This window comes from Sphaerisporangium aureirubrum (assembly GCF_042658925.1).
Lineage (GTDB): Bacteria > Actinomycetota > Actinomycetes > Streptosporangiales > Streptosporangiaceae > Sphaerisporangium > Sphaerisporangium aureirubrum.
The window spans coordinates 1-56265 of record NZ_JBHSRF010000060.1 but is presented as its reverse complement, the minus strand read 5'-3'; the positions used below and the strand labels follow the sequence as shown (position 1 = coordinate 56265).

Below are 56265 nucleotides of genomic sequence, written 5' to 3'. Positions count from 1 at the left end.
GACGTGGTCGGCCTTGGTCACGACCTCGTGGCGGCACTCGGGGTGGACGAGCACGTTGACGCCGGGGATGCGGGCGCGCACGTCGTCCACGCACCCGGTGCTGAACCGCCCGTGCACCGAGCAGTGCCCGCGCCACAGGATCACCTTGGCGTTCCTGATCTGCTCGGCGGTGAGCCCGCCGCCGGGGCGGTGCGGGTTGTACACCACGCAGTCGTCCAGCGAGAAGCCCATCTCCAGCACCGCGGTGTTGCGCCCGAGGTGCTGGTCGGGCAGGAACAGCACCTTGCGGTCCCCCGCGCCCTTACCGGCGGGCCCGTCGGGGCCCTCGTCGAACGCCCAGGTCAGAGCGCGGCGAGCGTTGGAGGAGGTGCACACCGCGCCGCCGTTGCGCCCGCAGAACGCCTTGATGTCGGCCGAGGAGTTCATGTACGTGACGGGGACGGTGACGTCGGCCACACCGATCTCGGCCAGGACGTCCCACGCCTCCTCGACCTGGTCGAAGGTCGCCATGTCCGCCATGGAGCACCCGGCCGCGAGGTCGGGCAGCACGACCCGCTGCGCGGCGGAGGTCAGGATGTCGGCCGACTCGGCCATGAAGTGCACGCCGCAGAAGACGATGAACTCGGCCTCGGGCCGGGCCGCCGCCTCCCGGGCGAGTTTGAACGAGTCCCCGGTCACGTCGGCGAAGCGGATCACCTCGTCGCGCTGGTAGTGATGCCCGAGCACGAAGAGGCGGTCGCCCAGGGCGGCCTTGGCCTTCTCGGCTCGCGCGACCAGGTCGGGGTCGGACGCCGGGGGCAGCTCGCCGGGACAGTCGACGCCCCGCTCGCTGTGCGGGTCGGTGCCCTGGCCGAGGATGAAGAGAGGGAGCCCCATCTCGGTAGTCGTCACGCCACACCTTCTTTGCAGCTTCTTACCGACTTATCGTCTATGTGACGACTAATCATTGCATACCGCATGGGGTGGCCCTTCCGGTGGGGGTCCCGGATGCCCAGCCTTCAAGACAGGAATGTGTGAGTGTGCCTTGGTGTTGGTAGCGTCTGAGTGAGACCTCAGACCAAGGCCTCCGTCCCCGAGGGGCGGTTTGGGCAGACGGGGAGTTCAGCACATGACGGTTGAGAGCAGCCAGACGACGCAGCAGGGCTTGATCCTGACCGACGCCGCTGCGGCCAAGGTGCGGAGCCTGCTCGAGCAGCAGGGCGAAGAGGGCCTGCAGTTGCGGGTGGCCGTGCAGCCCGGTGGATGTTCGGGCCTGCGCTACCAGCTCTTCTTCGACGACCGCGCCATGGACGGCGACGTGGTTTCCGAGTTCGGCGGCGTCAACGTCGTCACCGACCGGATGAGCGCCCCGTACCTGATCGGCGCCAGCGTCGACTACGTGGACACGATCGAGAAGCAGGGCTTCACGATCGACAACCCGAACGCCACCGGCTCCTGCGCCTGCGGCGACTCCTTCAACTAAGGACGGCGCCCGCGTCCCCGCCCGCGGAACATTTCGCGCGGCGGGGTTTCGGCGTGCTCGGGGGGCATGCCGAAAGCGTGCCCGGCGTGTGCCGTCTTCGCGCTGAAGCGCGGCTTAAGGCGCTGTCGCGCGACCGGCACGGGTGGGTGGATCCGGGAACGGGGGAGCGGCTGGGGTGCCGCCCCGTCTCCGCAGGTGGGCGGCCCGGGGAGTGTGGGGCGGCGGACCGGAAGGGCCTGATCCGGACGGCCGGGCGGGTGGGCGGCGGGCTCGCCTGGGGCTCCCGCGCTAGTTCTCTGTCGTATTCTTGGCGGGCCCATCGATGCTGACAACGAGGAGAGCACCCCGTGCGCATCGCCGTCACCGGCTCCATCGCGACCGATCACCTGATGACCTTCCCGGGTCGTTTCGGGGATCAGCTCATCGCCGAGGCGCTCGACCGCGTCTCCCTGTCCTTCCTCGTCGACGATCTGCAGATCCGGCGCGGCGGGGTAGCGGCCAACATCTGCTTCGGCATGGGATGCCTCGGCCTGACCCCCGTCCTGGTCGGCGCGGTCGGCACCGACTTCGCGGACTACCGCTCGTGGCTGGAGCGCCACGGCGTCGACTGCGACTCGGTCCACGTGTCCGAGCTGCACCACACGGCCAGGTTCCTGTGCACCACGGACGACGACCACAACCAGATCGCGTCCTTCTACACCGGCGCGATGGCCGAGGCCCGCGAGATCGAGCTGCGGCCCATCGCCGAGCGGCTCGGCGGCCTCGACCTGGTCATGATCAGCGCCAACGACCCCGACGCGATGCTCCGCCACACCGAGGAGTGCCGGCAGCGTGGCATCCCGTTCGCGGCCGACCCGTCCCAGCAGCTCGCCCGCATGGAGGGCGAGGACATCCGCAAGCTCATCGACGGCGCCGCCTACCTCTTCACCAACGACTACGAGAAGGCCCTGGTCGAGCAGAAGACCGGCTGGTCCGACGAAGAGGTGCTGACCCGGGTCGGCGTCCGGGTGACCACGCTCGGCCCGAAGGGCGCGCGGATCGACCGTGAGGGCGAGCCGTCGCTGCACATCCCGCCCGCGCCCGAGGTCGGCAAGGTCGACCCCACCGGCGTCGGCGACGCCTTCCGCGCCGGCTTCATGTCCGGCCTCCACTGGGGGCTCGGCCTGGAGCGCTGCGGCCAGCTCGGCAACCTCACCGCCACCCACGTGCTGGAGCAGGTGGGCGGACAGGAGTACCGCCTCGGCCGTGACGGCTTCGTCGAGCGTCTCGCCGCCGCGTACGGCGCGGACGCCGCGGCCGACGTCGAGGCGCACATCGCCTGCGTCTACCCCTGATCACCGGTGGCGAGGGGTGCGCGTGCCCGGCACGCGCACCCCTCGCGCCATGTTCGGCGGGCGGGCCCGCGCGGTCGCCGGCGGGCGGGCGGCGGGGAGCTCAGTAGTTGCGGCGCACGTGGATGGCCCAGCCGCCCCGGGCCAGTACGTAGCTGCCCACGTGGTGGTGCGACTTGAGGCGGCACCAGGCCGGGATGTCGGTGAAGGCCGCGGGGTCGTCGGCCAGGACGGCCACGACGGAGTTCAGCGGCACCGAGTTGATCTGGTCGGCCAGCATGATGATCGGGATCGGGCACTTGCGGCCGAGCGCGTCGATGGTGAGGGCCGCCGGTGGGCGGGGCTCCTCCTCGGGCGGCGCCGCCGCCTCGGTGGTCTCCGGCCTGCGCCGCCGTGCCATCACGATCTCCCCCCAGCCGGCCTCGCCACGCGCGCCGGTCCCCGGTGCGGCCGCCTCACGACCCCACCCCGACGCTCTCGCGCACCCGCCGGACGATGCCCGGCAGCACGGCGAGGAAGTGGTCCACGTCCGCGCCGGACGCGCCGCGGGGCAGCGAGACCCGGACGTTCCCGTGCGTGATCACTCCCATCGCCTCCAAAACGTGCGATGGTCGTAGCGTACTCGCCGTACACGAACTGCCGGAGGAGACCGCGAAGCCCGCCCGGTCCAGTTCGGAGAGAATCGCCTCACCCGGCACGTAGAGGCACGAGAACGTCACGATGTGCGGCGTCCGCAGCGCCGGCTCGCCCACCACCTCCACGTCGGGCACCAGCCCCGGCACCTCGGCGCGGATCCGGTCCACCAGCGCCGACAGCCGCGCGTTCTCCTCCCCGGCCTCGGCGGTCCTGGCCCGCAGCGCCGCCGTCGCGGCGAGCACGGCGGGGACGTTCTCGAAGCCCGGCACGCGGCGCCGCTCGCGCTCGTCCTCGGGCAGCGGGGAACGCCACCGCGTGCCCTTGCGCACCGCCAGCACCCCCACTCCGGCCGGGCCGCCCCACTTGTGGGCGCTCGCCGCCAGCACCGACCAGCCGCCGGGGACCGGCAGCCGTCCCGTGGTCTGCGCGGCGTCCACCAGCAGCGGTACCCCCGCCGCCCGGCACGCCTCCGCCGCCTCCTCGACCGGCTGCAGCGTGCCGACCTCGTGGTTGGCGGTCTGCAGGCAGGCCAGCGCCGTGCCCTCGCCCGCCACGGCCGCGGCGAACGCCGCGGGGTCCACCCGGCCGGTGATGCCGACGGGGACGGTCTCCACGGTGCCGCCGCCCTCCTCGTGGGTCCGGGCGGCGTGCAGCACGCTGGAGTGCTCCACGGCGCTCACGACCAGGCGGCGCCCGGCCCTGCGGCGCCCGAGCAGCGCGCCGAGCACGCCGAGGTGCACCGCCTGGGTGCCCGAGGAGGTGAAGGACACCTCGTCGGGCCGGGCGCCGATGATCTCCGCGGTCTCGGCGCGGGCCTGTTCGAGCATCAGGCGCGCCCGGCGGGCCGTGCCGTACAACCGGGCCGGGTCGGCGCCCGCGGCGTCCAGGGCCGACAGGAGGGCCTCACGCGCCGCGGGGTGCAGGGGTTCGGTGGATGCCGCGTCGAAGTACGCCACGGCCCCCATCGTCGCACCCGCCCGGCGCGCCGGGCGGCCGGGGCCGCCCCGCACCGTCCGCCGCGGGCCGTCCCCGCCGTCCCCCCGCAGGCCGGCCCCTTGCCGTGCCGTCCGCCCCCGCCTTCCCGCGCGGGCCGCGGACGCCGCCGATGCCGCCGCGCGGCGTTGCCGGGGGCTGGGAAGGAGGGCGGGCCCAGTCCGCGCTAATGTGTCCCCCAGCGTGACGACAGCCGACTTTTCTCAGAGCGCGACAAGTGAACCTGGAAACTACCGCCCAAGAGGGAGCACTCTTGGGCTTCAACTGTGGGGTAGGCGATCCGTGAGTCCGACCCGCCGTTCCGAACGGCGTCCGTTGGCCCGCCGCAGGGTGCCTCGCGCCGCCGCGTTGGCGGTGCTTGCGCTGGCCCTGTCGGCGTGTGGAGGCGTTGGCACATGGTCTCGTGGTGGCATGCCGGAAGGCATCACCAAAGAGTCCGGCATCATGCAGAGCCTGTGGAACGGTGCCTGGATCGCCGCCCTCGGCGTCGGTGTGGTGGTGTGGGGCCTGATCTTCTGGGCCTGCCTGTTCCACCGCAAGCGCAAGAACTCGACGGACGCGCTGCCTCCCCAGGTGCGCTACAACCTGCCGATCGAGATCCTCTACACCACCGTGCCGATCATCATGGTGGCGGTGTTCTTCTACTTCACCGCGCGTGACCAGACCGCCATCGGGGCCGTGTCCAACAGCCCCGACGTGAAGGTGAAGGTCGAGGGTTTCCAGTGGAGCTGGCGTTTCACCAGCACCTACGGCGGTAAGACCGTGCAGGTCGCGGGCACGCCGTCCCAGCGGCCGACGCTGGTGCTGCCCGTGAACAAGAAGATCGAGTTCAACCTCGAGTCCCACGACGTCGCGCACTCGTTCTGGGTGCCCGCGTTCCTGTACAAGCTGGACGTCCTGCCGGGCGTGCCCAACAGGTTCGAGGTCACCACGCTCAACAAGCCCAGCACCTACGCCGGGCGCTGCGCCGAGCTGTGCGGCGTCGACCACAGCCGAATGCTCTTCACGGTGAAGCTCGTGCCCCAGGCCGAGTACGACCAGTACGTCACAAGCCAGGCGGGGAGTGCCCAGTGACCGCCGTCAACGAACCATCCGTCCAGCTGGCGCCCGCCGCCGCCCGCCGCGCCCGCAAGGGCACGGTGGTCGCCAAGTGGGCGTCGTCCACCGACCACAAGGTCATCGGGCACCTGTACCTGATCACGTCGTTCGTGTTCTTCCTCATCGGCGGCGTCATGGCGCTGGTGATGCGGGCCGAGCTGGCGCAGCCGGGGCTCGACTTCGTGAGCAACGAGCAGTTCAACCAGCTGTTCACCATGCACGGCACGATCATGCTGCTGATGTTCGCGACCCCGCTGTTCGCCGGGTTCGCCAACGAGCTGATGCCGCTGCAGATCGGCGCGCCCGACGTGGCGTTCCCCCGGCTGAACATGGTGAGCTACTGGCTCTACCTCTTCGGCAGCACCATCGCGGTCTCCGGGTTCTTCACCCCGGGCGGCGCGGCGTCGTTCGGCTGGACGGCCTACACGCCGCTGTCGGACATGGTCTACTCGCCCGGCCTCGGCGCGGACCTGTGGATCATGGGTCTGTCGATGTCCGGTGTCGGCACCATCCTCGGCGCGGTGAACTTCATCACCACGATCATCACGATGCGCGCCCCGGGCATGACGATGTTCCGCATGCCGATCTTCACGTGGAACATCCTGCTCACCAGCATCCTGGTGCTGCTGGCGTTCCCGGTGCTGGCGGCCGCGCTGCTGGCCCTGGAGGCGGATCGGCGCCTGGGCGCCCACATCTTCGACGCCTCGACCGGCGGTGTGATGCTCTGGCAGCACCTGTTCTGGTTCTTCGGGCATCCAGAGGTGTACATCATCGCCCTGCCGTTCTTCGGCATCATCACCGAGGTCCTCCCGGTGTTCAGCCGCAAGCCGGTCTTCGGCTACATCAGCCTGGTGGGCGCGACCATCGCCATCGCGGGCCTGTCGGCCGCGGTGTGGGCGCACCACATGTTCGTCACGGGCCAGGTGCTGCTGCCGTTCTTCTCGTTCATGACGTTCCTCATCGCGGTGCCCACCGGGGTGAAGTTCTTCAACTGGATCGGCACGATGTGGCGCGGCCACCTGGTGTTCGCCTCGCCCATGCTGTTCGCGGTGGGCTTCCTGGTCACGTTCCTGTTCGGCGGCCTGACCGGCATCATCCTGGCCTCGCCGCCGCTGGACTTCCAGGTCAGCGACTCCTACTTCGTGGTGGCCCACTTCCACTACGTGGTCTTCGGCACCGTCGTGTTCGCCATGTTCTCCGGCTTCTACTTCTGGTGGCCGAAGTTCACCGGCCGCATGCTGAACGACACGCTGGGCAAGTGGCACTTCTGGACGCTGTTCATCGGCTTCCACACCACGTTCCTGGTGCAGCACTGGCTCGGCGCCGAGGGCTTCCCCCGCCGGTACGCCGACTACTCGCCGCTGGACAAGTTCACCGACCTGAACGTCGTCTCCTCGATCGGCGCGTTCATCCTCGGCGCGTCCACGCTGCCCTTCCTGTACAACGTCTGGCGGACCTGGCGGCACGCGCCCAAGGTCACGGTGGACGACCCCTGGGGCTACGGCAACTCCCTGGAGTGGGCCACGTCCTGCCCGCCGCCGCGGCACAACTTCACCATGCTGCCCCGGATCCGCTCCGAGCGGCCGGCCTTCGACCTGAAGAACCCGCACCGGCTCGCGCCGGTCGACCAGCTTGAGGGGACGCGATGAAGGTCCAAGGCTGGCTGTTCCTGCTGAGCGGCATCTTCTTCGCCGCCGTCGACCTGGTCTACTGGTTCTGGTCCAAGGAGCCGACCGGCACCACGGCCCTCGCCATCTCGGTCGGCCTGGCCCTGATGATCGGCTACTACCTGCTGTTCACGGCTCGCCGCATCGGCGAGCAGCCCGAGGACCGCAAGGACGCCGAGATCAGCGACGGCGCCGGCGAGCTCGGGTTCTTCAGCCCGTCGAGCTGGTGGCCGCTGTTCGTCTGCCTGTCGGTGGCGCTGCTGACCGTGGGCTTCATCATCGGCTGGTGGCTGTTCATGGTCGGGGTGGCCGCGGTCCTCATGACCTCGATCGGCTTCGTCTTCCAGTACTACCGGGGGCACTTCTCCCACTGAGGCATCCCGGCCCAGGCACGCCCGGCGCGGGCGGCCGTCGGTTTCCGTCAAGGAACCGTCGGCCGCCCGCGCCGCTTTTTTGCTGGTCGTTTCGCCCCTTTCTCCGAACACCCAGGTACACGACACGCTGTGACCGGGTAATAACTGATAAGGAGTGATCCATCGGAGCGGGGGAGACGTCAGGTGGGACACGTCGAATTCCGGGTGATCGCCGTAGGAACCGGGGCATTGGCCCTGCTGCTGGCCGGTGGGTGTGGCACCTCCGGCAACGAGAAAGGGGGAGGCTCCTCGGGGGGCCGCTCCGACGTGGCCGTGGACGTCTCTCCGGCCAACGGGGCGACTCTGGTACCACCCGAGCTTCCCGTGACCGTGGGTACCGTCAACGGCGCGCTCAGGAGCGTCCAGGTGCGCCCGAGGAGCGGTGAGCCGGTCGCGGGCGTGCTGAGCGCCGACCGCACCCAATGGCGCAGCAGGCGCGCCATGGCGCCGGGGGAGACCTACCAGGTGACCGTCGAGGCCGTGGGGCCCGAGGGCAAGAGCAAGCGGGTCACCAGCGTGTTCTCCACCGTCACGGCCACGCAGGTGTTCGCGCTGGACAAGATCCTGCCCAGCAGGGACGGCACCGGCCTGACCGTCGGCGTCGGCATGCCGATCATGCTGGCCTTCGACAAGCCCATCGCCGACCGGGTCGCGGTGGAGCGCAACCTGCTCGTGCAGAGCTCCAAGCCGGTCGAGGGCGCCTGGCACTGGTGGGACGACAAGACGCTGGCCTTCCGGCCGAAGTCCTGGTGGCCGGAGAACACCAAGGTGAAGCTGGTGGCCCAGCTCGCCGGGGTGCACGGCGGCCCCGGCCTGTACGGGTCACGGGACTACGTCAGGGAGTTCAGCGTCGGCCGGTCCCGGATCAGCCACGCCGACACCACGTCGCACCAGATGACCGTCAAGCACGGCGACCAGGTGGTCCGCACCATCCCGCTCAGCGCGGGGCAGGGCGGCGACTGGAAGTACTACACGACCAACGGCATCCACCTGGCCATGTCCCGTGAGGACGTCACCACGATGACCTCCCCGGGGATCGGGCCCGGCAGCGCCGGCTACTACAGCCTCACGGTGTACGACACCGTCCGGATCTCCGACACCGGCGAGTACGTCCACGGCGCGCCGTGGTCGGTGGGCTCGCAGGGAAACTCCAACGTCAGCCACGGCTGCGTCAACATCAGCCCGTCGAACGCCGAGTGGTTCAAGGACACCACCCTGATCGGCGACCCGATCATCGTCTCGGGCTCGCCGCGGCGCCTGGACCCGACCAACGGCTGGGGGCACTGGCAGGAGACCTGGCCCGAGTGGCTGCGCTGGAGCGGCCTGCGCTCCGGCTTCACCACCGAGGCCCTGGCCGTCACCCCTGCCGACCACGCCTCCGCGAAGGCGGACGAGGCGGCCAAGCAGCAGGAGAAGGACAAGAAGCGGCCGTCCTGAGCAGGGTGGCGCGCGCCGGCCGCTGAGCACGGCGGCTCCCGCCGGGCGAGGAGCACGACGGCGCCGGCCGAGCGAGGAGCACGACGGCGCCCGCCTCGGCGGGCACGAAAGAAGGGCCCGGACGCGGTGTCGCGTCCGGGCCCTTCCTCGTGTCGCGGGTCCGGCGGGCCGGACCCCTGATCTCAGTGGCCGATCGACTTGGTCTCGTCGCCCGCGCCGACCGCGGCGTGCTCGCCGTGGCCGTCGTGGTGGCCGTCGCCGTCCAGCGAGATGGACTCGCTGTCCCTGGCGTACTCCGCGCTCATCTTGGCGCGCAGCCGGCCGATCGGGTTGCGCAGTCCCTTGGGCGGGATGCCGTCGCCGTCCGGGCCCGCCGTGACGGCGGCGATCGGCGCCTTGCCCTTGATGTGCGCGGCGAGGTCCTCGGCCGGCGGGACGTGGACCTCGATGTACTCGCCGTGCGGCAGGCGCTTGATCACGCCCGACTCCACGCCGTGCAGGATCATCGCCTGGTCGCTGCGCTGCAGGCCGAGGCACACGCGGTAGGTGGCGAAGTACGCCAGCGCCGGGCCGAGGAAGATCAGGACCTGTCCGACCCGGGTGGTGGTGTACAGCGCGATGTGGAACGTCGCCGAGATCTCGTCGTTCGCGCCGAGCAGCCACAGGACGCCGTAGAACGTGATCGCCGAGACGCCGATCGCGGTGCGGTGCGGGTTGTTGCGCGGCCGGTCGGCCAGGTGGTGCTCCCGGTTGTCCCCGGTGATCCACCGTTCGGCGAACGGATACAGCGCGAGCCCCGTCATCACCAGCCCCAAGGGCACCAAGGCGGGTATCAGCACGCTCAGCGCCAGGGTGTGCCCGAGGAAGTTGATCTCCCAGGCGGGCATGAGGCGCAGCGAGCCTTCCAGGAAGCCCATGTAGAAGTCGGGCTGCGACCCCGCCGAGATGTCCGCCGGTGTGTACGGCCCGAACAACCAGATCGGGTTGATCTGGGCGAACGTGCCGAGCAGCGCCACCGCGGCGAAGGTGAACAGGAAGAAGGCGCCCGACTTGGCCATGAACGACGGGTAGAACGGCGCGCCGACGACGTTCTCGTTGGTGCGGCCCTTGCCCGGCATCTGGGTGTGCTTCTGCACCCACATCAGGATCAGGTGGGCCGAGATCAGCGCCAGCAGCAGGCCCGGGATCAGCAGGATGTGGATGGTGAAGAACCGCGAGATCACGTCCTCACCTGGATACTCCCCGCCGAAGAGGAGGAACTGCAGGTAGGTTCCGATGATCGGGATCGACAGCAGCACGCCCTGGGTGATCCGCAGTCCGGCGCCGGACAGCAGGTCGTCCGGCAGGGAGTAGCCGGTCAGGCCCTCCAGCAGCGCCAGCGTGAACAGCAGCACGCCGATCAGCCAGTTGAACTCGCGCGGCTTGCGGTAGGCGCCGGTGAAGAACACGCGCAGCATGTGCACCATGAGGCCCGCCACGAACAGCAGCGCCGACCAGTGGTGGATCTGCCGCATCAGCAGGCCGCCGCGCACGTCGAAGCTGATGTGCAGCGACGAGGCGTACGCCTCGGACATCTTCACGCCGACCAGCGGGAGGTAGGAGCCGCTGTACTCGACCTCACCCATGCTGGGCTTGAACCAGAACGTCAGGAACGTCCCGGTGAGCAGCAGGATGATGAAACTGTACAGCGCGATCTCGCCGAGCAGGAACGACCAGTGGTCGGGGAACACCTTGCGCAGGTTGCGCTTGAGGAAGTTGCCCGCGCCGAGGCGGTCGTCGATGTAGCTCGCCGGTCCCGCGATGGCCTTGGGAGGTGCGTCAAGGCTCATGCCTGCCCCCTAGCTTCGGCCTCGGCGTCCCCGCGCTCCCAGAAGCTGGGCCCGACCGGGACGTCGAAGTCGCTCTGTGCGATCAGGTACCCCTCGCCGTCGACGCCGATCGGCAGCTGGGGCAGCGGGCGCGCGGCGGGTCCGAAGATGACCTTCGCCCCGTCGGTCGCGTCGAACGTGGACTGGTGGCACGGGCAGAGGATGTGGTGCGTGGTCTGCTCGTACAGCGCCGCGGGGCAGCCCACGTGCGTACAGATTTTAGAGTACGCAACGATGCTGTCGTGGGTCCAGTTGAGCTTGGTGCCCGCTTTGAGGTCCTCGGGACGGAACTTGATCAGGATCAGCGTGGCCTTGGCCAGGGCGTTCAGATCGTGCTCGTGGCCCTCGGGCACCACCGACAGGATGCCGCCGGGGGAGTTGAAGTCCGCCGCGCGGATCGGCTGGCCGGAGCCCTCCACCAGCAGGCGGGTGCCCTTCTTCCAGACCGTGTGACGCAGCGAGGTGCCCGGCAGCGGGCCCATGTCCTTCAGCAGCACCAGCGGGAGCAGGCCGAGCGGGGCGGCGGCGAGCAGCAGGGTGCGGCGCAGCAGCTTGTACTTGACGAAGCCGCTCTCGTTGGCGCCCTGCAGGAACGTCGCGGCGATCTCCTGGCGCACCGCCGGGCCGGTCGCCATGGTGTGGCGATCCTGGACCAGGGTGTACTTCGGCATGAGCCTGCGGACCCAGACCACCACGCCGATCGCCAGCGCCAGCAGCGCCACCGACAGCGAGCCGCCGAGGGCGAGGTTGGAGATCTGCGTCTTCTCGATCGTGCCGACCTGGAACACCACGTAGGACGCGATGAACGCCGCGGAGGCCAGGAACGCGATCACGAAGATCAGGGCGACGACGCGCTCGGCCTTGCGGGCGCCGCGCTCGTCGGGGAACTGCACGCCCTCGTGGACGACCGGCGGCGTGACCTTGGCGGGTGCGCCCAGCGTGGCCGTGCCCGGCTGGACCGGGGTTCCGATGACACGGTGCGGCACGCGGGCCTCGCCCGCGTCCTGCCCGTTCCCGAGGTCGTTGGGGTGTTCGCTCATTGCTTGACCTGCCGCTTCTTCGCGGTGATCCAGATCGCGGCGAGGACGACGATGCCGAGGCCGGCCGTCCAGATGACCAGGCCCTCCATCACCGGGCCGATGTGGGCGAGGCCGTTGCCGCCCGGATCGGGCTGGGTGCGCAGGCTGGTGATGTAGGCGATCATGTCCCGCTTCTGCTCGGGGGTGATCGTGGTGTCGTTGAAGACCGGCATCGCCTGCGGGCCGGTGACCATGGCCTCGTAGATCTGGGTCGGCGTGGCGGGGTCCAGCGACGGGGCGTGCTTGCCGTAGGTCAGGGCGCCGCCCGCCCCGGCGAAGTTGTGGCACTGGATGCAGTTCGCCCGGAAGAGCTCACCGCCCTTGGCCGGGTCGCCCTTGCTCGGGTCCACCGCCTCGGCCGCCGGCACCACGGGGCCGCCGCCGAGCGACTGCACGTACGCGGCCAGCTGCCGGATGGTCGTCTCGTTGACCCACTCCGGCGGGCGCTTGCGCAGGGCCTGCGGGCCCGGGTTGGCGAACGGCATGCGGCCGCTGGAGACCTGGAAGTCCACCGCTGCGGCGCCCACGCCGATGAGGCTCGGGCCCGACGCGCTGCCCGCCGTGAAGGAGCCCTCGCCGCTCATGCCGTGGCAGCTCGCGCAGTGCGCCGTGAACAGTGCCTTGCCCTCGGCCACGTCGTCCAGCCTGCCGGAGGCGCTCGCCGCGTCGGCCCGGTCGCCGCCGGGCGCGAGCAGGGCGTACGTCCCCCCCAGGAAGCTCAGGGCCAGGAGGAGCACGACGTACCGCGCCAGCGGATGCCGCCTCCGTACGGTGATCGAGTTCACCGAAATCCTCGTTCCGATCATTTGATGATGTAGATGGTCGCGAAGAGGCCGATCCAGACGACGTCGACGAAGTGCCAGTAGTAGGACACGACGATCGCGCTGGTCGCCTGCTCATGGGTGAAGCGCTTCGCGGCGTACGTGCGTCCCAGCATGAACAGGAACGCGATCAGGCCACCGGTCACGTGCAGGCCGTGGAAGCCCGTGGTCAGGTAGAAGACCGAGCCGTAGGCGTTGGAGGACAGCGTCAGGCCCTCTTCCACCAAGGCGTGGTACTCGTACAGCTGCCCTCCGACGAACCATGCGCCCATGAGGAAGCTGATGACGTACCAGAAACGGAGCTTGCCGACCTGACCCTTCTCGGCGGCCCACACACCGAGCTGGCACGTCACACTCGACAGGACCAGGACGATCGTGTTGACCAGCGCGTAGGGGACGTCCAGGTGGACGCCTTCGGGCAGCAACGGCCAGGGCTGCCCATGGCCGAGGGTGACCGACCGGATCGTGAAGTACATCGCGAACAGCGCCGCGAAGAACATGAGCTCGGAAGACAGCCAGACGATCGTCCCCACGCTGACCAGGTTGGGCCGCCGGGACGATGCTGCTGTCGTCGTCGTTACTGCGGATGCTGTCGCCACGCGCAGCATTATTGCGGCTCTCATGGCCGGGTCGCCGCACGACCCCCCGGTTCGGGCACTTCAGGCCCGCCAAACCGGACATATACCCGGATCTTCCCCGACTATGATCGGTCTGGGTTTCCGTCGCCGCGGACCGGTAGCATCCGTGGTGACCATACCTCGTCACCGACCGATAGTGAGCGCGACCGTGAGCAGCATGAGGGTTCTCGTCTACAGCGACGACGCAAGCACCCGTGAGAAGGTGCGGCTGGCGATCGGGCGGCGTCCCGCCGCCGACGTGCCCCTCGTCGAGATCGTGGAGTGCGCCACCCAGCCGGCGGTGCTCAAGCACCTCGACTCCGGCACGATCGACGTGGCCGTGCTGGACGGCGAGGCCGTCCCGGCCGGCGGCATGGGGATCAGCCGCCAGGCCAAGGACGAGGTGTACGACTGCCCGCCGATCTGCCTGATCATCGCGCGGCGGGACGACCGCTGGCTCGCCGACTGGTCGCGCGCCGACGCGGTGGTGGCTCAGCCGCTCGACCCGATGGCGCTGGCCGAGGCCGTGGCCGGCCTGCTGCGGCGCCGTTCGGCCTCCCGCCTCTCCTCTCACTGACCGGAGTCCCCATGGACGCGCGCACCACCTGGCCCGCGCTGCTCACCGCCCTGCTCTCCCGCGAGCACCTCACCGCGGACGAGACCGCGTGGGCGATGGACCAGATCATGTCCGGCGCCGCGACGCCGTCCCAGATCTCCGCGTTCGCCATCGCGCTGCGGGCCAAGGGCGAGACCGTCGCCGAGGTGACCGGCCTGGCGCGCACCATGCTCGACCGCTCGACCCCGCTCACGGTCGAGGGGCCCACGGTCGACGTCGTCGGCACCGGCGGCGACCGCGCCCACACCGTGAACGTCTCCACCATGGCCGCCATCGTCGCGGCGGCGGCCGGGGCGCGGGTCGTCAAGCACGGCAACCGCGCGGCCTCCTCGTCCTGCGGTGCCGCCGACGTGCTGGAGCACCTCGGCGTGGTGCTCGACCTGCCGCCGGAGCTGACCGCGCGCACCGCCGTGGAGGCGGGCATCGCGTTCTGCTTCGCCCCGGTGTACCACCCGGCGCTGCGGTTCGCGGGCCCGACCCGCAAAGAGATCGGCGTGCCCACCGTCTTCAACTTCCTCGGCCCGCTGACCAACCCCGCCCGCCCCACCGCCCAGGCCATCGGCGTCTACGACGCCCGCATGCTCCCCGTCGTCGCCGGCGTCTTCGCCGAGCGCGGCGTCTCGGCCCTGGTCTTCCGCGGCGACGACGGCCTAGACGAGCTGTCCACGGCCACCACCTCCACCGTCTGGATCGTCCGCGACGGCACCGCCGTCGAGACCACCTTCGACCCGGCGGACATCGGCGTCCCCCGCTCGGCCCCCGAGGCCCTGCGCGGCGGCGACGCCGACTTCAACGCCAAGGCCGTCCACGATCTGGTCGGCGGCGAGCAGGGGCCCGTCCGCGACGCCGTCCTGCTCAACGCCGCCGCCGCCCTGGTGGCCCTGGACCCCACGCCGGTCCCGACCTCCGAGGGCCTGGTCACGGCCATGTCCGCCGCCCTGGCCCGGGCCGCCGAGGCCGTGGACTCCGGCCAGGCCAAGGCCACCCTCACCCGCTGGATAGAGATCAGCCGCGCCCACGCCGCGGCGTGAGCCGTCAGTCGGCCTCGGCGAAGCCGATGGAGAAGGCGGCGTCGAGGTCGTGCCTGGAGTAGGTGCGGAACGCGAGGTGGGTCTCGGTCGCCAGGACGCCGGGGACCTTGTTGATGCGCCCCGGGACGATCTCGGCGACCTGCTCGTAGGCGGCGACCCGCACCATGGCCAGCAGGTCGTGGGCACCGGTGATCGAATAGACCTCGCTGACGCCGTCGATCTCGGCGATGGTCTGGGCGACGTCGGGGATGCGGTCGACTTCGGCCTTGATGTGCACGATCGCGGTGACCATTACGTGGCTCTCCTTCGAGTACGGCTCGGCTGAACCCTACCGTCAGCGCAGCGGACGGCCCTCGCGGGTGTTCCGGGCCTCCAGGCCCTGGTAGGCCAGGTCGATGCGCTGCTTCAGCCGTCCGGCTCCCCGGGCGGGCAGGCTGTAAACGCCGTCCACCCGGACCAGCCGCACGCCGGGGGAGTCGAGCCAGCGCAGGATGCACTCGCTCTCCTCGGCCACCGCGGCGGGCAGCGGCCCCGGGCCGGGCACCACGGTCTCGGCGGTGGCCACCAGAGCGTCCACGAACGGCGTGGGGTGCGCCCCCTTCGGCATCACCCCGGCCGCGGTCAGCCGCCCGTGCCGCACCACGTGGATGTCCCAGCCGCCGTCGAACGCGGGGGCGGCGGCGACCATCTCGGGGACGCCGGTCAGCGACCGCAGCCGCTGCATGCGCGCCGCCGTGCGGACGAAGATCGCGAGCCGGTCCCGGTCGACCGCCGCCTCCTCGTACCGCTGCTCGGCCGCCAGCCGTCGCATGCGCGCCTCCAGGGCCGCGAACACCGGCCCGGGATCGTGCTCCATGGCCGCCCGCGCGTCCTCGACGTGCCGCAGGTAGTCGCCGGGGGTCTGCCGCCCCTCGCACGGCGCGCCGCACCGCCCCATCTCGGCCAGCGCGCAGGCCGGCCGCCGGACGCGCTCGGTGATGCGCTCGGTGCACTGGCGCAGCGGCACCGCCTCGTGCAGCGCCTGCCGCGCGTCCTCGGCGCCGCGCGCCGAGGTGAAGGGCCCGAGGTAGGTGGCGCGGTCGGCCTTCACCTCCCGCACGATCGACAGCCGGGGGAACGGCTCGTCGGTGAGCTTGAGCCACACGACCTTCTCGGGGAACCTGGACCGCCGGTTGTACCGCGGCTTGGCCGCCGCGATCAGCCGCAGCTCGCGGACCTCGGCCTCCAGCCCGGTGGCGCAGACGATGGGCCGCACCCGCTCGGCGATGCCGATCATCTCGCGGATCCGCGCCCGGGTCTCGCCCGCCGTGAAGTACGACCGCACCCGCTGCCGGAGGTCGCCGCTCTTGCCGATGTACAGCGCCTCGCCGCGTTCGTCCTCGAAGACGTAGACCCCCGGGGCGCTCGGCACGGACGCCGCCAGGTGGCGCTTGCGCTTCTGCTCGGGCGTGGGCGCCCGCACGAAGCCCTTGAGCTCCTCCAGCGTGCTCACGCCGTACGCCCCGACCCGCTCGATCAGCGCGTGCAGCACGTCGACCGTGGCCTTGGCGTCGGCCAGGGCCCGGTGGCACGGCTCGGTGGAGCTGCGGAACACCCGGGCCAGCGTGGAGAGCTTGCAGTTGGGGACCTCGTCGCGGGTCAGCACCCGCCGGGCGAGGTCGGCGGTGTCCACCACCGGGGCGGTGGGCGGGGGGTAGCCGTTCGCCTGGCAGGAGGCCTTGATGAAGCCGACGTCGAACGGCGCGTTGTGCGCCACCAGCGCGGCCCCGGCCGCGAACTCCAGGAAGGCCGGCAGCACCTGCTCGATGCGCGGCGCGGCCACCACCATGGCGTCGGTGATGCCGGTCAGCACCGTGATGAACGGGGGGATGGGCCGGCCGGGGTCGACCAGGGTGGCGAACTCGCCGATCACCTCGCCGCCGCGGACCTTCACCGCGCCGATCTCGGTGATGGCGTGCTCGGCGTGGGAGCCGCCGGTCGTCTCGAGGTCGAAGACGACGAAGGTGACGTGCTCCAGCGGTGTGCCGAGCTCGTCCAGCGTCCCTTGAACCCCGATCTCCACGAGCATGACCATACGATCGCGGTCCGACAGTTTCTCCGTCCAGGGCGCCGATCCGGCATTCGTGGCGCGATCGCAACCTTCCTCCCGGGGAAGGTCACGCCGTCCCTTGACGGCCCCCTGGCAGGCCGCTGGCGGGTCGCGCATATAGGGGCCGACCATGGACGCGACAGCCGTACCCTTGACGGATAGACATATTGTGAAGGGCCGGTCAGCTAGGGGAAGTCGGATGAGTTCAGCCGGAGAAGGCCTGTCTCGCCCGCTGCCCGAGCAGGTCCGGTTACACGTCGTCGAACTTGCCGCGCAGGTGCTCGGCACCATGCAACCGCCCGCCATCCCCGCGCCGTTGCGCGGCATCGCGCGGTTCGAGCCCCGCAAGCGCGCCCGTCTCGGCAGCGCCCCGATCGCGGCGCAGCTGGAGACCGACAAGGAGTTCCGCGAGATCGTCGCCGAGGCGACCACCGAGGCGTGGCCGGAGCTGGTCGCCGCCCTGGAGGAGGGCAACGTCCCGCCCGCCGCCGAGCCGGTCCTGGTGGCCGCCGCGGCCTACCTCACCCGCCCGCCGGGCTGGCCCGACCTGGTCGAGGCGGCCCGCGCCGACCTGGACAGGGCCGCCGTCGCCGCGGAGGAGACCGCGCAGGAGCAGACCGTCCAAAGGCTGCGCGACGAGCTGGCCGCGCAGAAGACCGCGGCCAAGCAGGAGGCCGACCGTCTGCGCGAGCAGCTGAAGGCCTCGCGCACCGAGGTCGCCGACCTGCGGCGCCGCCTGCACGACGCCAGGGAGCGCGGCAGGCGCGCCGAGGAGCGTGCCGTCGAGGCCGAGGCGCTGGCCGTGGAGGCCAGGGCCACGGTCACGTCGGCCACCGGGGCCGCCGAGTCGGAGCTGCGCAAGCTGCGCGAGCGGCTCGCCGAGGCCGAGCGGCGCCTGCTGGCGGGCCGCCGCGCCGCCCGCGAGGGCCGCAGCATCGAGGACGCCCGCCTGCGCGTCCTGCTGGACAGCCTCCAGGACGCCGCGGCCGGGCTGCGCGCCGAGCTGGGGCTGCCCGTGGCGATCAGCAAGCCCGCCGACTCGGTGGACGCCGTGACGCCCGCCCGGCCGTCGGTGCGCGCCGTCCCCGCCCGCGCCCTCGCCGACGACGACCCCGCGCTGCTCGACCAGCTGCTGGCCATCCCGCACCTCCACCTCATCGTGGACGGCTACAACGTCACCAAGTCCGGCTATCCCGCGCTGACCCTGGTCGACCAGCGGGCGCGGCTGCTGACCGGCCTCGGAGGCCTGGCGGTGCAGAGCCGGGCCGAGGTGACCTGCGTGTTCGACGGCGCCGAGCTGAACGGCCCGGTCCAGGTGTCGGCGCCGCGCGGGGTGCGGGTGCTGTTCAGCGAGCCGGGGGAGATCGCCGACGACCTCATCCGCCAGCTGGTCCGGGCCGAGCCGCCCGGCCGCGCGGTGGCCGTGGTGTCGACCGACCGCGAGGTGGCCGACTCGGTGCGCCGCATGGGCGCCCGTCCGGTCCCCGCGGCGCTGCTGCTGCGCCGTCTCGGCCGGGCCTGACTCCGTTCCTGACAGCGGTTCTGACAACCCCGGTGATGCCCCGGTGGGCCGCGGGGTGCTCCTGGGGCGCCCCTTAATCCCAGATACGGGTGTGAACTGGGGTTGCCCGGCCAAAACATTTCGGGTCTAAAGCTAGAGCGGACCTTACCGTTTCTGTAGGATCACGCCCCAGGTGTCACAGTTGTCGCACTTGAGGAGGCTGGGTTCCCCGTGGCCGTGCGAGGTGTCCGGAGGTTCGGACGCGTACCGGTGACCGGTGTTCTCGTCGCCGCGGTACTGGTGACCCAGGCGGCCGGGGCGGTGGCCGAGCCGAAACCCACCATCGCCCAGACCAAGGCGCGGCTCGCCAAGCTGGACGCCCAGGCGGACAAGGTCGTCGACAAGTACAACGACGCCGGCGAGAAGTACAAGAAGGCCCGCAAGGAGTACAACGCCGTCAACGGCCGCTTCAAGCAGCAGATCGAGCGGGCCGACGAACTGCGGGCCGGCCTGGTGTCGGTCGCGGTGAGCAGCTACCAGTCGGGCGACCTGCTGTCCTGGCCGAACCTCGTCACCACCGGCGACCCCGAGGCGCTGCTGGCGGGCCTCGCCTCCATCGACCAGATGTCGGCGCGGCGCTCGCAGACGCTGACCGAGTACGAGGACGCGATGAGCTCGCTCAAGGGCGAGCGGGACAAGGCCAAGGGCGCCTACGACAAGGCGCTGAAGCTGTTCGAGGACCTTCGCGGGCAGAAGAAGGACGTCGAGAAGCTGGTCGGCGAGCAGGAGCGCCTGCTGCGCAGGCTGAACGCCTTCAACGCGGGCAACCCCAACAGCGCCGGCGTCAAGTACAACGGCCCCGCCTCCGGCAACGCCCGCACCGCCCTCCAGTTCGCCTACGCCCAGATCGGCAAGCCGTACCGCTACGGCGGCACCGGCCCCGGCGCCTGGGACTGCTCCGGCCTCACCCAGAAGTCCTGGGCCGCCGCCGGCGTCAGCCTCCCCCGCACCGCCGCCGGCCAGTACTCCTGGGGCGCCTCCCGGCGCGTCTCCCTGAACGCCCTGCAACCCGGCGACCTGCTGTTCGCCTCCGGCCTCGGCCACGTCGGCATGTACGCCGGCAACGGCCAGATGGTCCACGCCCCTCGCACGGGCGACGTGGTGAAGGTCGTCCCCCTGTCCTCCTACCGGGGTATTTTCGCCGCCGTACGGCCCTGAGCGCCGTCGTAGGGGTCGTGGCGGGGGAGACCTTCCCCTGGCGTTCTCGCGTCGGTCCGGCGCATTCCTGAGCGGTTTCAGTCGCCCGGTGTTTCCTGCCCGCCCGAATCCGTGGCTAGGGGCGGGACTTTATGGCGTCCCGAGGTGAGGGGCCGGCTCGTGGCTCCCCGTCAAGATCGATAACTCCTGTGGCTCGTGTGACTGGTGGGACTCACGGAGGGCTGAGTTGGCTCGTGTGTGAGCCGAATCACATTTGGCGGTAGATGTGGGAGTTAACCAGGCGTTTTCCATTTTGTGATCACTCGTTATGATCTAGAGATATCACTTGGGCTTTGCCAGTTCTTGGGGATCTGTGTAGCTTCTGGGCCGCGGCGAGCACGCCATGCCGTCGCGAGAAAGGCCGGTCGCCGCGGTGACCGGAATCACACACCCATCCATAAGGTCAATGGCTTCGTATGTCCCGCCATAAATGGCACAAGCCGTTGACCAGCCGAATCCGTGCGGCAAGGAGCGCGGAACCGGGGACCCAATAGGCCCTTTAGCGGGCTCTGGGGTGAATCAGTGGTTATTGCCGCTGTAGGGCGACTTCCAAGCCCGAATCCGTCAGCTAACCCGGTAGGCGAAAGTGGAAGAACTGAGGAGCGATCCTGTCCAGCACCATGTCCAACCCCCGCCTGTCGCGCTTCGCTCGCCTCTCCCTCGGGGGTGTCGTCCTCACCGTGACGGCTTCGGCCGGCGCTGTGGCGATCCAGACGACGGCCGGTGCCGCCACGGCGGAACCCGGCGCGGAGCAGGTCATCACGCCCCCCATCACGCTTGCCGCTCCCCCCACGGCGCCGAGGAGCGCCGCACCGGCCTCCGCCGGGAGCACCTCCGGCAAGAAGGCCAAACTGAGCAAGGCCGCCCGGCAGCGGATCAAGGCGGGCACCGCCGTGTCCGTGGCCAAGAAGCAGGTCGGTGACCCCTACCGCTGGGGCGCCAGCGGCCCGAACGCCTTCGACTGCTCGGGGCTGGTCATGTACTCGTGGCGCAAGGCGGGCGTGAAGCTGCCCCGCATCACGGGCAGCCAGTACCGCGCCGTCAAGAAGAAGGTCTCCTGGAAGAACCTCAAGCCGGGCGACCTGATGTTCTTCTCCGGCTTCGGGCACGTCGGCATGTACGTCGGCCACGGCAAGATGATCCACTCCCCGCACAGCGGCACCCGCGTCCAGATCAACAAGCTGAGCTCGTACCGTAAGGCCAGCTTCGTGGGCGCCGTCCGCCCGGGCGCCTGACCTCGGAATACCCTGAGGCGCGCCCTGGGACGTACTCCCTGACCCCGGACGGACCACGTCCGGGGCCGGGGGACGGGACCTCGTCCGTACGAGACCTCGTCCGTGTCGTGCCGGGGGTGAGCGCCTCCAAGGGGCGGGACGGAAGTCGTCCGCGTCCTGTCGCGGGGTGAACCCTCGCCAAGGGATCGGGACGGACACCACCGGTGTCCTGCCCGGCGCGAATCTCCCCGGAGATCGGGCCCCGGTCCCGGCCGCGCGGGGGTGAACCCTTCCGGGGCGAGGGCGTGCCGTCCGGGCCGTGCCCGGGATGAACCCTTCCAGGATCCCGGGCGTACCCCTTCAGGGGACCTCCCCTGAACCGGCAGGGCCCCGGCCACTCCCCACGTGGCCGGGGCCCTGCCTTTTGCTCTTCCGTGCCCGGACGGGGCGGCTCAGGCGTTCAGGGGGCGCGACAGCGCGGACTTGACCTGCCTGGTGGGCTCGTCGGCGAGCACCTCGGACAGGTCGCCGGCGATGGCGAGCATCGTCTGCTCGGCCACGTCCGCCGCGCTGATCTTGGGCGCGTCGGTCCACGCGCTCAGATCGGTGTCCACGAACCCCGAGTGCACCCCGACGACCAGCGTGCCCTGCTCGCGCAGGACCTGGCGCAGCGAGTCGGTCAGCGACCACTGCGCGGCCTTGGACGCCGCGTAGCCCGGCGCCACGGGCATCGCGGCCCAGGACGCCAGCGACAGCATGCTCACCAGGGCCCCGCCGCCGTTGCGGGCCAGCACGGGGGCGAACGCCCTGGCGACGGCCCAGGTGCCGAGGTAGTTGACCTCCATGGCCTGGCGGGCGCCGTCGAAGTCCCCCTCCAGCAACCTCGACGTCGTTCCCCCTACGCCCGCGTTGTTGATCACGATGGTGGCGTCCCCCGCCGTGACGGCCGCCGCCGCCACCTCGTCCGGCCTGGTGACGTCCAGCCGCAGCGGGATGAGATCCGGATCGGTGACCTTGCCGGGATCCCGCGCCCCCGCGTAGACCCTGGCGGCCCCGTGCTCCAGCAACGCCCGCGCGAACGCGTACCCGATCCCCCGGTTGGCCCCGGTCACGACGGCCACCGCTCCCTTGATGTCCATGTCCCGTCCCCCTCACTGCGGGCCGCCCGTGCGGGGGCGGGCCACGCCGATGAATGCAACGGTTCCCAGGGTAGGGGTCTGGATATAGTTTTACAACTCAGGAGGCGATTCGGGCGAAGGGGGGACCATGAGCACATCCGTGTCGGGCACCTCGCGGCCGTCGCCGTCCACGAATCCGACGTACACGGTTCGCGCGTTCTCCCGCGTCCTGCGCAGCATCGACGGGCCGGCCGGCCGCGGCCGGTGGACGTCGCCCCACTGCTGCAACGAGGCCAGCACCACCCGGAGGTCCCGCCCCGCCCGCGTGAGGTGGTAACTCTCCCGGTGCCTGCTCCCCGGCTCCTGGTACGCCCGGGTCCGCAGGACCCCGGCCTCGACCAGCGTCTTCAGCCGGGCGCTCAGCAGGTTCGGCGCGATCCCCAGCGCCCCCCGTATCTCCGCGAACCGATGCCGTCCGGCGAAGATCTCTCGCAGCACCAGGAACGTCCACCGTTCCCCGAGCACCTGCAGACTCCGCTCGATCGAGCACGCCGGCTCATCCGCCCCCTGCGAGTCCTTGGGAAGGTCGCTCACCGTTCATCCCTTTCGAAGCCCCACCCTGACTACTCTACTTACACTCAGCCCGGCCGAGCGTCCTCCCGGCAGGCGTTCACGCTGCCGCCAGGGGGCAGACGGTAGATTGCCACCATGCGCGTCGTCTGGCTGTGGGCCGTGGGGGCCGGGCTGCTGGTCGCGCTGACCGGGCCTCCGGGGTCGCCCGGTCCCTCCGCGGCGTCGTCCCGTCCCGCGGTGACGGCCGGACGGCCGGACCTGTGGCACGGCGCCCGGACCGTACGGAACGGCGGGGCCGTCGTGGCGGGCCGCCCCGAGAACGGCCTGGACCTGACGGACATCGCCCGCCGCGCCGCCCGCGCCGCCCGCATCGTCGCCCGCGTCGCCGGCCCCGTGCGCCCGGTGATCCTCGTCCCCGCCACCACCGCCGACGCCGCGGCCCTGGCCGCCCCCGCCTCCGTCGCCGGCATGGCGGCCCTGGCGGCCCCCGGCCACGTGATCGTCGAGCCCCGCGCCTTCGCCCTCCTCACCGAGGCAGGGCGGGACGTCGTCCTGGCCCACGAACTGACCCACGTCGCCACCGGCGCCGCGACCGACGCCCGCACCCCGAAGTGGCTCATCGAGGGCTTCGCCGACTACATCGGCTACCTCAACGCGGACATCCCCGTACGGGCCGCCGCCGCGGAACTGGCCACGGAGATCCGTGCCGGCCGCCTCCCCGTCACACTCCCCGAGCCGGACGCCTTCATCACCCCCGCCTCGGGCGACTCCGGCCAGGCCCGGGTCGCCCGCGCGTACGAGGAGGCGTGGCTGGCCTGCCGGTACATCGCCGGCCGGTACGGCGAGCACCGGCTGGTGGCGCTCTACCGCGCCGCGGGCCGCGACCCCCTGGACACGGCACTCACCGAGACACTCGGCCTGACCCGCGACCGTTTCGTAGCGGCCTGGCGCGCGTACCTCCGCACGGAGCTGTCGTGACCGCGAGGCGGGACGCCGGGACCGTCCCGGGGGTGGTTCGCGGCGGTTCGGCGGGGATGCCCGCGCGCCGAGCCGCCGTGATCGCGTGGCGGGAGGCTCCGGCCGTCCCGGCGCGGTCTCCGGGTGGTCCGGCGGGTGTGCCTTCGCGTGGGGCCGTCGTGATCGCGCCGTGACCGCCGATGGGCGGCAGCCGGGGCCGGTCAGGACGCTCATCGTGACCAACGACTTCCCGCCGCGGGCGGGTGGCATCCAGGCGTTCGTGCACGCGCTCGCCACCCGGCGCCCGCCCGGCTCGGTCGTGGTGTACGCGCCCCGCTGGGCGGGGTGCGACGAGTTCGACGCCCGGCAGCCGTACCCCGTGGTGCGCCATCCCACGTCGCTGATGCTGCCGCTGCCGGGTGTGGCCCGGCGGGCCGCCGCCCTGGTACGCCGCCACGGGTGCGACACCGTGGTCTTCGGGGCCGCGGCCCCGCTCGGCCTGCTCGCCCCCGCGATGCGCGCGGCCGGGGCACGGCGGGTGGTCATGCTCACCCACGGCCACGAGGCCGCCTGGGCGGGTGTGGCCCCGGCGCGTGCCCTGCTGGCCAGGATCGGCGCCCACGCCGACGCGATCACCTACCTCGGCGACTACACGAGGGAACGCCTGGCCCGTGTCATCCCTCCCTCCCGCCTGGTGCGCCTGGCCCCCGGCGTGGACACCACGGTGTTCCGTCCCGGCGCGGGCGGCGCCGAGGTCCGCCTGGCCCTCGGCATCGGCGACCGTCCGGTCGTCGTCTGCGTCTCCCGCCTGGTCCCGCGCAAGGGCCAGGACACCCTCGTCCGCTGCTGGCCGCGGGTCCTGCGCGCGGTCCCGGACGCCGTCCTGCTCCTGGTCGGCGGCGGCCCCTACCGCCGCGCCCTGGAGCGGTCCGTGGCCGCCCGCTCCCTGACCGGCTCGGTGATCGTGGCCGGCCCCGTCCCGTGGAGCAGCCTCCCCGCCTACTACGACGCGGGCGACGTCTTCGCCATGCCCTGCCGCACGAGGTTCGGCGGCATGGACGTCGAGGGCCTCGGCATCGTCTACCTGGAGGCCGCCGCCACCGCCCTCCCCGTCGTGGCCGGCGCCTCCGGCGGCGCCCCCGACGCCGTCCGCCACGGCGAGACCGGCCTCGTCGTCGACGGCACCCGCCCGAAGGAGGTCGCCGCCGCCCTGACGTCCCTGCTCACCGACCCCGCCCGCGCCCGCGCCATGGGCGAACGAGGCAGGGCCTGGATCACCGGCGAATGGCACTGGAACCTCGTCGCGGACCGCTTCGCCGCCCTCCTCGGCCCACCGGAGTCCACCACCGTGGAAACCCACTCCTGAGCCGCCGAGACTCGGGACCCGCTCAGGCTCGTCCACCCACGAGACTCGCTGGGGAGCCGCCGGGACTCAGGACCCGCGTACGGCCACGGCCAGGTACAGGTCGTCCCCGTCGTGGAACCCGGTGAGCCCCCACCCCGCGTCCCGCAGCAACGGCTCCAGGTTGGCTCGCTCCCGCACGTCCCCGGCGGTGAGGACGCGTCCCCGCCGCGCGGCGAGCACCGCGCGCCCCACCGGGTGGAACAGCGCCAGCCGCCCCCCGGCGACCGTGACCCGGGCCAGCTCGGCGAGCACCGCCCGCGGATCGGGGAGATGGGAGATCAGCCCGGCCGCCAGCACGCCGTCCACCGCCCCGTCGCCCAGCGGCAGGAGCGCGACGTCGGCCACCACCAGCAGCCCGAGCTCCCCACGCCCCCGATCACGGGCGGACCGCACCATCTCGGGTGTGACGTCGACCCCGACGACCCGCCCGCCCGGCCCCACGGCCGCCCGCAACGGCGCGAACGCCCTCCCGGTGCCGCACCCCGCGTCCAGCACCGCCGCCCCGGGCCGCAATCCGAGCCGTTCCACCGCCGCCGCGAAGGCGGGGCCGTCGCCGGGGAACCTCTCGTCCCAGTCCGCCGCCCGCGCCGCGAAGAACTCCCGCGTCCCGGGCTCGGCCGTTCCGTGATCCTCCATGCCCGCAGTCCTTTCGCAGAGCCGGGAAGCACCCGTGTCACGAGTCGCGCACCGGCGAGACGCCCGGCGGGATATGCCGTCATCCTTTCACCAGGCCCCCGGTGGAAGGCGGACGATGGTCATCGACGAGCGGGACGAGGTGTTCGCCGAACTCGTCGGCGACGTGCTGGACGAGAGCGAACTCACGGCGGCCATGGCCAGGACACAGGCCCCGTCGTCGGCGGACCTCCGGGCGAGGGCGTGGGCGCGGCGGGACATGCTGCTGGGACACGCGCGGGCCGCGGAGGAGGAGTACCGGGAGGCCGTCGACGGGGTGAGGCGCATGGAGGGCACCCGCCGCCTGGCGCTGTGGGTCGCCTGGATCGGTGGGGCGTTCTCCCTGCTGATCGCGCTGGCCGCCAGCGTCGTGGAGGCGTGGGACAGCGACCTCAACAAGGCTCTGACCGAGCGCCGCCCGCTCTCCGCCGTCACCGTCCTCAGCGGCGCCGCCGGCCTCTTCTTCGCCATGGTCTTCATGGCCGCGCTGGTGGCCACCGTGACCTTCCACCTCTACCGGCTTTCACGCGGCGTGCGCGCGAAGGAGGCGCCCGCCCTGGCGCGGCGATATTCCGGAACCGTCCTCGCGGCGGTCGTGACGGCCGCGCTCCTGGTGAACGTCGGCGCCTCCCGGAGCGGCGTCCTCACCTGGCAGCTCGTGCAGGGCCGCGCGGCGGGGGAGCATGACCGCTACGACTGGGGCTTCCCGGCCGGGCTCGCCGTGGCTCTCCTGTTCGTCCTGCCGTACCTGCTGCTCGTCCGGGTCTCCGGCGGCGCGGGGGTCCGCGTGTGGCGAGCGGGATTCCTGGACGCGGACCGCGCGGCCGTCGACCGGTCGCGGGCCGCCTGGCGGGACGCGCTGTCCGAGGCCCTGCGCGGGTTCCTGCGCGCGGAGATCGGCGCGTACGTCGACCGCCGGTACGCCATGACGCTGGAACTCGACGACGCGCCCGGTCTGCGGCAGGTGCGCGGACTCGGTTTCCACGTCTCCACCGCCGCCGAGGAGACGCTGCTGGTGGTGGCCGGCGGCATGGACGGCGGGAGCATCGCGCTGTCCGGCCCGCGCGGCGTAGGCAAGACCGACCTGCTGCACGCGTTCTGCCTGGACGGCACCGACCGGCTGGGCCTGGTGATGGCCGCCCCGGTCGTGTACGAACGGCGCGAGTTCATGCTAGGCCTGTTCGCGGAGCTCTGCCGCCTCGCGATCTCCAGCGAACTGGCGGCCGGGACGCAGGCCGCCGGGCACCTGCAGTGGATCCAGTACCTGCAGACCCGCACCGACGAGTCGGGTGTCGCCGCCGGCTGGGGCCCCTTCGGCGTCTCGGCCAAGCGCGGAGCCAGCCACACCCGCCAGCCGCTCACCTACCTGGAGATCGTCGACACCCTGAAGGCCTTCCTCACCGAGATCGCGAGCGAACTGACCACCGGGAAGCTCCACCCCCGCGGCCTGGTCGTCGGCATCGACGAACTCGACCGCATCGACCCCGCCCACCGCGCCCGCGACTTCATCAACGAACTCAAGGTCGTCTTCGACGTCCCCTGCTGCCTGTTCCTGCTGTCCATCTCCGACGAGGCGTTACGCGAGGCCGACCTGGCCCCGGTCGGCCACCGCGACGTCTTCGACAGCGCCATCGACGAGATCATCAGGGTCCACCCCCTCGACCTCGCCACGGCGACCCGCCTCCTGGACACCAGAGCGGTAGGCATCCCCGCCCCCTTCACCGCCCTCTTCCACTCCCTCTCCGGCGGCATGCCCCGAGACCTCCTCCGCACCGCCCGAGCCGCCGCCGCCCTGGTGACCGCCGGCCGCCCCGGCCCCCTCCAGGAGATCACCCGAGCCCTCCTGGCACGTGAGGCGGCCCGCCTGGTGAACGACCACGACGCTCCCTCAAGCGTCCGCCACGTGTTCCTCCGCACCCTGGAGGAGATCTTCACCCACACCCTGACCAAGGATCACGTCCTCAAGGCCTCCGACCCCTCGTTCGAGGGCTCCTTCGACACCCTGGCCCGCACCCGCCGGGACATAGGCGTCGCCGACGACCGGGCGGCCCGCGCCCTGGGGGAGATAAGACGTGCCTGGGGCCTGCCGGAGGGGGCTTCCGGTCAGTGGTAGAGGGCCTCGATGTCCTTGTCGAAGTCGCGGGCGACCAGGTTGCGCTTGACCTTCAGTGAGGGGGTCAGGTGGCCGCTCTCCTCGGTGAAGTCGGTGTCGAGGATGACGAACTTCTTGACCTCTTCGGCCTTGGAGACCTGCTTGTTGGAGTCCGTCACGGCGGACTGGACGGCCTCCACGATGGCGGGGTCGGTGCGGAGTTCCGCGAGGGTGGCGGTCTCGCGGTCGTTCGCTTCCTTCCACTGGTCCAGGGCCTCGGGGTCGAGGGTGATCAGGGCGGCTACGAAGGGGCGGTCGTCGCCGATGACCATGGCCTGGCTCACCAGGGGGTGGGCGCGGATGCGGTCCTCCAGGGGGCCGGGGGCCACGTTCTTGCCGCCGGCGGTGACGATGATCTCTTTCTTGCGGCCGGTGATGCGGACGTAGCCGTCCTCGTCGACCTCGCCCACGTCGCCGGTGTGGAACCAGCCGGACTCGTCGATGGCCTCGGCGGTGGCGGCGGGGTTGTTCCAGTAGCTCTCGAAGACGTGGCGGCCCTTGACGAGGATCTCGCCGTCCTCGGCCACGGCCACGGTGACGCCGGGGAGGGGCTTGCCCACGGTGCCGATCTTGTTGGCGCCGGGGATGTTGACGGTGGAGGGGGCGGAGGTCTCGGTCAGTCCCCAGCCCTCGAAGATCTCGATGCCGGCGCCGCGGAAGAAGTGGCCGAGGCGCTCGCCCAGGGCGGAGCCGCCGGACACCGCGTGGCTGAGGCGGCCGCCGGTGGCGGCGCGCAGCTTGCCGTAGACGAGGCGGTCGAACAGGGCGCGGCGCGTACGCAGGCCGAAGCCGGCGCCGCCGTCGCCCTCGGAGCGGCTCCAGGCGCCGGCGGCGTCCACGGCGGCGTGGAAGATGCGGCTCTTGGCGCCGCCCCCGGCCGCGGCGCGCTGCTCGGCGCCGTTGTAGACCTTCTCGAAGACGCGCGGCACGCCGAGCAGGAACGTGGGGCGGAACGACTGAAGGTCGGGCGCGACGTTCTTCATGTTGGGCGTGTGGGCCAGCACGGCGCCGCTCTCGATCAGCACGATCTCGATGAGCCGGGCGAAGCTGTGCGCCAGCGGCAGGAACAGCAGCGCCGCGGGGTCCTTCACCTGGAACAGCGTGTCCAGCGGCCCGGCGATGACGTTGCGGGCGGTGAACAGCAGGTTGTCGTGGCTGAGGCAGCAGCCCTTGGGGCGGCCGGTCGTGCCGGAGGTGTAGATGATGGTGGCGAGGTCGCGCCCGCTCCTGGCGTGCCGCCGCTCCTTGAGGGTCTCCTCGGGCACGTCGGCGCCGTGGGCGCTCAGCTCGCTGAGCGCGCCGCGGTCGAGGCACCACACCGAGGGCTTGGCGTCGATGCCGGCGAGGGCGGTCCCGAGGGTGGCCTCGTGCGCCTCGGTCTCGACGATGACGCCCTTGGCGCCGCTGTCGGAGACGATCCAGGCCACCTGTTCGGCCGACGAGGTCTCGTACACCGGGACGCCGACCGCGCCGGCGGCCCAGATGGCGTAGTCGGCGACCGTCCACTCGTAGCGGGTGCGGGACATCAGGGCGACACGGTCGCCCGGCTCCACGCCGGAGGCGATCAGCCCGCGGGCGACCGCCGCGACCTGGTCGCGGAACTCGCCGGCGGTGACCGGCGTCCAGCCGTCACCGGTCTGGCGCTTGATCACGACGGTGCCGGGGCTCTGCTCGCCGCGCTCGAACACGACGTCGGCGCAGTTGGCGGATGCGGGTACGTCCACCAGCATGGGAACGCTGTACTCGCGCACGTTCACTCCTCCGGATGCGCACGAAGGCTGTCCTTCAGCGGGGTTTCCCGGGACGCTATCGCGTTAAGTTACGTGCCGGTAGACCCGTCACCGAGCCTTTATCCAACCGAAAATCCACGCTATCAGGGTCATCTACCCCTGAATGACCACGTTGAGTCCGCGATCACGCACGGCTCTCCATGATCTCTCCATGGTTTCCTCCGGGTAATACGATGACCGTCATGCGGGTCCATGTCGTCAGCGACGTCCACGGCCGCGCGGACGCCCTCGCCCGCGCCGGCGACGGGGCCGACGCCCTCGTCTGCCTCGGCGACCTGCTGCTGTTCGTCGACTACGACGACCACTCCCAGGGCATCTTCCCCGAGCTGTTCGGCGCCGAGCAGGCCACCCGGTTCATCGGCCTGCGCACCGAGGGCCGCTTCGAGGAGGCCAGGGCGCTGTCCGCCGAGCTGTGGGCCACCCTCGGCGGCGAGCCTCGCGAGCACATCGAGCGCACGGTCCGCGCGCAGTACGCCCGCATCTTCGCCGCCATGCCCACCCCCGCCTACCTGACGTACGGCAACGTCGACCTGCCCGCGCTGTGGCCGGAGTTCACCAGGGACGGCCACCACGTCCTGGACGGCCAGACGGCCGAGATCGGCGGCCTGACCTTCGGTTTCGTCGGCGGCGGGCTGCGCACCCGGTACCGTACCCCGAACGAGGTCAGCGACGAGGAGTTCGCCGGCAAGGTCGAGGCGGTCGGCGCGGTGGACGTGCTGTGCTGCCACATCCCGCCCGCGGTGCCCGGCCTGCTGTACGACGTGGTGGCCCGCCGGTTCGAGCGGGGGAGCGAGGCCACCCTGGAGGCGATCAGGCGCACCCAGCCCCGCTACGCCCTGTTCGGCCACGTCCACCAGCCGCTGGCCGCCCGCACCCGGATCGGCCGCACCGAATGCGTCAACGTCGGCCATTTCCGCGGCAGGGGCCGCCCGTTCGCCCTCGATCTGTGACACCTCACACCCCGGGGGCACGACCTTTGCGAAGATCGGCCCTCCGGCGTTCATGCGATGACCGCGAACGAGTACGGTAAGCCCATGGCTGAGCGCACCACGTCGAGCATCACGATCGCCGCCGGCCCGTCGAGCGTCACGGAGGTGATCGCCGACTTCGCCTCCTATCCCGAGTGGGCCGGGCAGGTGAAGTCCGCCCAGGTGCTGACCACCGGCGACGACGGCAGGCCCGAGACGGTCCGTTTCGTCCTTGACGCCGGGGTGATCAGCGACCAGTACACCCTCGGTTACCGCTGGACCGGCGACGAGGCCGTCGACTGGCACATCGTCCAGCCCGGCACGATGGTCGCCGCGCTCACCGGCAGCTACCGGCTCGTCCCCGCGGGCGACGGCACCACGGTGACCTACGAGCTGTCGGTCGACCTCAAGGTCCCGATGATCGGCATGATCAAGCGCAAGGCCGAGAAGGTCATCGTGGACACCGCGCTCAAGGGACTCAAGAAGCGCGTCGAGGGCCGATGAGCGAGAGCCCGCGGGTCCTGCTGTTCACGGGCAAGGGAGGAGTGGGCAAGACGACCGTCGCCGCCGCGACCGCGACGCTCGCCGCCCGCCGGGACCGCAAGACCCTCGTGGTCTCCACCGACACCGCCCACTCCCTGGCCGACGCCCTCGGCGTGACCGGCGGCGCCGAGCCCGTGCAGGCCGCCCCCGGCCTGTACCTCCAGCAGGTCGACACCCAGCGTGCCCTGGAGCGCCACTGGGGAGAGCTGCAGCGGTACGCCCGCGGCGTGCTCGCCGAGCTGGGCCTGGACGCGATCACCGCCGAGGAGCTCACGGTCCTGCCGGGCGCCGAAGAGGTCATCGCCCTGCTGGAACTGCGCGACCAGGCCGACACCGGCCGCTGGGACGTGATCGTCGTCGACTGCGCCCCCACCGCCGAGACCCTGCGCCTGCTCGCCCTGCCCGAGGCCCTCGACTGGCACATCGCCCGCCTGCTGCCCGCCGGCCGCAGGCTGATGCGGGCGCTGGCCCCGGTGATCCGCCACGTGGCCCGGGTCAGCGTGCCCGAGGACTCCGTGGTCGGCGCGGGGGAGCGGCTGCACGCCGGCCTGATGGGCGTGCGCGACCTTCTCGCCGGCCCGCACGCCTCGGTGCGCCTCGTGCTCACCCCCGAGGCCGTCGTGGTGGCCGAGGCCCGCCGCACCTATACCTCCCTCAGCCTGTACGGCTACCGCGTCGACACCGTGATCGCCAACCGCGTGTTCCCCGACGGCGGCTCGGACGAGTGGCGGCGCGGCTGGGTCGAGGCCCAGGCACGCCACCTGGCGGCGGTGCGCGAGTCGTTCGCGCCGCTGCCGGTGCGCACCGTGCCGTACCTCCCCGCCGAGCCGGTCGGCGCCGAGGCCCTCGCCGCCCTCGGCGAGCAGCTGTACGGCGCCGACGACCCCTTCGCCCCGCCCACCGGCGAACCCCCGCTGACCATCAGCGCCGAGGGCGACGTCCACGAGTTGTCCCTGGCCCTGCCGCTGGCGGACAAACAGGATGTCGATCTGGCCAGGAAGGGCGACGAGCTGATCGTCACCGCCGGGTCCTACCGCCGTGTCCTGGCCCTTCCCGCGGCGCTCGCCCGCCGATCGGTGACCGACGCGGCGCTCCGCGACGGCCGCCTCCGGGTACGGTTCCAGGCAGGAGGGGCCCATGACCGAGATGCATGACAACAGCGAGATCCACGACGACGAGAGCGGCGACGCCCGCCCGGCGGGCGTACGCAGGCCGGAGAACCGCCCGGCCGGCGCCCGGCGGCCGGAGAACCGCGTCCGTCGTCCGCAGGCACCGGGGGAGAACGACCCCCTGGGCGGCGCCGTCGACGAGGCGCGCAGGTTCTTCGACTCCATCCAGCGGCGCATCGGCCGCGAGATCGGCAAGGGAGTCGTGCAGGGCGGCGTGACCGGCCTCGGCCAGAGCCTGGGGCAGACCTTCGGGCGCTCCGGCGGTGGCGGCGGCGACGTGTGGAGCGAGGCCGTGGCGGTGCGCCACGACGAGGAGTACATCTGCCGCGCCTGCCCCGTGTGCCGGTTGAAGGCCGCGCGGCGCGACGCCGGGCTGGATGTCACCGACCATCTGATCGCCGCGGGAGGCGAGCTTTTCGCCGCGGTCCGCCAGGCGGTCGAGGCGGTGTCGCGGCCGTCCGAGCCGAAGCCCCCCGGCGACACTGACACCCGGGTTCAGCACATCGATCTCGGCTGAGCGGCCGGCGGCCCGGGGAGAAGGGATGAGAAATGGCGCTGACGATCGGCGTTGACGTCGGAGGCACGAAGATCGCCGTCGGGGTCGTGGACGAGGGGGGCCACATCGTGGAGAACCTCCTGCGGCCCACCCCGGCGGACAGCCCCGACCAGGTCGCCGACACGATCTCCGAGGCGGTGCTCGAGCTGGCCGGCCGGCACGACGTCGAGGCCGTCGGCCTCGGCGCGGCGGGGTTCGTGGACGAGACCCGATCGATCGTCAGGTTCGCCCCCAACCTCGCCTGGCGCGAGGAGCCGCTGCAGAAGAAGGTCGCCGAGCGGGTCAACCTCCCGGTCGTCGTGGAGAACGACGCCAACGCGATGGCCTGGGGCGAGTACCGCTTCGGCGCCGGGCGCGGCGAGAGCCACGTGGTGTGCGTGACCGTCGGCACCGGCATCGGCGGCGGCATCGTGCTCGGCGGCGTGCTGTACCGCGGCCGGTGGGGCATGGGGGCCGAGCTCGGCCACATGCAGGTGATGCCGGGCGGGCGGCTGTGCGGCTGCGGCAACCTCGGCTGCTGGGAGCAGTACGCCAGCGGCAACGCGCTGGTGCACGAGGCCCGCACCATGGCCGCCGCCGACCCAGGCCGCGCGGCGCTCATGCTGCGCCTGGCGGGCGGCTCGGTGTCCGACATCGAGGGCGAGCACGTCACCCAGGCCGCGCACGAGGGCGACGAGTGCGCCCTCACGGCGTTCACCACCATGGCCGAGTGGCTCGGCCAGGGCATGGCCGACATGGCCGCCGTGCTCGACCCGGGGTGCTTCATCCTCGGCGGCGGCGTGTCCCGGGCCGCCGACCTGTGGATCGACCACACCAGGGTCGCGTTCCTGCGCGCGCTGACGGCCCGCGAGCACCGCCCGCACGCCGACATCCGCCCCGCCGAGCTCGGCCCGGCCGCGGGCCTGGTCGGCGCGGCCGACCTGGCCAGGCACCCCTGACCGGTTCCTCCGGGGTCCGGGCACCATGGTGATCAGGGTCGGCACCTACAACGTGCGGTCGATGTACGACGACAACGCCGCGCTGACGCGGGTGATCCGTGCCATGGCGCCGGACGTGCTGTGCGTGCAGGAGGCCCCGCGGCTGGCGGGCTGGCGGCGCAAGCGCGCCCGCCTGGCCGCGGCGGCGGGGCTGCGGCTGGTGAGCGGGCGCCGGTTCGGCGGGGTCGCGGTGCTCGCCGCGCCGGACGTCCGGGTGCTGCACGCCGAGAGCCACCTGCTGCGGGCGTTCACCGGGCTGGAGCGGCGCGGGGTGGCGATCGCGGTGGTCGAGCGGGGCGACGTCCGGCTCACCGTCGCCTCGGTCCACCTGGACCTGTCCGCCCCGGCCCGGCTCAGCCACGCCGCCGAGATCATGTTCCTGGCCGGGCGGGCCGCGGAGCGGTTCGCGGCGCCGCTGGTGCTCGCGGGCGACGTCAACGAGCAGCCGGGCGGCGCCACGTGGCGCTACCTGACCCGGAAGCTCATCGACTGCTACCCGCTGGCGCCGCGCGGCGACGGCCTGACCTTCAGCGCGCGGAGCCCCGGCCGCCGCCTGGACGCGGTGTTCGCGGCGCCGGTCCTGCGGGTGCGCTCCTGCGGCGGCGTGGACGCCGTCGCGGCCGACCTGACCGCGGCCACCGACCACCTCCCGGTGGTGGCCGAGCTCCTGGCGGGCTGAGCGGGGCACGAGACGGGACGGCCGGACGCGAGGCGCGCCGAGCGGGCGCCGGGCCGTCCCGGTGTCCGGGCGGCGGGACGCGGGTGTGTCGCGGGGTTCCGGGATGGGTGCGGTCCGGTGACCGTTCGGCCAACACTGCGGATACTTCACGCGGAGCTGACGGCGGCGCACGTACGATTTCCTCATGTCCCGCCGCCTGCCGCGGCGCGCCTTGTCGTTGTGCGTCCTGCTGGCCGCGGTGGCCGGCCCTTCCCTGCGCGCGACGGCCGCCGCGCACGCACACGCCGATCCCGGTCGCCCGCACGCCGACCGGAGCACCGCCGCGGGGCTGGTCCAGGAGTCGGCCACCGCGCGGCTGCGCACCGACGGCTCCCTCTCGGACGTCGCCGGGCTGTCCGCGTCCGACATCTGGGCCGTCGGCCAGCAGGACGTGTGGGAGGCCTGGCAGAACCGCAGCGTGATCACCCACTGGGACGGCGGCGCCTGGGCCGAGGCGAGCATCCGTAACGACCCCTCCGGCGCCGGCCACCTGCGCTCGGTCGCGGCCGTCTCGCCGCGCGAGATCTGGGCCGTGGGCGACGGCCACGACGGTCTGCCGTACGTCGTGCGCGGCGACGGCTCGGTGTTCGACCGGGTCAGCGTGCCGCAGTTCGGCTCCGGCGACTGGCTCGGCGGGGTCGCCGCCGTGCAGGGCCGCGCGGTGACCGTCGGCAGCCGGGGCCGCAAGCCGCTGATCGCCACCGCCACCGCCAAGGGCTGGACCATCGCCAAGATCAAGAGCAGGAGCAAGGGCGCGCTGTACGGCGTGGTGGTGACGCAGAAGGGCGACGGCTGGGCGGTGGGCGACAACGAGTCCAAGCCGCTGATCATGCGGTCGTCCGGGGGGAGCTGGAAGCCCGTCGCGGTGCCCTCGGTCGAGGGGGGCTACCTGCGCGACGTGTACCTCGACGGGCCGCGCAAGGCGGTCGCCGTGGGCGGGGTCTACCAGGGCGAGGGCCGCATCTCCCCGCTGGTGCTGGAGTGGAACGGCCGGCGGTGGAGCCGCGCCGAGGTCCCCGACCGGCAGGCCGAGCTGTACGGCGTCACCGGGGACGGCAAGGGCCACTTCTGGATCTCCGGCTTCGATCCCGACCGCCCCGACGAGGCGTTCCTGCTGCGCGGCGACGGCCGCAAGTGGAAGGTGGTGCGCGGCGAGGCGTCGGCCCGGCCGCGCACGGTGCGGCTGCAGGCGGTGACCCACGTCGGCGACCTCACCCTTGCGGTCGGGCACGTGGTCGACGAGCAGGACCGCTACACCGACGTGGTCGAGCGGTTCCAGCCGGGCGCCTCCCCGTCGGGCGACGCCACAGGCACCGGCGGCGACGGAGGCCGCGCCCCGGCCGAGAAGTGACCGGTCAGACGATGGCGCCGTCGTCCCAGCCGGAGTCCGGTGGCGGCCCGTCGCCCATCCGCACGATCAGCGCGACGAAGCCGCCGATGAACGCCGCGATGGCCGAGAAGAGGATCCAGCCGTCCATCGGCCAGGACAGCAGCGCGGCGAGCAGCAGGTAGGCCGGGCCGCCGAACAGCGCCAACCAGGCGATCTTGGTGCCGGCGTCCATCTTGGGCAGCGGCGGGGGAGGCGGCGGCACGTAGTGCTCCGCCTCGTCGTCGGGGTCGTCCCGCTCGCCGGCCGGCGCCGGCCGTTCGTCCTCGCGGACGTCCGCCACGGTGGCCGTCTCCGGCGCCGTGGGGCCGTCCACGGGAACGTTCTCGCGGTCCGGCCAGGGCTGGACGGCCGCGGTCGTTTCCGCGCTCTGGTTGAAGGAGGCGACGATCTGACGCCAGACCTCGTCCTCATCGCTCTGCGGCGTCACCGGTCACTTCGATTCGTTCCTCTGCTCACGATGGCGAGCTCGCCGGGATCGGTCAGTCTCTCTGCAAGGGTACCGAGGCGTGCGTTCTGATGAAGTCGAGGCTTCCCTCGAAGATGGCGGGCGCATCGTTGTCGAGCGTCGCCACGTGGTAGCTGTCCAGGCATTCCCGGACCGTCAGGTTGTCCCCGAGGGTGGCCCGCAGCAGCGCGACGCTCGCGGGTTTCACGACGTGGTCCTCGGGGCTGTGGTAGACGAGCACCGGCTGCGTGACCCGGCCCAGTTCGGACCGCACCAGCGCCCACAGCCGGGGCAGGGTGGCCGCCGCCCGGACCGGCGTGCGGGTGTAGCCGACCTCGGTGACCCCGGGGCGCTTGATGTCCCCGGCAACGCCGGGCACCGAGGGGGCGAGGAACTTCAGCACCGGGGCCAGCGCGAGCAGCGGGACGTCGTTCACGATGGAGGGGTTCACGATCACCAGCCCCCGCACCAGGGGCCCGTGCACCTCGGCCAGCCGCAGCGCCATGCAGCCGCCGAGCGACAGTCCCATGACGAAGACCTCGGCGCAGCTGCCGCGCAAAGTTTCGAAGGCCCGCTCCAGCTCGGCGAACCAGTCCTCCCAGCGGGTGCGGTTCATCTCCTGCCAGGTGGTGCCGTGGCCGGGCAGGCGTGGCAGTGAAACGGTGAGTCCGGCCGCGGCGAGGTGTTCGGCCCACGGCCGGAGCGACTGCGGCGTCCCGGTGAACCCGTGACACAGCAACACTCCGATCTGACCGCCTTCGTGGTGGTACGGCGCGGAGCCGGGCATGAGCGGCATGGTCCCGTCCTCTCCTGGTACGGCTCGTCCCGATCGTCGCACGACGGGGGCCGGTCTCGCGAGATCCCCCGCGCCGGTGTCGCGGCGCGTCCTTTTCCGGACCAACCGGACGGGCCGAGAATTCGGCAGGGCGCGCGGGGCGTGCGAAGATGACGCCACGCCCCGCGCCGGTGACGGCGGAACGACCGGAAATGAGGTGCCCGCGTGTTCTACTGGGTGGTCAAGGCCATTCTCGGGCCGCTGCTCCATCTGGTGTTCCGTCCCCTGGTCCACGGCATCGACAACGTGCCGAGGCAGGGGCCGGCGATCCTGGCCGGGAACCATCTGTCGTTCGCCGACCACTTCATCGGGCCGTTGCCGCTGCCGCGCAAGGTCATCTCACTGGGCAAGGCCGAATATTTCACCGGCCGCGGCATCAAGGGCCTGCTGACCCGCCTGTTCTTCACCGGCGTCGGCACGGTCCCGATCGACCGCTCCGGCGGCAAGGCCAGCGAGGCCGCCCTCCGCACCGGCCTCCGCATCCTGCGCGAGGGCCACCTGCTCGGCATCTACCCCGAAGGCACCCGCTCCCCCGACGGTCGCCTGTACAAGGGCAAGACCGGCGTCGCCCGCCTGGCCCTGGAGTCCCGCGTCCCCGTCATCCCCTGGGCGATGGTCAACACCTTCGAGATGATGCCCACCGGCCGCCCCTTCCCCAAACTGGGCATCCGCCCCAGCGTCAAGTACGGCAAGCCCCTCGACTTCTCCCGCTACTACGGCATGGAAGACGACCGCCTGGTCCTCCGCGCTGTGACCGACGAGATCATGTACGCCCTCATGGAACTCTCCGGCCAGGAATACGTCGACAAGTACGCCGCCAGCGCCAAAATCGAACAAGAACGCGCCGCCCGCAAAGCCGCCCATCCCTGACCACCCGCCGTCCGGACGGGGGAGTCAGGTCCGTACGGCTCCCAGGTGGGACTCGGCCTCGTCCCAGGGGGAGAGGTCGCCGGAGGGCTCGTAGGTGGTCACCTCGTGGCTTTGGCGGACGAGGGCGCGGATGTCGGTGATGGTGCCCAGGGTGCGGGCCTGGACGAGGGCGTTGCCCAGGGCGGCGGCTTCTACCGGACCCGCCTGGACGGGGATGCCGGTGGCGTCGGCGGTCATCTGGCACAGGAGGGTGTTGCGGGCGCCGCCGCCGACCACGTGGACCACGGTGACCTCGCGGGCGCTGAGCCGGACCGCGTCACGCAGCGCGCGGCGGTACGCCAGTGCCAGGCCCTCCAGGACGCACCGCACCACGGCGGGACGGCCGGCGGGCGGCTCCTGGCCGGTGCGGCGGCAGTACGCGGCGATCCGGGCGGGCATGTCGCCGGGCGGCAGGAAGGACGGGTCGTCGGGGTCGAGCACCGCCGCGAACGGCCGGGCCGCGCGGGCGGCGCGCAGCAGCGCGGGCAGGTCGTCCTCGCCCCAGGCTCGCAGGCACTCCTGGAGGATCCACAGCCCCATCACGTTGCGCAGGTACCGCACCGTGCCGTCCAGCCCGCCCTCGTTGGTGAACCCGGCCACCCGGCTCGCCTCGGTGAGCACCGGCCCCGGCAGCTCGACGCCGACCAGCGACCAGGTACCCGACGAGATATAGGCGAACCGGTCGGTGGCGGCCGGCACCGCGGCCACGGCGGACGCGGTGTCGTGCGAGGCGACCGCGGTGACCGGCACCCCCCCGAGCCCCTCCGTGACACCCGGCCGCAGCACCCCCGCGGACGTCCCGGGCGCGCGCAGCGGCGGGAACAGCCGCGCGGGGATGCCGAGCCGATCGAGCAGCCCCCCCGCCCACGTGCCGGACCGCACGTCGTACAGCCCGGTGGTGGAGGCGTTGGTGACCTCGGCCCCCACCGACCCGGTCAGCCAGTGGGTGAGCAGATCCGGGATCATCAGCAGCGTCGAGGCGTGCTCCAGGCGCTCCCCCTCGGTCAGGAGCTGGTAGACGGTGTTGAACGGCAGGAACTGCGTGCCCCCCGTCCCGTACAACAGGTCGGCCCCCACCTCGGCGTTCACCCGCTCCATCACCCCGGCGGTCCGCTCGTCCCGGTAGTGCACCGGGTTGCCGAGCAGCCGCCCGGAGGAATCCAGCAGCCCGTAGTCGATGGCCCAGGAGTCGATGCCCACCGAGTCGACCGCCCCCGCCGCGCGCAGCCCGTCCAGCACCCCCTGGTACAGCGACAGGATGTCCCAGTGCAGCGTCCCCCCGGCCCGCACCGGCCGGTTGGCGAAGCGGTGGACCTCGGTCAGCTCCACACCCTCCGCGCCGATCCGGCCCCGCATCACCCGCCCGCTGGAGGCCCCGAGGTCGACGGCGGCGACGACGGTCATCGCTCAGCGCCTGGTCGACTCGCGCACCACGAGTTCGGGCTGGAACATGATCTGCTGATGGGCATGGCTCTCCGGGTTGTCGCACTCGTCCAGGAGCAGTTCGGTGGCGATGCGCCCGAGCTTGTACGTGGGCTGGCGGATCGAGCTGAGCGAGACGGTCGACGCGGCGGCGAAGTCGATGTCGTCGTAGCCGATGAGCGCCACGTCCCCGGGCACCCGCACCCCGGCGTGCAGCAGGCCGCGCAGGACGCCGAGAGCCAGTAAGTCGTTGGCGCAGAAGATGGCGTCGGGCAGCCCGTCGGGGAGCAGCAGCTCGGCGGCCCACTGCCCCGCCCTGGCGTGCATCGCGGGCATCTCCATGACCCGCAGGCGAGTCTCGGGGTCGAGCCCGGCCTCGGCGAGCGCCTGCTCGGCTCCGATGCGGCGTTCCAAGCACTGCCGGATGCTCAGCGGCCCGGTCACGTAGGCCACACCGGTCGCGCCGCCCTCGAGCAGGTGGCTCACCGCAAGGCGGCCGCCGGTGATGTCGTTGACCGCGACCGCGCACTGGTCGGGCCGCAGGGCGGGGTGGTCGACCAGCACCACCCCGATGCCGCGGTCGCGCAGCACGGCCAGCCGCCGGGGGTCGTCGTCGAACGGCGTGATCAGCAGCCCGCGCACCCGCTGCTCGGCGAAGACCCGCAGGTTGCGTTCCTCCTTGACCCGGTCGCCCGCGGAGTTGCCGAGGATCACGGCGTACCCGACCTCGCTGGCGTAGTCCTCGACGCCGGCGGCGACGTCGGTGAAGAAGGGGTTGCCGATGTCGATCACCGAGAGCCCGACCGTGCGGCTGTGCCCGGCGCGCAGCGTGGACGCCGACCCGTGCCGCACGAAGCCGAGTTCCCTGATGACCTGCTCCACGCGCGCCCGGGTGCCCTCGGCCACCTTGTGCGGCCGGTTGAGCACGTTGGACACCGTGCCGGGGGAGACCCCCGCCCGCGCGGCGACCTCCTTGATGCTCACGGCGCCGGTGGCGCCCGCGGCACCCGTGCCACCCGTGATCATCCGGCCTCCTCACCTGGTGGGCGTCCGTTTAGAACGTTCGAGCCGACACCATGCCGGACTTGGCTACGAATATCACACAACCATCCCGTCTCGTGACGGGCCGCCGTCGGGCGGGTTGGGATTCACCGGAACCGGTAACGCTCTGGAAACAGGCGTTTCACCTCCCATTGACACGGCGGCGAGAGTCGCCGTAGCGTCCGGGCACATTATTAAAACGTTTTTTCCACTGGTAGTCGAGTTTCCGGAAGGAGCGTGTCCACCGTGGATGATCAAGGCGGAGCCGACGCGGCCGCGGAGCCGGGGGCCTCGCCGCCGGTGCTCGCGCTGCGGCGGGTGAGCAAGTCCTTCGGCGCGGTCCGCGCGCTGAGCGAGGTGTCGATCGAGCTGTTCGCCGGCGAGGCCCACGCGCTGGCGGGCGAGAACGGCGCCGGCAAGTCCACGCTCGTCAAGACCCTGGCCGGGGTGCACCGGCCGGACGAGGGCGAGGTGCTGCTCGACGGGCGCCCGGTCGTGTTCGACGGCCCGGCGGCGGCGCGGGCCGCCGGGGTCGCGGTCATCTACCAGGAGCCGACCCTCTTCCCCGACCTCTCGGTCACCGAGAACATCTTCCTCGGCCGCCAGCCTCGCGCCCGGCTCGGCCGCATCGACCGGCGCGCCATGCGCGAGGAGGCCGCGCGGCTCTTCTCCCGGCTCGGCGTGGCGCTCGACCCCGACCGGCCCGCGCGGGGCCTGTCCATCGCCGACCAGCAGCTGGTCGAGATCGCCAAGGCCCTGTCCCGCGAGGCACGGGTGCTGATCATGGACGAGCCCACCGCCGCGCTGTCGGGGGCCGAGGTCGCCCGGCTGTTCAGCGTGGTCAAGGCCCTGCGCGAGCAGGGCCGCGCCGTGCTGTTCATCTCCCACCGGCTGGACGAGATCTTCGAGCTGTGCCGCCAGGTCACCACCCTGCGCGACGGCGCCCTCGTGGCCAGTGAGCCGCTCGCCGGGCTCACCCCCGGCGACCTGGTGCGGCGCATGGTCGGCCGCGACCTCGGCGCCCTCTACCCCAAGCAGCCCGCACCGCTCGGCGAGGTGGCGCTCACCGTCCACCGGCTCACCCGCGAGGGCGTCTTCACCGACGTCTCCTTCCAGGTGCGGCGCGGCGAGATCGTCGCGCTGGCCGGGCTGGTGGGCGCCGGCCGCACCGAGGTCGCGCGGGCCGTGTTCGGCATCGACCGCCGGGACGCCGGGCGGGTCGAGGTCGCCGGGCACGCCCTGCGCCCCGGCAGCCCGTCCTCGGCCATGGCCGCCGGTCTCGCGCTGGTGCCCGAGGACCGCAGGCAGCAGGGCCTGGTCATGGAGATGTCGATCGAGCGCAACATCGGCCTCACCGGCCTGTCCGCCCTGACCCGCGGCGCGGTCATCTCCCGCGCGGCCGAGCGCGGCAGGGCGGTCGACTGGGCCGACCGGCTGCGGCTCAAGTTCGCCCGGCTCGGCGACCCTGTCGGCGTGCTGTCCGGCGGCAACCAGCAGAAGGTCGTGCTCGCCAAGTGGCTGGCCATCGAACCCGAGGTGCTGATCGTGGACGAGCCGACCCGCGGCATCGACATCGGCACCAAGGCCGAGGTCCACCGCCTGCTGTCGGAGCTGGCCGGGCGCGGCATCGCCATCCTGATGATCTCGTCCGACCTGCCGGAGGTGCTGGGCATGGCCGACCGCGTGCTCGTCATGCACGAGGGCCGGCTCACCGCGGACATCCCGCGCGAGCAGGCCACCGAGGAGAGCGTCATGTCGGCCGCCACCGGCCGGGCCCCGGAGGCCGCCGCGTGACCGCCGTCGCCGCGGGCGAGCGGCCCGCCGGGCGGCGCGGCGCCCGCGCCCTGGTGGACCTCGTCTTCCGCGCCCGCGAACTGAGCCTGGTCGCCGCGCTGGCGGTGCTGGTCGCGGTCACCACCGCCGCCAGCCCCAACTTCCTGTCCGCGCAGGGCGTCAAGGACATCTTCCTCAACACCTCGATCCTGGCGCTGCTCGCCGTCGGCCAGTCGGTGGTGGTGATCACCCGGAACATCGACCTGTCGGTCGGCTCGGTGGTCGGGCTGGTCGCGTTCACCACCGGCCGGCTCCTCGCCGACGGCGGGCACGGCGTGCTCACCGCGCTGGTGTTCGGCGTCGCCATCGGCGCGGCGTGCGGCCTGGTCAACGGCCTGCTGGTGAGCTTCTGCCGGGTGCCCGCCCTGGTCGTCACCCTCGGCACGCTGTACGTCGTCCAGGGTCTCGGCCACTACATCGCGCACGGACGCCAGATCAACGCCGCCGACCTGCCGCCCGGCCTGCTGAGCCTCGGCAACGAAGGCGTGCTCGGGGTTCCGTACCTCGCGATCGTCACGCTGGCGGTGATGGCCGCCACCGGGTACTACCTGCGGTCCTACCCGTCCGGCCGCGACCTCTACGCGGTCGGCTCCAGCCCCGAGGCCGCGCGGCTGGCCGGGGTGCCGGTGCGGCGGCGCGTGCTCGCCGCGTACCTCTTCAGCGGCGTGCTCGCCGGCCTCGCCGGGGTGATGTGGCTGGCCAGGTTCGGCACGGTCGTCGCCGACCCCGCCAGAGGGTGGGAGCTGCTGGTGGTCAGCGCCGTCGTGGTGGGCGGCGTGGCCATCGTCGGCGGCGTCGGCACCGTGTACGGCGCGGTGCTCGGCGCGCTGCTGCTCACCACCATCGGCAGCGCCCTGGTGGTGCTGAAGGTCAACGCGTTCTGGCAGCAGGCCCTCACCGGCGCGCTGCTGCTGCTCGCCATCACCGTCGACCGGGTGCTCGCCGTGCGGGTCGCCCGGCTGCTGCGCAGGAGGAGCGTCCGCTATGGCTGAGCCGACCACCGTCGCCGGCCCGCTCGCCGGGCGTTCGCCGCTCGGCCGGTTCGCCCGCTGGGACGTGCTGGTCACCGCGCTGCTGGTGGCCGTCTTCCTGGCGGGCGCGGGCGGGTCCCCCGACTTCGCCACCTCCGGCAACCTGTCGTTCGCGCTCGGCGACCTCGGCGAGATCGCGCTGATCGCGCTCACCATGACGCTGCTGGTCGTCGCGGCCGAGGTGGACCTCTCGGTCGCATCGGTGCTCGGCCTGTCCAGCGCGCTGATCGGCGCGATGTGGGACGGCGGCTGGGCCATCGAGACGATCATCCCGCTGGTCGTGGTGGCCGGCGCGGTCTGCGGCCTGGTCAACGGCCTGCTGGTGACCCGCCTCGGCCTGCCCTCGCTGGCCGTCACCATCGGCACCCTGGCGCTGTACCGGGGCCTGGCGTACGTGGTGCTCGGCGACCGGGCGGTGGCGGAGTTCCCGCCGCGGTTCACCGAGCTGGTCACCGGCGACGTGCCCGGCACGCCCGTCCCGTACCCCGTCGCGCTGTTCGTCCTGCTGGCCGCCGTCACCGGCGTCGTGCTGCACGCCACCGGGGCCGGGCGCTCGCTGTTCACCATCGGCGCCCAGGAGGAGGTCGCGTTCTTCTCGGGCATCCGGGTCAAGCGCATCAAGCTCGTGCTGTTCGTGCTGTCCGGCGCGATGGCCGCGTTCGCCGGGGTCGTGTTCACCCTGCGCTACGGCAGCGCCCGCGCCGACAACGGCTTCGGCATCGAGCTCGCGGTCATCGCTGCCGTGCTGCTCGGCGGGGTCGACTTCGACGGCGGCAAGGGCACGCTCGGCGGCGTCATCGCGGGCGTGCTGCTCATCGGGCTGCTGCGCAACCTGCTCATGCTCAACGACGTGTCCACCGAGATCCAGTCCGTCGTCACCGGGCTGCTGCTGATCGTCTCGGTGCTCACCCCGCGCCTCGCGGCCGTGCTGCGCGAGCGGCGCCGGGCCCCAGCCTCACCCCGCCCCCCGTCCAGGAAAGAGAGAGATAGATGATGACGCGTACCTTGCCGCGGTTCGCATCCGCCTTCCTCGCAGCCGGCGCCCTGCTCGCCCTCGCCGCCTGCGGCGGCACCACCAAGGATTCCCCCGGAACGGCCTCCGCGGCCCCCGCGCAGAGCTCCGCGCCCGCCTCGGCGAATCCGGCCGCCCCGTTGAAGCAGGGGCTCAAGCTGGCGTTCCTGCCCAAGCAGATCAACAACCCGTACCTCACCATCCTCGACAACGCCGGCATCGAGGCCGCCAAGGAGTTCGCGGGCACCGCCAAGGAGGTCGGCCCGTCGGACGCGTCGGCGTCCTCGCAGATCTCCTACATCAACACCCTCACCCAGCAGGGCCAGGACGCGATCCTCATCTCGGCCAACGACGCCAACGCCGTGTGCGGCCCGCTCAAGCAGGCCAGGGACAAGGGCATCAAGATCGTGGCGTACGACTCCGACGCCGCCCCCGAGTGCCGTGACCTGTTCATCAACCAGGCCAGCTCCGAGGAGGTCGGCCGCAGCCAGGTCAAGCTGCTCTCTGACATGATCGGCGGCAAGGGCGAGATCGCGATCCTGTCGGCCACCGCGAACGCCACCAACCAGAACACCTGGATCGAGTTCATGAAGGACGAGCTCACCAAGCCCGAGTACAAGGACCTGAAGCTGGTCAAGGTCGCCTACGGGGACGACGACGACCAGAAGTCGTTCCAGCAGACCCAGGGCCTGCTCCAGGCGTATCCCGACCTGAAGGGCATCATCTCGCCCACCACCGTCGGCGTCTCGGCCGCCGCGCGCTACATCTCCGGGTCCAAGTACAAGGGCGAGGTCGTGCTGACCGGGCTCGGCACGCCCAACCAGATGAAGCAGTTCGTCAAGGACGGCACGGTGCGGAAGTTCGCGCTGTGGAACCCCAAGGACCTCGGCTACCTCGCCGCCTACGCCGCCGCCGCGCTGTCCTCCGGGCAGATCACCGGCGCCGAGGGCGAGACTCTGAAGGCGGGGCGCCTCGGTGAGCGGACCATCGGGAAGAACGGTGAGATCATCCTCGGCCCGCCGTTCACCTTCGACGCCTCCAACATCGACGAGTTCGACTTCTAGGCCGCCGGGCATGCCGTTCCACGCCGGTCCCGGACGTGCCAGGACCGGCGGGGACGCACGCTCGACGAAGTTTTCCATCTTGACTGATCGGGGGACCCCCATGACAACAGACATCAAGGCGGCGCTGCGCCGCCAGCGCATCGAGACACCCTCATGGGCGTACGCCAACTCCGGCACCCGCTTCAAGGTCTTCGCCCAGAAGGGCGTGCCGCGCGACCCGTACGAGAAGATGGCCGACGCCGCGCAGGTCCACCACCACACCGGCGTCGCCCCCACCGTCGCCCTGCACATCCCCTGGGACAAGGTGGACGACTACCCCGCCCTCGCCCGCCACGCCCGCGACCTCGGCGTCGGCATCGGGGCCATCAACTCCAACGTCTTCCAGGACGACCGGTACATGCTCGGCAGCGTCACCAACCCCGACCCCGCGGTGCGGCGCAAGGCCCTCGGCCACCTGCTGGAATGCGTCGACATCATGGACCAGACCGGGTCGGACACCCTCAAGCTGTGGTTCTCCGACGGCACCAACTACCCCGGCCAGGACGACGTGCGCGCCCGCCAGGACCGCCTCGCCGAGGCACTCCAGGTGGTGTACGACCGGCTGGGGGAGGGGCAGCGGTTCCTGCTGGAGTACAAGCTGTTCGAGCCGGCGTTCTACATGACCGACGTCCCCGACTGGGGCACCGCGTACGCCCACTGCGTCAGGCTCGGCCCGAAGGCCCAGGTGGTGGTGGACACCGGCCACCACGCCCCCGGCACCAACATCGAGTTCATCGTCGCGTTCCTGCTGCGTGAGGGCAAGCTCGGCGGGTTCGACTTCAACTCCCGGTTCTACGCCGACGACGACCTCATGGTGGGCGCGGCCGACCCGTTCCAGCTGTTCCGCATCATGTACGAGGTGGTGCGCGGCGGCGGGTACGGCGACCACGTCGCGTTCATGCTCGACCAGTGCCACAACATCGAGCCCAAGATCCCCGGCCAGATCCGCTCGGTGATGAACGTCCAGGAGGCGACGGCCAAGGCGCTGCTCGTCGACGCCGGGGCGCTGGCCGCGGCGCAGGCCGAGGGCGACGTCCTCGGCGCCAACGCCGTCTTCATGGACGCCTACAACACCGACGTGCGGCCCCTGCTGGCGGAGATGCGCGCGGAGACCGGGCTCGACCCCGACCCGATGGCCGCCTACCGGCGCTCCGGCTACGCCGACAAGATCGTCGCCGAGCGCGTCGGCGGCACCCAGGCCGGATGGGGGGCCTGAGCATGACCTCCCCCTCCACCGGGCACCCCGCCGTCGCCGCGCTGCTCCGGCGCGCCCGCACCCTCGGCGCCGACCCCCGCAACACCAACTACGCCGGGGGCAACGCCTCGGCCAAGGGCGCCGCCACCGACCCCGTCACCGGCACCGCCGTCGAGCTCATGTGGGTCAAGGGCTCCGGCGGCGACCTCGGCACCCTCACCGCGGCCGGCCTGTCGGTGCTGCGCGTGGACCGCCTGCGCGCCCTGACCGCCGTCTTCCCCGGCGTCGAGCGCGAGGACGAGATGGTCGCCGCGTTCGACCACTGCGCCTTCGGCAAGGGCGGCGCGGCGCCCAGCATCGACACCGCCATGCACGGCCTGGTCGACGCCCTCCACGTCGACCACCTCCACCCCGACGCCGGGATCGCCCTCGCCACCGCCGCCGGCGGCGAGGCCCTCACCCGGCGCGTGTTCGGCGACCGCGTGCTCTGGGTCCCGTGGCGGCGCCCTGGCTTCCGGCTCGGCCTGGACATCGCCGCGCTGAAGGACGCCAATCCCCAGGCCATCGGCGTGATCCTCGGCGGCCACGGCATCACCGCCTGGGGCGACACCTCCGACGAGTGCGAGGCCAGGTCCCTGGAGATCATCCGCACCGCCGAGCGGTACATCGCCGAGCACGGCCGCCCCGAGCCGTTCGGCCCGGTGATCCACCCGTCCCTGGACGACGCCGCGCGCGAGGCGCGGGCCGCCGCGCTGTTCATCCTGCTGCGCGGGCTGTGCTCCACCGACGCCCGCCAGGTCGGCCACTACACAGCCACCCCCGAGGTTCTGGACTTCCTTTCCCGGGCCGAGCACCCCCGCCTGGCCGCGCTCGGTACCTCGTGCCCCGACCACTTCCTGCGCACCAAGGTCGCCCCGCTGGTCGTCGACCTGCCGCCGGACGCGCCCCTCGACCAGGTGATCGACCGGGTCCGCGCCCTGCACGCCACCTACCGCGAGGACTACCGCGCCTACTACGAGCGCCACGCCGTGCCCGGCTCACCGGCGATGCGCGGCGCCGACCCGGCCATCGTGCTGGTCCCCGGCGTCGGCATGTTCAGCTTCGGCAAGGACAAGCAGACCGCCCGGGTGGCCGGCGAGTTCTACGTCAACGCGATCAACGTGATGCGCGGCGCCGAGGCCCTGTCGTCCTACCGCCCCATCGAGGAGGCGGAGAAGTTCCGCATCGAGTACTGGGACCTGGAGGAGGCCAAGCTGCGGCGGCTGCCGAAGCCCAAGCCGCTCGCCACGCGGGTGGCTCTGGTGACGGGCGGCGGCTCGGGCATCGGCGCCGCCACGGCCCGCCGTCTCGCCGCCGAGGGGGCCTGCGTCGTGATCGCCGACCGGGACCGCGCCGCCGCCGAGAAGGTCGCCGCCGAGATCGGCTCGTCCGGCGCCGCGATCGCCGTCGAGGTGGACGTCACCTCCGAGGACCAGGTCCAGTCGGCCGTCCAGTCGGCCGTCCTCGCCTTCGGCGGTGTCGACCTGGTCGTCAACAACGCCGGCCTGTCGCTGTCCCGCTCCCTGCTGGAGACCACCCTCGACGACTGGGACCTCCAGCACGACGTCATGGCCCGCGGCTCGTTCCTCGTCTCCCGCGAGACCGCCCGCGTCATGATCGCCCAGGCCATGGGCGGGGACATCGTCTACATCTCCTCGAAGAACTCCGTCTTCGCCGGGCCCGACAACGTCGCCTACGGCGCCGCCAAGGCCGACCAGGCCCATCAGGTCCGCCTGCTGGCCGCCGAGCTCGGCGCGTACGGCATCCGCGTCAACGGCGTCAACCCCGACGGCGTCGTCCGCGGCTCGGGCATCTTCGCCTCGGGCTGGGGCGCCAACCGCGCCGCGGTGTACGGCGTCCCGGAGGAGAAACTCGGCGAATACTACGCCCAGCGCACCCTCCTCAAGCGGGAGGTCCTCCCCGAGCACATCGCCGCCGCCGTCTTCGCCCTGACCGGCGGCGACCTGTCCCTCACCACCGGCCTGCACGTCCCGGTGGACGCGGGCGTCGCCGCCGCGTTCCTGCGCTGACCCGCCGGGTCCCGGGCCTCTCAGCCGGTGACGCCCGGGATCCAGGTGGTGCCCGCCAGCGGGACCCTGGCCATGGCCGCGGCCTCCACGGTCAGGGCGACCAGGTCGTCGGGGGCCAGGTCGTGCACCGAGGCGCGGCCGCAGGCGCGGGCGAGCATGGTGGCCTCGGTGGCGAGGGAACGCAGGTAGTTGGCGACGCGTTCGGCGCCGAAGTCGGGGTCGAGGCGGTCGGCGAGCATGTCGTCCTGGGTGGCGATGCCGACGGGGCAGCCACCGGTGTGGCAGGCCGTGCAGGAGCCGGGGGACGTGCCGAGGGCGCGGTAGCCGAGGCTGACGTCGGCGCCGGTGTCGTCGGAGGGGGAGTTGCAGCCGAGGGCGATCAGGGCGGCCACGCCGACCGACACCGCGTCGGCGCCGAGGGCCAGGGCCTTGGCGACGTCGGCGCCGCTGCGGATGCCGCCGGAGATGACCAGCTGCACCTCGTTCTCCACCGACAGGGCGCGCAGCGTGTCGGCCGCCAGGCGCAGCGCCGCAAGCGTGGGGATGCCGGTGTGCTCGATGAACACGTCGTGCGCCGCGCCGGTGCCGCCCTGCATGCCGTCCACCACGATCACGTCCGCGCCCGCCTCGACCGCGTGCCGGACGTCGGGGGCGACCCGGGACGCGCCGATCTTCACGTACACCGGGATGCGCCACCCGGTGACCTCGCGCAGCTCCTCGATCTTGACGCGCAGCCCGTCGGCGCCGGCCCAGTCGGGGTGGCGGCTCGCCGAGCGCTGGTCCACCCCCTCGGGCAGGTCCCGCATGTACGCCACCGGCGTGGTCACCTTCTGCCCGAGCAGCACGCCTCCCGCGCCGGGGGACGCGCCCTGGCCGAGCACGATCTCCACGGCGTCCGCCGCGCGCAGGTGGTCGGGGTCGAAGCCGTACCGCGACGGCAGGCATTGGTACACGAGCGTCTTGGCGGCGCCCCGCTCCTCGGGGATCAGCCCGCCCTCGCCCGTGGTCGCGGAGGTGCCGGTGAGGGTCGCCGCCCGGGCCAGCGCCTCCTTCGCGCCCGCCGACAGCGCGCCGAACGACATGCCGGCGATGGTGATGGGGATGTCCAGGATCACCGGCTCGGACGCGTTGCGCGTGCCGAGCACCGTGCGGGTGTCACACCGCTCCCGGTGGTCCTCCAGCGGGGTGGGGGAGAGGCCCGCCGTCAGGATGAGCAGGTCGTCGAACCCCGGCACCGCGCGGCGGGCGCCCCAGCCGCGCACCTCGCAGCGGCCCAGCCTGGCACGTTCCTGGATCTCCCCGATGACCTCCGGCGAGAAGGTGTGGCTCATCGGCGTCTCCTTCGCTCAGTACGCACCGTCGACGTGACCGTCGAGATGGTAGAGGCGCCGGGTGGAGACGACCTTGGAGATGTTCTCAGGAGAGATGTGATCGAGACCGTACCCGTCCGCGAGGATCTTCACGAAGGTCACGTCGTGCTCGTTGATCTCCTCCATTATGGCGTCCGCGCCGAGCCCCGCGATCCTTCCGCCCACATAGACGACGGCCTCGTACAGCGAGTCGGCCAGATGCGGCCCGGTGTCCCCGCCGACCAGGATCACCCCGGACTGGGCGAGGAACCCGCACAGCGGCCCGGCGTCCCCGCCGATCACCAGGGTGCCGCCCTTGAGCGAGATGCCCGCGCGGGCCCCGCACCCGCCGTCCACCACCACGGTGCCGCCGCGCGCCGACGCCGCGGCGCTCGGGCCCGCCGAGCCGCGCACGTGGACGCAGCCGGACATGAGGTTCTCGCCTGCCCCGCAGCCCGCCGAGCCGCGCACGGTGACCACGGCCTTCTTGCCCAGGCCGCCCGGATAGTCGCCCGCGGGCCCGTTGATCTCGACACGCACCGGGGCGTCGAGGCCCACCGCGAGGTTGTGCCGCCCGGCGGGATTGCTCACCACCGCCCGGCCGCGCGGAAGGGCCTGCAGCGAGCGGTTGATCTCCCGGGTGGACATCCCGGCGGCGTCGAGAGCCACCTCGGTAGCGGGCAGATCCTCTCGCTCGCCGGCCCGTCGCTCAGGGGGGTGCGGCGGGGACGTCATCGCGCCTCCTGTTGACAGCCGTAGGTCGGTGCCTGTCAGGAGTCAACCGTGGGAATGTTGCCTGCGTGGTGCTCACGGATGACCACGATGTTACTCGGCGGCTACTATTCCTCCGCTGGTCATCGGCCTGCCCCGCAGGTACCGATCTTTGGGGGGTGGCGGTCACTCCGAGTGACCGTATGCGGCCCTGCGGGCGATCAGGTCCCGGTCCGGGCGTGGTTCGATCTTGCCCGGCGGCGGGCCCGCGGGCGTCAGCCGAGGCGCTCGCGGATCAGCCGGATGTGCTCGGGGGTGGTGCGGCAGCAGCCGCCGACGTAGGTCGCGCCCGCGTCCCGCCACTGGACGGCGGCGGTGGCGAACTCCGTCGGGTCGGCGATGCCCCGCCAGCGGCGGTGCTCGGGGTCCCAGGTCTCGCCCGAGTTGGGGTACACGATGATCGGGCAGCCGTCCAGGCGGGCGAGCAGGCTCTTGATGTGCGCGGGGGAGGTGCAGTTGACGCCGATCGCGACCACCTGCGGGTTCCCGGCGAACAGCTCGGCGCACCGCTCCAGCGGCGTGCCGTCCCTGATCCGCTCGTCGTCCCTGCAGGAGAAGGCGATCCAGGCGTTCACGCCCGGCGTCTCCGCGAGCAGCCGCGCGATGGCCCTGGCCTCGGCGTACGAGGGGATCGTCTCGCAGGCCAGCACGTCGGCGCCGCTGTCGGCCAGCACCTCCCAGCGCGGCCGGTGCCAGTCCAGCAGCTCCTGCTCGTCCAGGTCGTAGGCCCCGGTGTACTCGGCGCCGTTGGCGAGGCAGGCCCCGTACGGGCCCACGCTCGCCGCGACGACGCCCCCGCCGGAGGTGTCCCGCGCCTGGAGGGCGAGCTCCACCGACAGCTGCATCAGCGCCTGCGCCTCGTGCAGGTTGCGCCCGCGGCGCATGAGGCCGGGGAAGCTCGCCTGGTAGCTGGCCGTGGTGGCGACGTCCGCCCCCGCGGCGAAGTAGTCCAGGTGGGCGCGCAGGATCGCCTCGGGGTCCTCCATGAGCAGCCGCGCCGACCACAGCTCGTCGCTCAGGTCGTGGCCCAGCGTCTCCAGATGCGTGGCGAGGCCTCCGTCGAGGATCACCGTGCCGAGGTCTTCGGGCAGAAAACTCACCTATGTACTTTATGTGGCTAGAGGTCGATCACCCCCCACGCGCGCCCCATGAACCCTCCGGGCTCCACCCCCCGACGTATCATCGGGTTCCCCCGCAGGGTCAGGTGACGCCACGCGAACGGAGTTGGTCGAGTGCTCGTGGTCCACGGCGCCTGGGTCGCCGGCCGTCTGACCGTGTGGGCGGAGGACACCACGGCACCCCAGGAGGCGCCCGCGGCACCCCGGAAGGCGTCCACGGCGCTTCGGGAGGTGCCCGCGGCTCCGGGGATGGCGTCCACGGCACCCCGTGAGGTGTCCGCGCTTCCGGCGGGCACCCGGAGGCATCCCTTCGCCGCCGGGACGGACGTGCTGGCCGCGGCCCTCGGGCTGCCGGACGGAGCCGCCCGGCCCGGCCCGCTGACTGTCCACCTGCCCGGCTCGGCCACCGTGCCGCTGCCGTCGCCCGAGTCGGGACTGCCGAGCGCGGTCCGCCGCCCGAAGATCGTCACCTGGCAGGTCCCCGCGCTCCACCTGGCCCCCGCCGAGGCCCTCACCCTGCTGGGCTCCCTGCCCGGCCCCGCCACCGCCCAGGGGGACGCGGCGTCCCACACCGGCGACACCGAGCTCGACTCCATGGACGCCGGGCCTGGTTCCGGGGACGCGGGCCCTGGTTCCGAGGACGCGGGGCCCGGCTCGGGGGAGGCCCGACCCGGTTCGGGGGAGGCTTGGCTCGGCTCGGGGGAGGTCTGGCCTGGCTTGGGGAAGGCCGAGGCCGGCCCCGGGGACGCCGTCCTCGGCGCCGGGCCGGTGCCCGAGTGGGGTCCCGGGTGGTCGTTGCGGTACTTCGCCGTGGTGGCCGAGCACGCGCGGGCGCTCGCGGGGCGGGGGCGGGTGCTGCCGCAGCTCGTGCCCGAGGACGGCGAGTACGCCGCGCGGTGGGCGCCCGTGGTCACCGGGGCCGACGTCACCGCCATGCGCGACCTGGCCGCCGCGATGCCGCCCGCCTGCCGGGCCGCGCCCTACGAACGCCCCGCCGCCGCCGTCCTGAACGAGGCCCTGTCCGGTTTCACCGACGCCGTCACCCGCGTCCGGCTGCCGGAACGGCTCCTGCTCGGCAACCGCCCCGGCCGTACCAGCCCGCTGGCCGACCGCTGGCTGTTCGCCCTCACCGCCCCCGACGCCGTGATCCCCGAGATCCACCCCACCGAGGTGGCGGTGCTGCGCGGCGCGCTGGACGCGTGGCTGGACGCCGCCCGCCGCATGGAAGGCCCCATCAGGGTCTGCTTCCGCCTCATCGAGCCCGCCGGGGACGAGGACCGCTGGGAGCTGGAGTTCGCCCTCCAGTCGGTCGACGACCCCAGCCTTTACGTTCCGGCGTCCGTGCTGTGGGAGGGCGGCCACATCCCCGGCCTGCCCGGCCGCCCGGACGAGACGCTGCTCGCCGGGCTCGGCCGGGCCGTCCGGCTCTGCCCCGAGCTGCACACCGCGCTGGACGACGCCCGGCCGTCCGGGATGGTGATCGACACCGCCTGGGCCTTCGGGTTCCTGCGCCGCGCCGCGCCCCTGCTCCAGGCCGCCGGGTACGGCGTGCGGCTGCCCGCGTGGGCGGGCCGCAAGGCGCTCGGGCTGAAGCTCACCACCCGCAGCCGCTCCAAGGCGTCCCGCGCCGCGGGCACGCAGGGGCTCGGTCTCAATGAGGTCGTGGACTTCCGGCTGGACCTCGCGGTCGGCGACCACACCATCGGCGAGGAGGAGCTGGAGGAACTGGCCCGGCTGAAGGTGCCGCTGGTCCGGGTGCGCGGCCAGTGGGTGGAGCTGGACGACCGGCAGCTCAAGGCGGCGCTGTCGGCGATCGAGCGGCGCCGCTCGGGCGAGATGACCGTCGCCGACGCGCTGCACGAGGTCGTCACCGGCGGCGCCGAGGAGCTGCCGCTGGTGGACGTGGACGCCGACGGCGTGCTCGGCGACCTGCTGTCCGGTGACGCCGAGCGGCGCCTGACCGCCGTGCCGACGCCGTCCAGCTTCCACGGGGTGCTGCGTCCCTACCAGGAGCGCGGCCTGTCGTGGCTGAGCTTCCTGTCCCGGCTCGGGCTCGGCGGGATCCTCGCCGACGACATGGGTCTCGGGAAGACCGCGCAGACGCTGTCCCTGCTGCTCGACGAGCGGCGCGACGGCACGCCCCCCGCGACGCTGCTGGTCTGCCCGATGTCGCTGATCAACAACTGGCAGAAGGAGGTCGAGCGGTTCGCCCCGTCGCTGCGGGTGTACGTCCACCACGGCGGCGCCCGCAAACGCGATGAGGAGCTCGCCGAGGCCGTGGCCGGCGCCGACATGGTCATCACGACGTACGGCACGCTGCTGCGCGACGCCGGGGTGCTCGCCGCGTTCCGGTGGGGTCGGGTGGTGTGCGACGAGGCGCAGGCCATCAAGAACAGCTCGGCCCGGCAGGCCCAGGCCGTGCGGTCCATCCCGGCCCGCACCCGGCTGGCGCTCACCGGCACCCCCGTGGAGAACCACCTCGCCGAACTGTGGTCGATCATGGAGTTCTGCAACCCCGGCCTGCTCGGTCCCGCGCGGCGGTTCCGGGAGCGCTACCAGGAGCCGATCGAGGCGCGCGGCGACGAGATGGCGGCCGGCGCGCTGCGGCGGGCCACCGGCCCGTTCGTGCTGCGGCGCCTCAAGACCGACAAGACGATCATCTCCGACCTGCCGGAGAAACTGGAGATGAAGGTCTGGTGCACGCTCACCCCCGAGCAGGCCAGCCTGTACCAAGCGGTTCTGAAGGACATGCTGGACCGCATCGACGGCAGTGAGGGCATCGAGCGGCGCGGCAACGTGCTCGCAGCCATGGCCCGCCTCAAGCAGGTGTGCAACCACCCCGCCCACCTGCTCAAGGACGGCTCCCGCCTGGCCGGCCGCTCCGGCAAGCTGGCCCGCCTGGAGGAACTCGCCGAGGAGATCGTGCAGGAGGGCGACAAGGCCCTGGTCTTCACCCAGTACGCCGAATTCGGCTCCATGCTCCAGCCCTACCTGGCCGCCCACCTGGACCGCCCCGTCCTGTGGCTGCACGGCGGCCTGCCCAAGAAGCGCCGCGACGAGCTGGTGGACCGCTTCCAGTCCGGCGACGAACCCATGATCTTCCTGCTCTCCCTGAAGGCCGCCGGCACCGGCCTCAACCTCACCGCCGCCAACCACGTGATCCACGTGGACCGCTGGTGGAACCCCGCCGTGGAGGACCAGGCCACCGACCGTGCCTTCCGGATCGGCCAGCACCGCAACGTCCAAGTGCGCAAGTTCATCTGCGCCGGCACCCTGGAAGAACGCATCGACGAAATGATCGACCGCAAGAAGGCTCTGGCCGACTCGGTGGTAGGCACCGGCGAGGACTGGCTCACCGGCCTCTCCACCGACCACCTGCGCGAACTCTTCCACCTCGCCCCCGAGGCGGTGGGCTGACATGCCGGTCGGGAAGGACGGATGGTTCGAGGCGTCGGCGCCGATCCAGGTGGAGGGCGGCCTGCGGGCCCGCAGCAAGCGCGGGTCGATCGGTGAGCAGTGGTGGTCGCGCCGCTTCATCGACATCCTGGAGAACGTCTGCGACCCCGGCCGCCTGTCCCGAGGCCGTGCCTACGCGCGCAAGGGCCAGGTCCTGGAGATCGGCCTTTCCCCCGGCTCGGTACGCGCCGAGGTGCAGGGCTCCCGCCCCGACCCGTACGAGGTCACGATCACCATCCCCGCCTTCGGCGACGCCGACTGGACCCGCGTCGAACGCGAACTGTCCACCCGCGCCCTCTACCGCGCCAAGCTCCTCGCCGGTGAGATGCCCCCCGAGATCGTCGAGGTCTTCGACGCGCTGGGCCTCCCCCTGTTCCCCGCCGACCTCGACATGGACTGCACCTGCCCCGACTGGGGCCACCCCTGCAAACACCTCTCCGCCGTCCTCTACCTCCTAGCCGAATCCTTCGACGACGACCCCTTCCTCATCCTCGCCTGGCGAGCCCGCCCCCGAGAGACCCTCCTGACCGCCCTCCGCCCCCCCACAAAAACCGCCCC

General features: G+C 72.2%; 50 protein-coding genes and 1 riboswitch (1 of these 51 only partly in view). Of the genes, 30 read left to right on the top strand and 20 right to left on the bottom strand.

Going from position 1 to position 56265, the window contains the following annotated elements; translation table 11 throughout:
* Nucleotides 1-891, bottom strand: the 5' portion of a protein-coding gene (gene nadA / locus ACFP1K_RS29675) for a quinolinate synthase NadA (RefSeq protein WP_380759422.1). It extends 297 nt beyond the left edge of the window; 891 of the gene's 1188 nt are visible here — the first part of the coding sequence; the start codon lies at nt 889-891; its stop codon lies off the left edge, out of view.
* A 217-nt stretch (nt 892-1108) separates the two neighbouring features.
* On the opposite strand from nadA, the gene erpA reads away from it, so the two are divergent.
* Both erpA and ACFP1K_RS29665 read left to right on the top strand, forming a co-directional pair.
* Nucleotides 1109-1462 (top strand): iron-sulfur cluster insertion protein ErpA, encoded by a 354-nt coding sequence (gene erpA, locus ACFP1K_RS29670; protein WP_380759420.1) that lies wholly within the window; start codon nt 1109-1111, stop codon nt 1460-1462.
* Nucleotides 1463-1809: 347 nt separating this feature from the next.
* Nucleotides 1810-2796 carry a carbohydrate kinase family protein gene (locus ACFP1K_RS29665; RefSeq protein ID WP_380759417.1) on the top strand — a complete coding sequence of 329 codons (987 nt, stop codon included), beginning with the start codon at nt 1810-1812 and terminating at the stop codon, nt 2794-2796.
* Nucleotides 2797-2896: 100 nt separating this feature from the next.
* On the opposite strand, the gene ACFP1K_RS29660 is transcribed toward ACFP1K_RS29665, so the two are convergent.
* Both ACFP1K_RS29660 and ACFP1K_RS29655 read right to left on the bottom strand, forming a co-directional pair.
* A complete protein-coding gene (locus ACFP1K_RS29660; protein ID WP_380759415.1) occupies nt 2897-3193 on the bottom strand; it encodes a sulfurtransferase TusA family protein in 297 nt (98 codons plus the stop codon).
* A gap of 55 nt (nt 3194-3248) precedes the next feature.
* Entirely contained in the window at nt 3249-4394 is a 1146-nt protein-coding gene (locus ACFP1K_RS29655) for a cysteine desulfurase family protein (RefSeq protein WP_380759413.1), read from the bottom strand.
* Nucleotides 4395-4704: 310 nt separating this feature from the next.
* On the opposite strand from ACFP1K_RS29655, the gene ctaC reads away from it, so the two are divergent.
* The 4 genes from ctaC (at nt 4705) to ACFP1K_RS29635 (ending at nt 9037) form a co-directional block, all read left to right on the top strand.
* The gene (ctaC, locus tag ACFP1K_RS29650; protein WP_449329161.1) at nt 4705-5496 is read left to right on the top strand and encodes an aa3-type cytochrome oxidase subunit II; all 792 of its coding nucleotides are present in this window, start codon (nt 4705-4707) and stop codon (nt 5494-5496) included.
* A gap of 26 nt (nt 5497-5522) precedes the next feature.
* Nucleotides 5523-7169: an aa3-type cytochrome oxidase subunit I gene (gene ctaD, locus ACFP1K_RS29645; RefSeq protein ID WP_380759431.1), complete on the top strand. Its 1647-nt coding sequence runs from the start codon at nt 5523-5525 to the stop codon at nt 7167-7169.
* Nucleotides 7166-7561 (top strand): cytochrome c oxidase subunit 4, encoded by a 396-nt coding sequence (locus ACFP1K_RS29640; RefSeq protein WP_380759409.1) that lies wholly within the window; start codon nt 7166-7168, stop codon nt 7559-7561. Before ctaD ends, ACFP1K_RS29640 begins: the two co-directional genes overlap by 4 nt.
* A gap of 183 nt (nt 7562-7744) precedes the next feature.
* On the top strand, nt 7745-9037 hold the full coding sequence (locus tag ACFP1K_RS29635; RefSeq protein WP_380759406.1) for a L,D-transpeptidase: 1293 nt from the start codon (nt 7745-7747) through the stop codon (nt 9035-9037).
* A 182-nt stretch (nt 9038-9219) separates the two neighbouring features.
* On the opposite strand, the gene qcrB is transcribed toward ACFP1K_RS29635, so the two are convergent.
* Genes qcrB through ctaE form a run of 4 tightly spaced genes read right to left on the bottom strand, consistent with a single transcriptional unit; the run spans nt 9220 to nt 13413 of the window.
* The gene (qcrB, locus tag ACFP1K_RS29630; RefSeq protein ID WP_380759402.1) at nt 9220-10866 is read right to left on the bottom strand and encodes a cytochrome bc1 complex cytochrome b subunit; all 1647 of its coding nucleotides are present in this window, start codon (nt 10864-10866) and stop codon (nt 9220-9222) included.
* Nucleotides 10863-11945: a cytochrome bc1 complex Rieske iron-sulfur subunit gene (gene qcrA, locus ACFP1K_RS29625; protein WP_380759400.1), complete on the bottom strand. Its 1083-nt coding sequence runs from the start codon at nt 11943-11945 to the stop codon at nt 10863-10865. The genes qcrB and qcrA overlap by 4 nt, the downstream gene beginning before the upstream one ends.
* Nucleotides 11942-12769: a cytochrome bc1 complex diheme cytochrome c subunit gene (gene qcrC, locus ACFP1K_RS29620; protein WP_380759398.1), complete on the bottom strand. Its 828-nt coding sequence runs from the start codon at nt 12767-12769 to the stop codon at nt 11942-11944. Before qcrC ends, qcrA begins: the two co-directional genes overlap by 4 nt.
* A gap of 17 nt (nt 12770-12786) precedes the next feature.
* Complete coding sequence (gene ctaE, locus ACFP1K_RS29615; RefSeq protein WP_449329162.1) at nt 12787-13413, bottom strand: aa3-type cytochrome oxidase subunit III; 627 nt, start codon at nt 13411-13413, stop codon at nt 12787-12789.
* A gap of 187 nt (nt 13414-13600) precedes the next feature.
* On the opposite strand from ctaE, the gene ACFP1K_RS29610 reads away from it, so the two are divergent.
* Both ACFP1K_RS29610 and trpD read left to right on the top strand, forming a co-directional pair.
* On the top strand, nt 13601-13999 hold the full coding sequence (locus tag ACFP1K_RS29610) for a hypothetical protein (RefSeq protein ID WP_380759396.1): 399 nt from the start codon (nt 13601-13603) through the stop codon (nt 13997-13999).
* Nucleotides 14000-14010: 11 nt separating this feature from the next.
* Nucleotides 14011-15069, top strand: coding sequence for an anthranilate phosphoribosyltransferase (gene trpD, locus ACFP1K_RS29605; protein WP_380759395.1), 1059 nt, complete (start codon nt 14011-14013; stop codon nt 15067-15069).
* Between the two features lie 4 nt (nt 15070-15073).
* Here the strand turns inward: trpD and ACFP1K_RS29600 are convergent, their stop codons facing one another.
* Both ACFP1K_RS29600 and ACFP1K_RS29595 read right to left on the bottom strand, forming a co-directional pair.
* Nucleotides 15074-15361, bottom strand: a complete 288-nt coding sequence (locus ACFP1K_RS29600) for an Lrp/AsnC family transcriptional regulator (protein WP_380759393.1) — start codon at nt 15359-15361, stop codon at nt 15074-15076.
* 42 nt (nt 15362-15403) lie between these two features.
* Nucleotides 15404-17137, bottom strand: a complete 1734-nt coding sequence (locus tag ACFP1K_RS29595; protein ID WP_380759391.1) for a DEDD exonuclease domain-containing protein — start codon at nt 17135-17137, stop codon at nt 15404-15406.
* 220 nt (nt 17138-17357) lie between these two features.
* Between ACFP1K_RS29595 and ACFP1K_RS29590 the strand changes: the two genes are divergently transcribed.
* The 3 genes from ACFP1K_RS29590 (at nt 17358) to ACFP1K_RS29580 (ending at nt 21151) form a co-directional block, all read left to right on the top strand.
* The gene (locus tag ACFP1K_RS29590; RefSeq protein ID WP_380759389.1) at nt 17358-18680 is read left to right on the top strand and encodes an NYN domain-containing protein; all 1323 of its coding nucleotides are present in this window, start codon (nt 17358-17360) and stop codon (nt 18678-18680) included.
* A 249-nt stretch (nt 18681-18929) separates the two neighbouring features.
* Nucleotides 18930-19877 (top strand): C40 family peptidase, encoded by a 948-nt coding sequence (locus tag ACFP1K_RS29585; RefSeq protein WP_380759387.1) that lies wholly within the window; start codon nt 18930-18932, stop codon nt 19875-19877.
* A 478-nt stretch (nt 19878-20355) separates the two neighbouring features.
* A riboswitch (cyclic di-AMP (ydaO/yuaA leader) is annotated at nt 20356-20514 on the top strand.
* A gap of 22 nt (nt 20515-20536) precedes the next feature.
* Nucleotides 20537-21151, top strand: coding sequence for a C40 family peptidase (locus ACFP1K_RS29580; protein WP_380759385.1), 615 nt, complete (start codon nt 20537-20539; stop codon nt 21149-21151).
* A gap of 431 nt (nt 21152-21582) precedes the next feature.
* On the opposite strand, the gene ACFP1K_RS29575 is transcribed toward ACFP1K_RS29580, so the two are convergent.
* Nucleotides 21583-22269, bottom strand: coding sequence for an SDR family oxidoreductase (locus tag ACFP1K_RS29575; RefSeq protein ID WP_380759383.1), 687 nt, complete (start codon nt 22267-22269; stop codon nt 21583-21585).
* Nucleotides 22270-22359: 90 nt separating this feature from the next.
* Nucleotides 22360-22842 carry a winged helix-turn-helix transcriptional regulator gene (locus tag ACFP1K_RS29570; protein WP_380759381.1) on the bottom strand — a complete coding sequence of 161 codons (483 nt, stop codon included), beginning with the start codon at nt 22840-22842 and terminating at the stop codon, nt 22360-22362.
* 114 nt (nt 22843-22956) lie between these two features.
* Between ACFP1K_RS29570 and ACFP1K_RS29565 the strand changes: the two genes are divergently transcribed.
* Nucleotides 22957-23799: a hypothetical protein gene (locus ACFP1K_RS29565; protein ID WP_380759379.1), complete on the top strand. Its 843-nt coding sequence runs from the start codon at nt 22957-22959 to the stop codon at nt 23797-23799.
* Between the two features lie 169 nt (nt 23800-23968).
* On the top strand, nt 23969-25144 hold the full coding sequence (locus tag ACFP1K_RS29560) for a glycosyltransferase family 4 protein (protein ID WP_380759377.1): 1176 nt from the start codon (nt 23969-23971) through the stop codon (nt 25142-25144).
* A gap of 66 nt (nt 25145-25210) precedes the next feature.
* Here ACFP1K_RS29560 and ACFP1K_RS29555 read toward each other — a convergent pair whose 3' ends face one another.
* Nucleotides 25211-25819 carry a class I SAM-dependent methyltransferase gene (locus tag ACFP1K_RS29555; protein ID WP_380759375.1) on the bottom strand — a complete coding sequence of 203 codons (609 nt, stop codon included), beginning with the start codon at nt 25817-25819 and terminating at the stop codon, nt 25211-25213.
* Nucleotides 25820-25934: 115 nt separating this feature from the next.
* Here ACFP1K_RS29555 and ACFP1K_RS29550 point away from each other — a divergent pair, with 115 nt between their 5' ends.
* On the top strand, nt 25935-27968 hold the full coding sequence (locus ACFP1K_RS29550) for a hypothetical protein (protein WP_380759373.1): 2034 nt from the start codon (nt 25935-25937) through the stop codon (nt 27966-27968).
* On the opposite strand, the gene ACFP1K_RS29545 is transcribed toward ACFP1K_RS29550, so the two are convergent.
* Complete coding sequence (locus ACFP1K_RS29545) at nt 27959-29758, bottom strand: AMP-dependent synthetase/ligase (protein WP_380759370.1); 1800 nt, start codon at nt 29756-29758, stop codon at nt 27959-27961. The two genes, ACFP1K_RS29550 and ACFP1K_RS29545, sit on opposite strands and share 10 nt — an antisense overlap.
* Nucleotides 29759-29979: 221 nt before the next feature.
* Here ACFP1K_RS29545 and ACFP1K_RS29540 point away from each other — a divergent pair, with 221 nt between their 5' ends.
* The 7 genes from ACFP1K_RS29540 (at nt 29980) to ACFP1K_RS29510 (ending at nt 36079) form a co-directional block, all read left to right on the top strand.
* Nucleotides 29980-30747, top strand: coding sequence for a metallophosphoesterase family protein (locus tag ACFP1K_RS29540; protein WP_380759368.1), 768 nt, complete (start codon nt 29980-29982; stop codon nt 30745-30747).
* Between the two features lie 84 nt (nt 30748-30831).
* On the top strand, nt 30832-31269 hold the full coding sequence (locus ACFP1K_RS29535) for an SRPBCC family protein (protein WP_380759366.1): 438 nt from the start codon (nt 30832-30834) through the stop codon (nt 31267-31269).
* The gene (locus ACFP1K_RS29530; protein WP_380759364.1) at nt 31266-32462 is read left to right on the top strand and encodes an ArsA family ATPase; all 1197 of its coding nucleotides are present in this window, start codon (nt 31266-31268) and stop codon (nt 32460-32462) included. The genes ACFP1K_RS29535 and ACFP1K_RS29530 overlap by 4 nt, the downstream gene beginning before the upstream one ends.
* Nucleotides 32446-32994 (top strand): hypothetical protein, encoded by a 549-nt coding sequence (locus ACFP1K_RS29525; RefSeq protein ID WP_380759362.1) that lies wholly within the window; start codon nt 32446-32448, stop codon nt 32992-32994. Before ACFP1K_RS29530 ends, ACFP1K_RS29525 begins: the two co-directional genes overlap by 17 nt.
* A gap of 32 nt (nt 32995-33026) precedes the next feature.
* Entirely contained in the window at nt 33027-33971 is a 945-nt protein-coding gene (locus ACFP1K_RS29520; RefSeq protein ID WP_380759360.1) for an ROK family glucokinase, read from the top strand.
* Between the two features lie 25 nt (nt 33972-33996).
* Nucleotides 33997-34689, top strand: coding sequence for an endonuclease/exonuclease/phosphatase family protein (locus tag ACFP1K_RS29515; protein ID WP_380759358.1), 693 nt, complete (start codon nt 33997-33999; stop codon nt 34687-34689).
* A gap of 184 nt (nt 34690-34873) precedes the next feature.
* The gene (locus ACFP1K_RS29510) at nt 34874-36079 is read left to right on the top strand and encodes a hypothetical protein (protein ID WP_380759356.1); all 1206 of its coding nucleotides are present in this window, start codon (nt 34874-34876) and stop codon (nt 36077-36079) included.
* Between the two features lie 4 nt (nt 36080-36083).
* Here ACFP1K_RS29510 and ACFP1K_RS29505 read toward each other — a convergent pair whose 3' ends face one another.
* Nucleotides 36084-36545, bottom strand: a complete 462-nt coding sequence (locus tag ACFP1K_RS29505) for a hypothetical protein (RefSeq protein ID WP_380759355.1) — start codon at nt 36543-36545, stop codon at nt 36084-36086.
* Nucleotides 36546-36597: 52 nt separating this feature from the next.
* Nucleotides 36598-37359: an alpha/beta hydrolase gene (locus tag ACFP1K_RS29500; protein ID WP_380759353.1), complete on the bottom strand. Its 762-nt coding sequence runs from the start codon at nt 37357-37359 to the stop codon at nt 36598-36600.
* Nucleotides 37360-37563: 204 nt separating this feature from the next.
* Between ACFP1K_RS29500 and ACFP1K_RS29495 the strand changes: the two genes are divergently transcribed.
* On the top strand, nt 37564-38268 hold the full coding sequence (locus tag ACFP1K_RS29495) for a lysophospholipid acyltransferase family protein (RefSeq protein ID WP_380759351.1): 705 nt from the start codon (nt 37564-37566) through the stop codon (nt 38266-38268).
* Nucleotides 38269-38292: 24 nt separating this feature from the next.
* Here the strand turns inward: ACFP1K_RS29495 and ACFP1K_RS29490 are convergent, their stop codons facing one another.
* Together ACFP1K_RS29490 and ACFP1K_RS29485 are read right to left on the bottom strand one after the other, a co-directional pair.
* Entirely contained in the window at nt 38293-39711 is a 1419-nt protein-coding gene (locus tag ACFP1K_RS29490; protein WP_380759349.1) for a rhamnulokinase, read from the bottom strand.
* Between the two features lie 3 nt (nt 39712-39714).
* A complete protein-coding gene (locus tag ACFP1K_RS29485; protein ID WP_380759346.1) occupies nt 39715-40755 on the bottom strand; it encodes a LacI family DNA-binding transcriptional regulator in 1041 nt (346 codons plus the stop codon).
* Nucleotides 40756-41088: 333 nt separating this feature from the next.
* On the opposite strand from ACFP1K_RS29485, the gene ACFP1K_RS29480 reads away from it, so the two are divergent.
* From ACFP1K_RS29480 to ACFP1K_RS29455, 6 genes are all read left to right on the top strand, one after another.
* On the top strand, nt 41089-42564 hold the full coding sequence (locus tag ACFP1K_RS29480; protein WP_380759427.1) for a sugar ABC transporter ATP-binding protein: 1476 nt from the start codon (nt 41089-41091) through the stop codon (nt 42562-42564).
* Nucleotides 42561-43595 carry an ABC transporter permease gene (locus ACFP1K_RS29475; protein ID WP_380759344.1) on the top strand — a complete coding sequence of 345 codons (1035 nt, stop codon included), beginning with the start codon at nt 42561-42563 and terminating at the stop codon, nt 43593-43595. Before ACFP1K_RS29480 ends, ACFP1K_RS29475 begins: the two co-directional genes overlap by 4 nt.
* The gene (locus ACFP1K_RS29470) at nt 43588-44628 is read left to right on the top strand and encodes an ABC transporter permease (RefSeq protein ID WP_380759342.1); all 1041 of its coding nucleotides are present in this window, start codon (nt 43588-43590) and stop codon (nt 44626-44628) included. The genes ACFP1K_RS29475 and ACFP1K_RS29470 overlap by 8 nt, the downstream gene beginning before the upstream one ends.
* A complete protein-coding gene (rhaS, locus tag ACFP1K_RS29465) occupies nt 44625-45710 on the top strand; it encodes a rhamnose ABC transporter substrate-binding protein (protein ID WP_380759340.1) in 1086 nt (361 codons plus the stop codon). The genes ACFP1K_RS29470 and rhaS overlap by 4 nt, the downstream gene beginning before the upstream one ends.
* A 100-nt stretch (nt 45711-45810) precedes the next feature.
* Nucleotides 45811-46965, top strand: coding sequence for an L-rhamnose isomerase (rhaI, locus tag ACFP1K_RS29460; RefSeq protein ID WP_380759338.1), 1155 nt, complete (start codon nt 45811-45813; stop codon nt 46963-46965).
* Between the two features lie 2 nt (nt 46966-46967).
* Nucleotides 46968-49013: a bifunctional aldolase/short-chain dehydrogenase gene (locus ACFP1K_RS29455; protein WP_380759336.1), complete on the top strand. Its 2046-nt coding sequence runs from the start codon at nt 46968-46970 to the stop codon at nt 49011-49013.
* Nucleotides 49014-49033: 20 nt separating this feature from the next.
* On the opposite strand, the gene ACFP1K_RS29450 is transcribed toward ACFP1K_RS29455, so the two are convergent.
* From ACFP1K_RS29450 to mmuM, 3 genes are all read right to left on the bottom strand, one after another.
* Nucleotides 49034-50344: an FMN-binding glutamate synthase family protein gene (locus ACFP1K_RS29450; protein WP_380759334.1), complete on the bottom strand. Its 1311-nt coding sequence runs from the start codon at nt 50342-50344 to the stop codon at nt 49034-49036.
* A gap of 15 nt (nt 50345-50359) precedes the next feature.
* Nucleotides 50360-51097 (bottom strand): GltB/FmdC/FwdC-like GXGXG domain-containing protein, encoded by a 738-nt coding sequence (locus ACFP1K_RS29445; RefSeq protein WP_380759332.1) that lies wholly within the window; start codon nt 51095-51097, stop codon nt 50360-50362.
* Between the two features lie 251 nt (nt 51098-51348).
* On the bottom strand, nt 51349-52233 hold the full coding sequence (mmuM, locus tag ACFP1K_RS29440) for a homocysteine S-methyltransferase (protein ID WP_380759330.1): 885 nt from the start codon (nt 52231-52233) through the stop codon (nt 51349-51351).
* 132 nt (nt 52234-52365) lie between these two features.
* On the opposite strand from mmuM, the gene ACFP1K_RS29435 reads away from it, so the two are divergent.
* The gene (locus tag ACFP1K_RS29435) at nt 52366-55668 is read left to right on the top strand and encodes an SNF2-related protein (RefSeq protein ID WP_380759328.1); all 3303 of its coding nucleotides are present in this window, start codon (nt 52366-52368) and stop codon (nt 55666-55668) included.
* A 1-nt stretch (nt 55669) separates the two neighbouring features.
* On the top strand, nt 55670-56265 hold a 596-nt coding region (locus ACFP1K_RS29430; RefSeq protein ID WP_380759325.1), incomplete at its 3' end, for an SWIM zinc finger family protein.

What these genes read in the sequence shown, in the direction of transcription:
- ACFP1K_RS29450 (WP_380759334.1), bottom strand. Translation starts at nt 50,344, where the DNA reads ATGAGCCACACCTTCTCGCCGGAGGTCATCGGGGAGATCCAGGAACGT.
- ACFP1K_RS29580 (WP_380759385.1), top strand. Translation starts at nt 20,537, where the DNA reads ATGTCCAACCCCCGCCTGTCGCGCTTCGCTCGCCTCTCCCTCGGGGGT.
- qcrA (WP_380759400.1), bottom strand. Translation starts at nt 11,945, where the DNA reads ATGAGCGAACACCCCAACGACCTCGGGAACGGGCAGGACGCGGGCGAG.
- ACFP1K_RS29520 (WP_380759360.1), top strand. Translation starts at nt 33,027, where the DNA reads ATGGCGCTGACGATCGGCGTTGACGTCGGAGGCACGAAGATCGCCGTC.
- ACFP1K_RS29660 (WP_380759415.1), bottom strand. Translation starts at nt 3,193, where the DNA reads ATGGCACGGCGGCGCAGGCCGGAGACCACCGAGGCGGCGGCGCCGCCC.
- ACFP1K_RS29540 (WP_380759368.1), top strand. Translation starts at nt 29,980, where the DNA reads ATGCGGGTCCATGTCGTCAGCGACGTCCACGGCCGCGCGGACGCCCTC.
- ACFP1K_RS29485 (WP_380759346.1), bottom strand. Translation starts at nt 40,755, where the DNA reads ATGATCACGGGTGGCACGGGTGCCGCGGGCGCCACCGGCGCCGTGAGC.
- ACFP1K_RS29510 (WP_380759356.1), top strand. Translation starts at nt 34,874, where the DNA reads ATGTCCCGCCGCCTGCCGCGGCGCGCCTTGTCGTTGTGCGTCCTGCTG.
- rhaS (WP_380759340.1), top strand. Translation starts at nt 44,625, where the DNA reads ATGATGACGCGTACCTTGCCGCGGTTCGCATCCGCCTTCCTCGCAGCC.
- qcrB (WP_380759402.1), bottom strand. Translation starts at nt 10,866, where the DNA reads ATGAGCCTTGACGCACCTCCCAAGGCCATCGCGGGACCGGCGAGCTAC.
- ACFP1K_RS29565 (WP_380759379.1), top strand. Translation starts at nt 22,957, where the DNA reads ATGCGCGTCGTCTGGCTGTGGGCCGTGGGGGCCGGGCTGCTGGTCGCG.
- ACFP1K_RS29640 (WP_380759409.1), top strand. Translation starts at nt 7,166, where the DNA reads ATGAAGGTCCAAGGCTGGCTGTTCCTGCTGAGCGGCATCTTCTTCGCC.
- trpD (WP_380759395.1), top strand. Translation starts at nt 14,011, where the DNA reads ATGGACGCGCGCACCACCTGGCCCGCGCTGCTCACCGCCCTGCTCTCC.
- ACFP1K_RS29575 (WP_380759383.1), bottom strand. Translation starts at nt 22,269, where the DNA reads ATGGACATCAAGGGAGCGGTGGCCGTCGTGACCGGGGCCAACCGGGGG.
- ACFP1K_RS29655 (WP_380759413.1), bottom strand. Translation starts at nt 4,394, where the DNA reads ATGGGGGCCGTGGCGTACTTCGACGCGGCATCCACCGAACCCCTGCAC.
- ACFP1K_RS29595 (WP_380759391.1), bottom strand. Translation starts at nt 17,137, where the DNA reads ATGCTCGTGGAGATCGGGGTTCAAGGGACGCTGGACGAGCTCGGCACA.
- ACFP1K_RS29445 (WP_380759332.1), bottom strand. Translation starts at nt 51,097, where the DNA reads ATGACGTCCCCGCCGCACCCCCCTGAGCGACGGGCCGGCGAGCGAGAG.
- ACFP1K_RS29590 (WP_380759389.1), top strand. Translation starts at nt 17,358, where the DNA reads ATGAGTTCAGCCGGAGAAGGCCTGTCTCGCCCGCTGCCCGAGCAGGTC.
- ACFP1K_RS29515 (WP_380759358.1), top strand. Translation starts at nt 33,997, where the DNA reads ATGGTGATCAGGGTCGGCACCTACAACGTGCGGTCGATGTACGACGAC.
- ACFP1K_RS29610 (WP_380759396.1), top strand. Translation starts at nt 13,601, where the DNA reads ATGAGGGTTCTCGTCTACAGCGACGACGCAAGCACCCGTGAGAAGGTG.
- ACFP1K_RS29500 (WP_380759353.1), bottom strand. Translation starts at nt 37,359, where the DNA reads ATGCCGCTCATGCCCGGCTCCGCGCCGTACCACCACGAAGGCGGTCAG.
- ACFP1K_RS29490 (WP_380759349.1), bottom strand. Translation starts at nt 39,711, where the DNA reads ATGACCGTCGTCGCCGCCGTCGACCTCGGGGCCTCCAGCGGGCGGGTG.
- ACFP1K_RS29455 (WP_380759336.1), top strand. Translation starts at nt 46,968, where the DNA reads ATGACCTCCCCCTCCACCGGGCACCCCGCCGTCGCCGCGCTGCTCCGG.
- ACFP1K_RS29535 (WP_380759366.1), top strand. Translation starts at nt 30,832, where the DNA reads ATGGCTGAGCGCACCACGTCGAGCATCACGATCGCCGCCGGCCCGTCG.
- ctaE (WP_449329162.1), bottom strand. Translation starts at nt 13,413, where the DNA reads ATGCTGCGCGTGGCGACAGCATCCGCAGTAACGACGACGACAGCAGCA.
- erpA (WP_380759420.1), top strand. Translation starts at nt 1,109, where the DNA reads ATGACGGTTGAGAGCAGCCAGACGACGCAGCAGGGCTTGATCCTGACC.
- ACFP1K_RS29470 (WP_380759342.1), top strand. Translation starts at nt 43,588, where the DNA reads ATGGCTGAGCCGACCACCGTCGCCGGCCCGCTCGCCGGGCGTTCGCCG.
- ACFP1K_RS29550 (WP_380759373.1), top strand. Translation starts at nt 25,935, where the DNA reads ATGGTCATCGACGAGCGGGACGAGGTGTTCGCCGAACTCGTCGGCGAC.
- ACFP1K_RS29525 (WP_380759362.1), top strand. Translation starts at nt 32,446, where the DNA reads ATGACCGAGATGCATGACAACAGCGAGATCCACGACGACGAGAGCGGC.
- ACFP1K_RS29600 (WP_380759393.1), bottom strand. Translation starts at nt 15,361, where the DNA reads ATGGTCACCGCGATCGTGCACATCAAGGCCGAAGTCGACCGCATCCCC.
- rhaI (WP_380759338.1), top strand. Translation starts at nt 45,811, where the DNA reads ATGACAACAGACATCAAGGCGGCGCTGCGCCGCCAGCGCATCGAGACA.
- ACFP1K_RS29530 (WP_380759364.1), top strand. Translation starts at nt 31,266, where the DNA reads ATGAGCGAGAGCCCGCGGGTCCTGCTGTTCACGGGCAAGGGAGGAGTG.
- ACFP1K_RS29555 (WP_380759375.1), bottom strand. Translation starts at nt 25,819, where the DNA reads ATGGAGGATCACGGAACGGCCGAGCCCGGGACGCGGGAGTTCTTCGCG.